Below are 57,671 nucleotides of genomic sequence, written 5' to 3'. Positions count from 1 at the left end.
GGCCGAAGGACAGGTGCGGATTCGGTTCGCGCGCCGGGTCGAAGGTGAAGGGGTCGGCGAAGACCTCGTCGTCGCGGTTGGCCGTCGGCGACCAGACCGCGACGAACTGGTCGGGTCCGATGGTGACGCCGCCGAGTTCGACCTCGGCATTGGTGACCCGCGCCATCATGGTGATCGGCGGGAAGTAGCGCAGCGTCTCCTCCAGCAGCGTCGGCATCAGGCTCCGATCGGAGCGGACCGCTCGGTCTGCTTCCGGATACGCGTCGAGGCACAGCACGGTGCTGCCGATCAGCAGCGTCGTGGTGACATGCCCGGCCACCAGCAGCGCGTTCGCGAAGTTGACGATCTCGGGTTCGGTCAGCCGCTCACCGTCCACCTCGGCCTGGACGAGTTTGGTGAGCATGTCGTCGCACGGGTTCGCCACCCGCTCCTTCACCAGCCCGCGCAGATAATCGGTGATGTGCTTGGCCTGCGCGAGCACATCGACGATCTCGCTGTCGTTCTCGTGGTCGACCAGGGACAGTTCCGTTGTCCCGCTGAGCATTCGGTCCACCCAGCCCTGGATCAGCACATGATCGTCCGCGGGCACCCCGAGCAGTTCGGTGATCACGGTGATCGGCAGCGGGTAGGCGAAATCGGTGATCAGATCGAATCCGCGCGCACCTTCGACCTTCGACAGCAGCGTATCGACGATCGCGTGCACGCGCGGTTCCAGTTCGGCGATCGCCCGCGGGGTGAACGCGGCGGTGACCAGCTTGCGCAGCTTGGTGTGCCGCGGCGGATCCAGCTGGGTGATGGCGCCCTCGTCGAATTCGCTCTGCTCCGGGATGAGGCGGCCGGTGCCCGATGAGAAGATCGCCGGATTGTTCAGCACCTGCAGCGCGTTGGCGTGCCCGTGCACATTCCAGATGCCGGTGCGTTCGTCCAGCTCGACCCGTTTCGGCGCCCGCCCCTGCTCACCATAAATCCAGAAGAAGCGCTGTTCATCCAATTTCCATCGCTCAGCCAGTGCGGACATGGCCTCTCCCGTAATTCGCTGGTTATTTCCCGCATGATGTTTCCGAGGTGGCGGAATGTCGACTGATTGTTTCAGATCCGCCGCGCCGGTGTCGATATGAACGGCCTTTCACAAATGTCCCGTCGCCAGGACATCGGGATGCCCGACAGCACGGTTACCGCCCCGCCCGCGACGGTAAAATTCTGATGGCGCAGCCGGTTCGTCCCCGGCCGAAAATGCTCAACCGGCGAGCCATGGATCAGATCGGCGTACAAGAATGTTAGCCGAATAGTCGAAGGGAATTCAGAATGCTCGACGCCGATACCCTCGCCCGGGAGTACGAAGAGAACGGATTCGCGATAATCCGCAATGTCCTGGACGCCGAGCTGATAAAAGAGGCGCAGGCGCATGTCGAATGGCTCGGCCGGCGTTATCCGCAGCTGCGGCCGGAAGAGTATCACCACCCGCTGATGCGCAACGATGCCTTTTGGGTGCGCCTGGTCACCGACGACCGGCTCGTTGACATCGCCGAATTATTCCTCGGGCCTGATCTGGCCTGCTTCACCGCGCACTACGTATGCAAACCGCCGAAGGACGGCAGGCCGGTGCTGTGGCATCAGGACGGCGCCTATTGGAAATTGCGGCCGCTGGTCGCGCTGACCGTCTGGGTGGCCATCGACCCGTCCAATACGAGCAACGGGTGCCTGCGCATCGTGCCGGGCAGCCACCGGGTGCCGATCATTCCGCCGGAATCCCGCACCGACACCCCCAATATGCTCTATTCGCAGACCAGCCAGGAGTTGGTCGACGAATGGGTGGCCAAGGCGGGCATCGTCGATATCGAACTCGCGCCCGGTGACGTATCCATCCACCACCCGAATATCCTGCACTATTCCGAACCCAATGCCTCGGACAATCGGCGCTGCGGCCTGGACATCGGCTATATCGCGACCTCGACGACGGTGGCGAACGAAGGTCTCTACCTGGACCCGATCCTGGTGCGCGGCAAGCGCGGAACGGCGGCCAACAACTATCGCAATTACCCGGTCTATTCCGCCGAGGAGACCATTCCGTTCCGCGGGCACGACGCATGGAACGACCGCATCGCGCAGCTCAACGCGCGCAACGGATTCACCGCGCCCGCGCCGGGGGAAACGCCGCTGCAAACCACGCACCGGATGGTTCAGCGGCTGCAAGAAGGAACGGTCAGCAGGTAGCCGACATCGGAAGAGCGAGTCCTCTCGGGGAGGACTCGCTCTTTTCGTAGCGGGTTAGGCCGTGCGCAGCGGCAGGGTCTGCACGCCGGTCATACCGGGATTCGGGATGAACGTCGGCGGGTTGTCCGGATCGGTGCGCAAAACCGGGTAGCGGTCGAGCAGCACGTTCAGCGCGACCTTCGCCTCCAGCCGGGACAGCGGGCCGCCGAGGCAGAAGTGCAGGCCGCGGCCGAAGGTCAGATGCGGGTTCGGATCCCTGGTCGGGTCGAAGACGTGCGGGTCGGCGAATCGGCGCTCGTCCCGGTTCGCCGCACCTAGACCGAGCATGATCATCTGATCCTTCGGCACCACCCGCCCCGCGATCTCCACCTCGGCGAGGGTGGAACGCGCGACCGCGGGCAGCGGGCTGACCAGGCGCATCGTCTCCTCGACGAACGGCGGCAGCAGCGAGCGGTCCGCACGCACCCGCGCCGTCCAGTCCGGTTCGGCATCCATGCACAGCACGGTGTTGCCGAGCATCATCGTGGTGGTGATATGCCCGACCAGCAGCAGCATGACCGCGAAATTCACCAGTTCGGTATCGGTGAGCCGCTCGCCGTCGATCTCGGCCGCGACGAGTTGGCTCAGCAAATCCTCGCGGGGCGCCCGCTTGCGCTCGTTCGCATGCTCGAGCATGTAGGCGAACATCGGCTGCACCTTATCGATGAGCCGTTCGCCCTCCGGCGGGCGCTCCTCGTCCTGATTGGCCAGCGAGAGCTGATAGGTGTTTTCCAGCAGAATCGTGGCCCAGTCGCGGAAAAGGTCGCGGTCGGAACCCGGGATGCCGAGCAATTCGGCGATCACGATCACCGGCAGCGGATACGCGAGCGCGGTGACCAGCTCGATTTCGTCCCGGCCCGCGACGGCGTCGAGCAATTCGACGGTGACCTCACGAATGCGCGGCTCCAGATCGGCCACGATTTTCGGGGTGAACGCCTTGGTGACCAACGCGCGCAGTTTGCGATGTTCCTCGCCGTCCAGCTGGATGAGATTACCCTCCTTGTGTTCCTGGACATCCGGCGAACTGAACAGGCGCTTGATATCGGACGAGAAATTCACCGTATCACCGAAAATTCGCACGATATCGTCGTATCCGTAGACGTCCCAGCGGCCGAACGCCTCGTCGAAACGAATCGGCTCGGCCGGCGGTTGGCCGTGCATCCAGAAATGGTCGGGCTGGATTTTCCAGCGATCGGCCATATCGACCATCGGATAGTTTGTCATCGAAATACCCCTTCGAAGAGCTGAACCGCAAAGTCAACGATATTCAGCGATTTTCGCCCGGCACAAGGACGCTGTCTCGTCGACAGGACAGCCGCGGCATTATGCGGTGCCCGCGGCGTCCGCGGCCATCGCGTCGCGCAGACTTTTCGGACGCATATCCGTCCAGGTCTGCTCGATGTGGTCCAGGCAGCGCTGTCTGGTCTCCGGGCCGAGCACCACCCGCCAGCCCGCGGGCACATCGGCGAACGTCGGCCACAGCGAGTACTGCTCCTCCGCGTTGATCAAGACGAAGAACTCGCCGTCCTCGTCGTCGAACGGGTTGGTGCTCATATCTCCTCCTGAATTCGGATATCGGTGAACGCTCGGGCGATCTCGGCGCAGATGATCGCCGCGTATTTCGGCTGGGACATCTCGCGGTGATCGCATTCGATGTTGTGCACGCGGATTTCGCCGAGCACATAGGGCCGCCATTGGTCGGGAAAGTGGTGATCGTTGACCACCGCATTGAAGAACAGCACATCACCGTCGAAAACCGGGGTGTGCGAAGAGAATTCGTCGAGCAGCACCGCCTGCTCCCTGGTGAGCACGGCGATGGTGCGCAGCAGTTCCTCGAATTCCGTTTCGTCCTCGGACAATCCGAGATAGTCCCGGACCATCTGCCGGTTCCCCTCGTCCCGCACCACCTCGTCATCGGAAATGCTCGCCGCGGCGCCGTGCCCGGCGTGGGTGGAGGCGTCCATCATCACCAGCAGGTCCACCCGGTGTCCGCGGCGCCGCAGCTCGACGGCCATCGCGTGGGCGTACGCGCCGCCCGCCGACCAGCCCATCAGGTGATACGGCCCATCGGGTTGGCAGGCCAGCACATGCCCGACGTACTCGTCCACCATCTCCTCCACCGAGGTCGATTTCGGCCGGGTCCGGTCGTATTCGCGCGCTTGGATGCCGTAGAGCTGCCGGTCGGGCAGATAGTTGACGAAGGCCAGATACGGCCAGCAGAGTCCGCCGCCGCCCCGGATCATCCACAGCGGCGGCCACTGCCCATCGGTCCTGATCGGCAGCACCGGCGCGAACGGATCCTCCGAATCACCTGCGCCGGAACGGATTTCGGCCGCCAGATCGGCGACGATGGAATGCTGGAACACCGTGCGCACCGGTACCGGGATACCCAGCTTCGCCTTGATCCGGCTGGCCAGCCGGATGGCCAGCAGCGAGTGACCGCCGAGGTCGAAGAAATCGTCATCGATGCCGACCCGATCCACGCCGAGCAGCTCGCCGAACAGTGCGGCCAGCGCCGCCTCGTCGGCGGTGCGCGGCGGCCGGTATTCGGCGGCCGTGAACTCCGGATCCGGCAGCGCGGCCCGGTCCAGCTTGCGGTTCGGCGCCAGCGGCAGCCGGTCGAGCGGCACCACCGCCGACGGCACCATGAAGGCGGGCAGCCGCGTGGCCAGGTAGGCCCGCAGGTCCTCGGGTTGGTCCGCGACCACATAGGCGACCAGTCGCGTGCCCGCCGCGCCGTCGCGGGCGACCACCGCGGCCTGCGTGACGGCGGGATGCTCCAGCAGGGCGGCCTCGATCTCGCCGGGTTCGATACGGAACCCGCGCACCTTCACCTGACTATCCGCCCGCCCACGGAAAACCAACTGCCGCAACGGATTCCACGCGGCCAGATCGCCGGTGCGATACATCCGTTCGCCCCGGTCGAACGGCGAGGCGACGAATCGCTCCGCGGTGCGGCCGGGTCTGCCGAGATATCCGCGCGCCAGGCCGATACCCGCGACATACAGTTCGCCGACGACACCCGGTGGGACCGGCCGCAACCCGGCGTCGAGCAGATAGACCCGCATGTTGTCCATGGGCAGGCCGATCGGCAGCTCGGCGGCCCGCGGTTCCTCGGTCACCGGATGGCGGGTGGCCAGCACGGTCACCTCACTCGGGCCGTACAGGTTGACGACGGTCAGCCCAGGATTCGCCGCAATGGCACGGGCCACCGCGGCCGGCGCGACCACATCGGCGCCCACCCACACCTCACGCAACCCGGCCAGACAGCCCGGATCCTGTTCGACCAACACCGCGAAGAATCCGGCCATCAGAAATACCGCGGTCAACCGATGACGAACCACCAAGGCCGCCAACTCATCCGCATCCAACTCCGCCTGCGGCGCAACAACAATCCGCCCGCCACCGAGCAACGGAATCCACAACTCCAACGCCGCCGCATCGAACGAATGCGGCGAATGCAACAGCACCGCCCCATGCGCCCCCCGCCAACGCCGATCCACCGCCATCCCCACCACATCCCGGTGCGTCACGGCGACCCCCTTGGGGACACCGGTCGAGCCAGAGGTGTACACGACGTACGCCAGCTGGTCACCGTCGATCCGCGGCGGCCCGAATCCGTTCGTCGCCCGCGCGAGCTCATCGTCCGTTGGCGGTGTGACTTCGCTTGTTGCCGTGCGGATTTCGTCACCGGTCGACAGCGACACGAATCCACCGGCCGCCCACGCCAGTCCATCCCCCGTTGGCGGCCCGAATTCGCCTGTTGCCGTGCGGAGTTCATCGATGACTACTCGCGGGCGGCCGTCAGAGGCTGGTCGCTCGGCGAATTCGGCGGTGCACAGCACCAGTAGTGGCCGGGCGTCGCGCAGCATGAACTCCACACGCTCGGCGGGGTAGCCCAGATCGATGGGCAGGTATGCGCCACCGGCCCGCAGTACAGCCAGTAGGGCGAGCACGAGATCGATCGATCTCGGTAGCGCGACCGCGACTATCGACTCTGGGCCGACGCCGAATTTCGTTAGCGCGCAGGCTATCCGGTTCGCCGCGTGGTCGAGGGCGCGGTAGGTCAGCGACGTGGCGCCGTCGGTGATCGCGATCGCGTCCGGCACCGTGTCGACCTGTTTCTGGAACAGTGCGGGGATGGTGTTCAGAGGTAGCGGGGCGGTCGTCTCGTTGGGTTCGCGGACGAATCGGTCGAATTCGCCGGGTTCGAAGACGTCGAACGCGCCCGTCCGTGCCGCCGGATCGGCGACCGCCCGTTCCAGCACCCGCTGGAATCGGTTGACCAGCTTGGCAACGGTGTCTCGGTCGAACAGGTCGGCATCGAATTCGACGTAGCCCGCCGCGCCGCGACCGGGGTCGGGTGCCAGGTTGAAGAAGAGGTCGAACTTCGGCGCGCCGGTGTCGGGGACCGGCTCGATGGTCGCGACCAGCCCGGGTAGGCGCAGTTCGGCGGCCGGGCTGTTCTGCCAGGCCAGCACCACCTGACAGAGCGGGTGGTGGCCTGCGGCGCGGTTCGGGTTGAGGACGCCGACGAGGTGGTCGAACGGCACGTCCTGGTTGTCGTATGCCGTCAGGGCCCGGTCTCGCACCTGGTCGAGCACCTGCTCGAACGACGGGTCGCCGTTCAAGCGCACGCGCAGCACCCAGATGTTGACGAACAGGCCGATGAGGTCGGTGAGTGCGTGATCGACGCGGCCCGCCTGCGGTGCGCCGATCGTGATGTCGGCGCCGCCGCCCATCCGATGCAGCAGCACGGCGAGCGCGGCCTGCAATGTCATCGAGACCGTCATCCTGCGATCGCGCGACAGCTCCTCGACGCGGGCCAGCAGGGCCGGGTCGATGGTGAATTCGACCTTGTCGGCGCGCAGTCCGCCGGTCGCGCGGCGGGGCCGGTCCAGCGGCAGCGGCAGCGGCTCCGGAACTCCGGCCAGTTCCCGCCGCCAATGCTCAACTTGGTTGGCCAGCAGGCTATCCGGATCGGACGCGTCGCCGAGCATCCGTCGCTGCCAGATGGCGTAGTCCGCGTACTGCACCGCCAACGGCTGCCAGGCGGGCGGGCGGCCCTGCTCCCGCGCGCTGTACGCCAGTGCGAGATCGCGCACCAGCGGGGCCGCGGAACTGCCGTCGCCCGCCACGTGATGCAGCACGAGAGCCAGCACATTGTCGTCGTCCGCGATTCGAAACACCTTGGCGCGCAGGGGAATTTCGCTGGCCAGATCGAAACGGTGAGTGGCCGCGGCGGCCATGGCGGCGGGTAGATCCGGCGGGGCGATATCGCGGACCTCGATGGCGGAGTGCACCCGCTCGGGTGGCAGCACCCACTGGTACGGCAGGCCGTCGTCGTCCTCGGCGATGATCGTGCGCAGGCTTTCGTGCCTGGCGAGCACATCGTGCAGCGCCGAGCGCAGCGCGGCCACATCGAGCTTGCCGCGCAACCGCAGCATCGTCGGCATGTTGTAGGTGGTCGAGGAATCCTCGAAGCGGTGCAGGAACCAGACTCGCTGCTGAGCGAAGGAGAGCGGCACCCGCTCGGGACGGGCCTGCGGGATCAGCGGCGGCCGGGTCCGCTGCCCGGTGTCCATGACGGCGGCCAGTTCGGCGACGGTGCTCGCCTCGAAAACGGTGCGCACCGGCACCTCGACCCCCAGTTCTGCCCGGATCCGGCCGACCAGCCGTATCGCCAGCAGGGAATGCCCACCGATGGCGAAGAAGTCGTCGTCGACGCCGACCCGGCTCAGGCCGAGGACCTCGGCGAACAGCCCGGCCAGAATGCCCTCCTGCGGGGTGCTCGCACCCCGCCCACCGGCCGCGTAATCCGGTGCGGGCAGCGCACGGCGATCCAGTTTTCCGTTGGGCGTCAACGGAATCGAGCCGATGGCGACGACCGCGGACGGCACCATGTATTCCGGCAATCGCTCGGCCAGGTAGCCGCGCAGTGCGGACAGCATCGGTCCGACCTCGCGGATATTCGCCGGATTGTTGGACAGCGTCAGGTCGGTTCGCGCGCCGGGGCGATAGCAGTCGGTCAGCGGGTACGAATCGCGCACCGCGTCAAGGGATTCCAGCCGGAGCACGGCGTCGAATTCGGCGGGGGCAGCCGACCAGGTGACGAGCGAATCCCAGCCGAGCGCCGCCGCCCGGTCGCGCAGTTGCTGCGGGTCGATGCCGGACGGGATGAGGCGAGCGTTCGGAATACCGGCGATCCGTGTCGCGCCGACGCGTCGGCAGAACTTCTCGGCACCAATCAGATCGTGCACGTCTTCACCCCACACCGCCGTCGGCAAGCCTCGCAACGAAACCAGCTGGGTCGGGGCTTTGTGCAGGACTACCTCGTAGCGATGCTGGGTCAGCTCGTTGTGCGCCGAACCGCCCTTCAACCGAATGTCGACACCGGCGGCGTTGCGGACGGCCCAGCGGGTGAACCACTCCGGATCGAGCACCAACTCCTTCTCCATGAAGACGGCGTGCTCGACCGCGGCCCGCACCGCGGATTCGGCGGCGCTCGGATACCGCGTCCGGTAGACGGCGGTGTGCAGCAGCCGCAGCGTGCGGGCATTGCGCACATCGCCGATGAAGATGCGGCCGCCGGGAGCCAGCAACTCCATCGCCGCGGTCAGGGTTTTATCGAGATAGTCGGCCGTCGGGAAGTATTGAACGACCGAATTCAGCACGACGGTGTCGAAGGCGCCCGCGGGGAGATCGGCCAGTTCGTCGGCGGCTCGGCAATGCAGTCGAACCCGGTCGGCCCAGCCCGCCTCGGTCACCTGGGCCCGCAGCCGCTCGATCGCGTTCGCGGAGAAATCGGTTCCCCAGTATTCGTCGACATGCGAAACAAGTTGTGCGAGTAGCAATCCGGATCCGACACCGATCTCCAACACCCGATACCGCGCAACGGTCGCGCCCGCCCGGCGCGGCAGCGTGGACAGCACTCGCTCGACGGCGGCGGCGCGCCACTCCCGCATTTCGGCGAGCGGGATGGGTTTGTCCGTATAGCTGGAGTTCCAGCCGGAGAAATCCTCGCCGAATTCGGCGGGCCGCGCGGTGTACATGCGCTCGTAGACCTCGCGCCATTCGTGCACCTGCTCTGCGGCGGAGCCGCCGGACAGATCTGGAACCACGTAGGCGACCAGACTATCCTCGCCCGCCACCACCACCGCCTGTGCGACGGCAGGATGTTCGGTCAGCGCGGCGGCCACCTCCCCCGGCTCTATCCGGAAGCCCCTGACCTTCACCTGATCGTCCACCCGGCCGTGAAAATCCAGTTCACCGGCCGAATTCCAGGAAACCAGATCGCCGGTGCGGTACATCCGTTCATCGGCGGCGAAGGGGCAGGCCACGAAGCGGGCCGCGCTCAGGCCGGGACGCCGCAGGTACCCGCGCGCCAAACCCGTTCCCGCTACATACAATTCACCGACCACGCCCGGCGGGACCGGCCGTAGGCGCTCGTCGAGCACATAGACCCGCATATTGTCCATCGGCGCACCGATCGGCACACTCGGGCCGACGGATTCGCCCACCCGATGGCATGTAGCGAAAACCGTTGTCTCCGTTGGCCCGTAGCCGTTGACCACGGCAAGACCTGGACATGCCGCAAGCACCTTCGCGACGGCGCTGGGCGAGACGACATCACCGCCGACCCACACCTCGCGCGTCCCGGCCAGACAACCGGGATCCTGATCGACAACGGCGGCGAACAGTCCCGCGGTCAACCACAACGCAGTCAGCCGCTCACCGGCGACCAGCGCGGAAAGCGCTGCCGCGTCGAGAGATCCGGCCGGTGCGACGACCAGCCGACCCCCACCCAACAGCGGAACCCACAACTCGAAGGTCGACGAATCGAAAACATGCGGCGAATGCAACAGCACCCGTTCATGCGCGCCAACGCGATACCGCTGATCCGCCGCCAGGCTCACCACATTCCGATGCGTCACCGCAATACCTTTGGGCACCCCCGTCGAGCCGGAGGTGTACATGACGTATGCGAGCCGATCGCCGCCGGTAGAATCCGCTGAAGGTTTTGTGGCGGTGCGTGTTTCACCGATCCGCACCGACGGCGGTCCATCCGGCCGATCCGAACTCCCATCCTCGGCGACAGTGCGGGAAACCCGCTCATCACCGGCACGGTTCGGCGGCACCGCTCCAGCTCCGCGCGACTCACCAATTTCCCTCGGCGACAACCCATCCAACGAGGATTCGGCGTCGGTGCTACGGGAAAACCGATCGCCACCAACCGAATCCGGAGACAGCGTGGAGGCGGCATGCAGATCATCGATCCGCAACGGCGGCAAACCATCTGGTGGCGGGAAAGTCCCGTCCGTGATCACTACGGCGGGCGCGGCGTCGCGCAGCATGAACGCCACTCGATCGGCCGGGTAGTCGAGATCGATCGGCAGGTAGGCGCCGCCAGCCTTCAGTATTGCGAGGAAGGCGATTACGAGGTCGGGTGAGCGCGGTAGGGCTACGGCCACCAGTGCTTCCGGGCCGACGCCGTGACGGATGAGTTCGGCCGCCATGGCATCCGAGCGATGGTCCAGATCTCGATAGCTCAGGATCGTGTCCGCGGATTCCACCGCGACGGCGTCCGGGTCCGCGGCGGCTCGGCGGGCGAACGCCTCGTGAATCGACAGGTCCGGCGCCGGGGTCGCGGTGTCGTTCAGCGCGTAGAGCAACCAGTCCGCTTCGCCCGGTCGCAGTACGTCGATCGCGCCGACCGGGTCGTGCGGTGCGGCGACGATCCGGCGGAGCACCCCGCACAGCCGCACTCCGATCAGCTCGACGGTCGATCGGTCGAAAAGGTCTGTGGCGTACTCGATTACGCCGCGCACGCCCTGGCCCGATTCATCCGGGCCGAGGTTGAAGAACAGGTCGAATTTCGCGGTGCTGGTGGCGAACAGCTGCGGGGTGATCACCAGATCCGGCAGCTCGAGATCGAGCCGCGCGAAGTTCTGCCACGCGAACATGACCTGGAAGAACGGGTGGTAGGCCAGCGAGCGGTCCGGGTTGAGCAATTCGACGAGCCGCTCGAACGGCGCGTCCTGATTCTCGTATGCGGCGAGCGCCTTCTCGCGCACCTGCCGCAGCACCCGGTCGAACGACGGGTTCCCGGCCAGCGCGACCCGCAAAACCCAAGTGTTGACGAAGAATCCGACCATATCGGTGAGCGCCTCGTCGGTGCGGCCGGCGATCGGCGAACCCATCGCGAGATCGTCGCCGGCGCCGAGCCGGTGCAGCAGCACGGCGACGGCGGCCTGGAATACCATGGATACCGTTACGTCGTTGGCGTGGGCCAATTCTCGAAGGGCGGCGAACAGCTCGGGTTCGATGATCAGATCGACGGCCCCGCCGCCGTTGCCCATGATCGCGGGCCGCGGCCGGTCCACCGGCAACCGGATCGGCTGCGGAATGCCCGCCAACTCCTGCCGCCAATAGGCAACCTGAGCGGCGAGCAGGCTATCGGCATCGGATTCGCTGCCGAGCAGTTCCTGCTGCCACAGCGTGTAGTCGACGTACCGGACCGGCAGCGGAATCCAGTCGGGCGTCTCGCCCGCGCGCCGCGCCTCGTATGCGGTCGCCAGATCGCGCAGGAACGGCACCACCGAGCCGCCGTCCGCGCAGATGTGGTGGATCATCAGCACCAACACGTGCTCGGTCGCCGAACAGCGCAGCACCCGCGCGCGGATCGGGATCTCCGCGGCCAGGGTGAACGGGCGGTCGTACAGTTGGGCGACGACCGCGTCGACCTCGGCGGTCGGCACCGATTTCATGGATACGTCCAGCACCACGTCGTCGACGGGCAGCACCCGCTGCATCGGGGTGCCCGCATCGTCCTCGACGATCAGCGTGCGCAGGCTGTCGTGCCGGGCGACCACGTCACCGATCGCCACCACCAGCGCGTCGACGTCGAGCGTGCCGCGCAGCCAGAACACCGCGGGAATGTTGTAGGTGGCCGATGGTCCGGTGAAACGGTACAGAAACCACAGGCGCCGCTGCGCGAAAGATAACGGGACCATGTCACTCCTCAGCCATCCGGCGCAGCCGCGGCCTGCGGGACGGGGCGACGCTCGCCCAGCGGCCCGCCAACCCGGCGACGGTCGGGGATTCGAACACCATGCGGATCGGCAACTCGACGCCGAGCTCAACCCGTATCCGCCCGATCAACCTGGTCGCGAGCAACGAATGCCCGCCGAGCAGAAAGAAGTCGTCATCGATGCCGACCTTGTCGATGCCGAGCACCTCACCGAACAACCCCGCCAAAGACCGCTCCAGCCGATCGCGCGGTGCCCGATACCGCGTCGCCGCCGCGAAATCCGGATCCGGCAATGCCTTCCGATCGAGCTTGCCGTTCAACGTCAACGGAAGCGCGTCGATCACCATCACCAACGCGGGCACCATGTAATCCGGCAACAGTCCACCAACGAACCTACGCACCTCGTTCCCGTCCAGCGCGGTGCTATCCGACGCACTGGCATCGAGCACAACGCCCTTCGACCCGGCGCTACCCGGCACAGCACCACCCGCCACGTCGCCCCGCACCAACCTGTCCCGCTCAGTGCCATCCCGCACGGCGGATCCCGGTGTAATGCGCTGCGGCACAATGCTATTCACCGAAGCATCACCCGAAACACCACGATCCGGCACGGCACCACCTACCGCGTCGCCCTGCGGCACCTTGTCCGGCTCAATGTCATCCAGCGCGGCAGCGCCGGGTGCAATGCTTTGCGGCACACCCCGATCCACCGAAGCACTACTCGGCGCGCTGCGATCCGGCACGACACCACCCGTCGCATCGCCTTGCGCCAACCTGTCCGACTCAAGGTCATCCAGCGCGGCGGCGCCGGATGCAACGCTTTGCGGCACACAGTGGTCCGCCGCAGGACCATTCGGCCCGGCCCTGCCCGGCGCAGCGCTATTCGGCACGACGGTGCAGGGTGCGATGCTGTGCGGCGCACTGTGATTCGCCGCGGCAGCATTCGGCCCGGCGCTACCCGACGCAGCGTCATCCAGCACGGCGAGACCCGGTGTAATCACCTGCGGCGCAATGCGATCCGCCGTAGTACCGTTCGCCGTGGAGTTGCTCGGTTCGGCTGCGTGCGGCACTACGTAGCCGATCAAGCGTTTGCCGCCCGCGAATTCGCGTGCGACGACGGCGGCTTGGGCTACCGCGGGGTGGGCTGCCATGGCCGCTTCGATCTCGCCCAGTTCGATGCGGTAGCCGCGGATCTTTACTTGGTCGTCGACGCGGCCCGCGTATTCGAGGTCGCCCGTTCGGGTCCAGCGCACCAGGTCGCCGGTGCGGTAGAGGCGGCCGTTCGAGGCGAAGGGGTCGGCGATGAAACGCGCCGCGGTGAGGGCGGGTCTGCCGAGGTAGCCGCGGGCGAGACCGGCGCCCGCGATGTACAGCTCGCCGATGACGCCGGGCGGGACCGGCCGCAGCCACGGGTCCAGTACGTACATGCGGGCGTTGGCCAGCGGCCGCCCGATCGGCACCGATTCGCCGGGCGCGACGCCCTCGATGTTTTCCGGGACCGGATACGCAGTCGTGTAGAACGCCTCCGTCGGCCCATAGCCGTTGACCACCTGGACGCCGGGGATACGGGCCCTGGTGCGCTCGATCATCGCCGGCGTGAGCGGCTCGCCGCCGAGCACGATCGTGTCCGCGACGATCGTGGTGCGCGCATGCTCCAGCACTTCCTCGAAGGCCGATGGCACCCCGGTGAGCACGCAGCCGGACCACCGTTCGAACTCACTCAGCGCGAGCGCATCGCGCACCACCTCGGCGGTGCCGCCGACACTGAGCACGGTGAAGATCTCGAATACCGAGACATCGAACGACACCGAGGTGGCGGCCAGCGAACGCGGCGCGACCCGGTCACCGAGCAGTGCGGCCATCGCGACAGCACCGTTGACCATATTGCGGTGCGTGGTGGCGATACCCTTCGGCCGACCGGTCGAGCCGGAGGTGTACACCAGGTACGCCATGTTCTCGGGGCGCGGGCCGACGCCCATTGTGCCGCCGCGGTTTTCGTCGTCGCGGCCCCCATCGGCGTCTTCGATGAACAGATACGGCACGTCGGTGTCGGGCAGGAGAGTCACCGTCTCGCGGTCGGTGAGCATCGCTACCGGTGCGGCGTCGAGGAGCATGAAACGCACTCGGTCCGGTGGGTAGCCGGGGTCGATCGGGACGTAGGCGCCGCCCGCGTCGAGGATCGCGAGGATCGCGACCACGAGTCGCGCCGTTCTCGGCAGTGCCAGCGCCACTCGGCGCTCGGGTCCGACGCCGTGGCGGATCAGCCAGTGCGCCAACAGTTTTGCCTGCGTGTGCAGTTCCAGGTAGGTCAGTTCGACCTCGCCGCAGACCACGGCGATCGCGTCCGGAGTCGCGGCGACTTGGCGTTCGAACAGCTCCGGGTAGGTCAGTGGCGGAAGCGGCACCGCGGTGTCGTTGCGTTCGCGGAGCAGGGCGCGTTCGCTCGGATCCAGGGTGTCCACCCGGCTGACCGGCAGGTGCGGGTCGGCGGCGAATTGGGTGAGGACTCGCGTGATCCGGTCCGCGATCCCTCGGGCGGCGCGCTCGTCGAACAGGTTCTCCCGGTATTGCAGGACGATGCGCAGGTAGGGCGCCGCATCGGCGACCACCATCAGCGGATAGTGGGTTCCGGTTCGCGAACGCAGACCGGTGATCGCGATATCCGCCGCCGCATGCGCGTCGGTGAGACCCGACCGGTCGACAGGGAAGGATTCGAAAACCACCAGGGTGTCGAACAGATTGCCCAACCCGGCCGCCTGCTGGATATCGGCGAGCCCATGCTGATGGTGATCCATCAGGACCGCCTGCCGGTGTTGCAGACCGGTAAGCAGTTGCGCGAGCGTCTGACCGGGCTCGTAGCGCACCCGCACCGGCACGGTGTTGATGAACAACCCGACCATGGTGTCGGCGCCCGCGAGGGTGGGCGGTCTACCGGATACGGTGGCGCCGAAGACCACATCACCGCGTCCGGTCAGCTGGCCGAGCACGATGGCCCAGGCACCCTGCACGACGGTATTCGCCGTGACGCCCAATTCCGCTGCCCGCCTTGCCAATTCGCGGGCGACATCGACGGGCAGCCCGACCTCGAGGTGCGCGAGCCGCCCCTGCCCCGCGCCGCCCGCCAGCATGGTCGGCTCGTCCAGCCCGGCCAGTTCGGCGGCCCACGCCCGCGCCGATTTCGCGCGATCCCGCGCGGACAGCCACACCAGGAAATCACGGTACGGGCGCACCCTCGCCAGCCCGGCGGTGTCTCCGCCGGAACCGTAGAGCCGCAACAGATCCTGCATGAGCAACGGCAGCGACCAGCCGTCGAACAGCGCGTGATGGACGCTGAGCACCAACTCCGACCGCACCGGCCCCATCCGGACCAGCGTCATCCGCAGCAGCGGCGGGGCGACGGGATCGAAATGGTCGGCGTGGTCGGCGTCGAGCAGTCGCTCGAACGCGGCGTCGCGCTCCTCGGCGGCGAGGTCAATGAAATCTATTTCCCGCCAAGGTAATTCGACATGCTCCGGCACCAGCTGCACCGGCCCGCCCGCGGCGTCGTGCCCGAATGCGGTGCGCAGGTTGGGGTATCGCCGCAGCAGCGCCCGGCCCGCCGCCCGCATCCGCGCCGGATCGACATCGCCGGACAGGTGGAACACCAGCTGCATGTGGTAGGCGTCGAACGAATCACCGGCCAACGCGGAATGGAACAGCAGGCCCGACTGGGTCGGCGTCACCGGCCAGACGTCGACGAGTCCCGGATGCTCACGCTCCCACGCCTCGATCTCCTGTTGGCCGACCGAAACCAGAGCGAGGTCCGACGGCGTCAGACCGCCTGCGCCGGGGCGCGTCGCGTAGCGGGCGAGTCCGGTCAGCGCCGCGCACCACAGCTCCGCAAGGGCGCGCGCCCTAGGCTCACTCAAAACCCCTGTCGCATAAGCGAATACCGCGGACAGCCGCGGTCCGGAACCGTCATCGGTGACGGCGGCGGCGATCTCCAGCGCGGACATGGCGGGCAGGTCCGGATCCGGGCTCGGCGACCCGACATCGGGTATCGCGCGCCAGCCCGCATCCGACGGTAGATCGGCGGCGGTGAGCTGACCGAGGTAGTTGAAGCCGAGCTGCGGCTGCGGGTACGCGGCGAGTTCGGCCGCCGTCTCCGGATTGAGGTAGCGCAGCAGGCCGTAGCCGATGCCTTTGTCCGGAATCGAAAGCAGCTGTTCCTTCACCGATTTGACGAGCCGGGCCACCGCGTCGCCGCCGGCGAGCACATCGTCGGTCGCGATCTCGCCGACCTCGAGCCGGACCGGGAACATACTGGTCAGCCAGCCGACCGTGCGGGAGAGATCGGCACCGGGCGCCACCTGCTCCTCGCGGCCGTGGCCCTCCAGACGCAGCAGCACCTCGGTGTCGCCGGTGCCCCGCCACGCGCACACCGATACCGCCAGCGCGGCGAGCAGCCCGTCATCGACGCCGCCGTGGAAGGCCGCGGGCAGCGCGGTGAGCAACACCCGCGTCGCCGAGATCGGCAGCTCGACGCGGATCGTGCGCACCGTGGACGAGGTGTCCACCGCCGGGTCGAGCCGCCGCGCGCCGATCAGCGGGTCCGGCCCGTCCAGCACACTCCGCCACATCCCCAGTTCGGCAACCCGTTCGGGCGCGAGCGCCGCATCCGCCAGCGCATGCGCCCAACGCCGCGCCGAGGTCGCCACCCGAGGCAACACGACCGGCAGACCGGCACGCACCCGCTCCCACGCCGCCGCCAGATCCGGCAGCAGAATGCGCCAGGACACCCCGTCGACAACCAGGTGATGCAGCACCAGCCCCAACCAGCCCGGCCCGTCCTCCTGCCGCAGCCAGACGAACCGCGCCATCACACCCGCCTCGGGATCGAGTTGGTCTGCGGCAGTATCGATTTCGGCGCGAATCCGCTCATCCCACGACTGCGCCGGATCCCAGTCGGCACACCACATCAACTGCGCGACATCGACCGAGTCGGGCGGGGCGACAACCAGACCCACACCACCCAACCGCTCCGCATCCCAGTGCACTCGCCCCGTCGACTGCGCAGGATCGACCTCATCCGACGAACGGACAATCAGCCTCTCAGCACCCGACCGCTCCGCGTCCCTGTCGACGCGCCCCATCAACCGCGCAACATCGACCGAGTCGGGCGGGCCGACAGCAAACTCCTCGTCACCCGACTGCTCCGCACCTCCGTCGATGCGCTCGGTCGACCGCGCTGGGCCGATCGGATCCGACGAACCGACAACCAGCCCCTCACCACCCAACCGCTCTGCATCCCCGTCGACGCGTCGCGTGGATCGCCCGAAACCAATCGCATCCGACTCACGCCCCCCATCCCGCGATTGCGTCGCACCCCGGTCGATCGGCCGGATCGGCGGCGCGGGGTCGATCGGATCCGGCGAGTCGACGACGGCGTCGGACCGCCCCGCATCCCCGTCGGCGGACCCCGTCGTCGTATCCGACTGGCCGACAGCTGATTTCGCACCCGGGCCGATGACCAGACGCGATCGCAGTATGTCGTGTCGCTCGACTACGGCCGTCAGGCTGGCGAGCAGACCTTCCATCGTGATGTCCGGCGGCAGGCCGACCACCATCGACATCGCGAACCGGTTGTGGCTGCCGCCGAGTTCGAGCAGATAGTGGGCGGCGGGCGGCAGCGGCAGCCAACCGACGCCACCTTGGTCGAGTTCCGGCAGCACCGGGCGTTCGGCGGTCCGCCCGTCCAGCAGCACGGCGTCGGCCAGTGCGGCTACGGTCCGGCATTCGAAGATCTGGCGGGGCGTGAGGTCGATGCCTAGTGCGCGGGCGCGGGCGACCACCTGGATCGAACGGATGCTGTCTCCGCCGACGGCGAAAAAGTCGTCATCGACACCGATTTCGCCGAGGCCGAGCACCTCGGCGTACACCCCGGCGAGGATCCGTTCCTCGACCGTCTCCGGCGCTCGGTACGGGCCCGCGGCCGAATCCGGCTCGGGCAGCGCCTTGCGGTCCAGCTTGCCGTTCGCCGTCAGCGGCAACCGATCCAGCAGCACGAATGCCGAAGGCACCATGTAGTCGGGCAATCGCGTCGCCACGAAACGCCGCAATTCCGCCGCCGAAACACCGGCGGTCAGGTCGACGTCGCCGAACACGTCCGCGGTGCTCGCGACGATGTATCCGATCAACCGGCTGCCACCGTTCGGGTGCTCCCCCGCGACAACGACGGCCTGCGCCACTCCCGGATGCGCGCTGAGCACCGCCTCGATCTCGCCGGGTTCGATCCGAAAGCCGCGGACCTTCACCTGACTGTCCGCGCGTCCGACATATTCCAGATGACGCTCCGGCAGCCCACCTGCCCCCGTCGAACCGGTTCGCGACACCTGCCCACCCGTCGCCCGGCCATCGCCCCTCATCGAATCGGTTCGCGATACCTGCCCGCTCGTCGCCCGACCACCGCTCCCGGCCGAATCACTCTGCGACACCAGCCCACCCGTCAGCCAACCACCACTCCCGGTCGAATCGCTTTGCAGCACCTGCCCACTCGTCGACCGGTAGTCATCGCTGACCGAATCGCTCTGCAATACTGACCATTTCGCTAGATCACCGGTGCGGTACATGCGCGCGCCCGCGGGGCCGAACGGGTCGGCGACGAAGCGCTCGGCGGTGCGGCCCGCGAGTCCGTAGTAGCCACGGCCGACGAGACCGCCGACGTACAGCTCACCGACGACGCCGGGCGGCACCGGGGCCAAACCCGGTCCGAGCACATATATCCGCATATTGGCCAGCGGTCCGCCGATCGGCGCCGTGACCGTATCGATCGACTCCGGGAGTTCGAACACGCTGGCGTAGAAGGATTCGCTCTGTCCGTACGCGTTGATCAGCCGGGTGCCGGGCAGCGCCGCGCGCACGTCCCGCACCAGCCCGGCCTGCAGTGCCTCGCCCGCGACGACGACGGTATCGACCGCGAGCCGCCCGGGAAGCTGCCCGATCAGCCCGGACAGTACCGACGGCACCGTGCTGAGCACGCCGCCGGTCCAGCTTTCGCGCTCGCCGAGTTCCAGCACATCGCGGACCAGTTCGACGGTCCCGCCCGCGCACAGCGTGGTGAACAGCTCGAATAGCGATACGTCGAAGTTGATCGATGTTCCGGCGCACATCCGGGTCCGCCGGGTGACGCCCACCGCCGAGGTCAGGGCCAGCAGCCCGTTGGTCACGGCCTCGTGGGTGATCGCGACGCCTTTCGGGGTGCCGGTCGAGCCGGATGTGTACATCACGTAGGCGAGGTTTCGCGGCCGGATCAATACCGCAGGCCGGTCCGGCGCGCCGCGCAGTTCGTCCAGCCGCAGCACCGGAATATCACCGGTCGGCAGGGTGGCCGCGGTGTCGCCGTCGCCGAGGATCAGTCGCGGACGCGCCTCGGCCAGCACCTGTTCGAGCCTGCGGCTCGGATATGCCGGGTCGATCGGCACGTAGGCGCCGCCCGTCATCAGCACGGCCAACAGCGCGACCACCAGGTCCGGCGTCCTCGGCAGCGCGACCGCCACCAGCGTTTCCGGACCGATTCCCGTGTCGCGCAATGCATTCGCGACTCGATTCGCCCGCGCGCCGAGTTCGGCGTAGCTGAGTTCGGTTGCGCCGCAAACCAATGCGACTGCACTAGGCGTCTCGGAGACCTGGCGGTCGAACAGATCGACCACCGTGGCCGAGGGCAGCGGCGTATCGGTGTCGTTGTGCACCAACCGATCCCGTTCAGCCGGGTCCATGAGTTCGACCGCGCCGACCCGGATCGCCGGATCGGCAACTACCTGGCGCAGCACACGCAGATATCGGGCGGCGATCAGCTCCGCGGTGCGGTGATCGAACAGATCCGTCGCGTATTCGAGCACGCCCGACGCGCCGCCAGCCGGATCGGGGGTGAGGTTGACGAGCAGGTCGAATTTGGCGGCGACCGGCGGAGTCGGTTCCGGCTCGATCCGCAGACCAGGCAATTCCAGGTCGAGCGGGGCCGTGTTCTGCCAGGCGAACATCACCTGGAACAGCGGGTGATATGCGGTGGACCGCTCCGGATTCAGCAGCTCGACCAGCCGCTCGAATGGCGCGTCCTGATTCTCGTACGCCGCCATCGCCTTGCCGCGCACCTGGTCCAGTAGCTCCGCGAACCGGGGGTTGCCGCCGAGCCCGACCCGCAGCACCCAGGTGTTGACGAAGAAGCCGACCACATCCGCGAGCGCCTCGTCGGTGCGGCCCGCGATGGGCGAGCCGATGGTGATGTCGGTACCCGCCCCCAGTTGATGCAGCAGCACCGAGAGCGCGGACTGCAAAACCATGGACGCCGTCGCGCCCGAGCCGCGCGCGACCACATCCACCGCGGACATCAGCTCCGGTGCGACGGTGAAATGCACCCGACCGCCGCGATGGCTCGCCACCGGCGGCCGGGGCCGGTCCGTCGGCAAGGCAAGCGGCGCAGGGACATCCGCCAGTTCCCGCCGCCAGTAATCGAACTGCGCGGCAAGCAAACTCTCCGGATCGCGCTCGTCGCCGAGCAATTCGGCGTGCCAGAGCGTGTAATCCGCGTATTGCACCGGCAGTTCCGGCCAGTCGGGCGCTCGGCCCGCGCGCCGCGCCACATAGGCGTGGGAGAGGTCGCGGGTCAGCGGGGCGGCCGAGGCGCCGTCGGCGGCGATGTGGTGGATCACCAGCATCAGCACGTGTTCATCGGGCGCGACTCGCAGCAGCTCGGCATAGATGGGAACCCTTGTGTACAAATCCAATTCGTAAGCGGCCAGGGCGGCGACAGCATCCGACAACTCGGCCTCGGATACGGTGCGCACGGTAAGCACCTCGGGCGTCTCGGCGGCGGGCAGCACCCGTTGCGCTGCCGTGCCCGCGGCGTCCTCGACGATCAGCGTGCGCAGGCTCTCATGCCTGCCGACCACATCCTGCAATGCGAAACCCAATGCGGCCGTGTTCAATTCGCCATGCAGCCGGATGGCGAGCAGCAAATTGTAAGTGGCCGAAGGACCTTCGAACCGATCGATGAACCACATCCGCCGCTGCGCGAACGAGAGCGGCACCGTCGGCGGCCTGACCGCACGGACCAACGGCGGCCTCGGCCGCGAGCCGGTGCGCAGCCGGGTCGCCAGCCGCGCCACCGTCGGCGCGTCGAACACGGCCCTGATCGGCACCTCGGCCGCGAGCCGCGCCCGGATCCGGCCGACCAGCCGGGTGGCGAGCAACGAATGGCCGCCGAGTGCGAAGAAGTCGTCATCGATACCGACCCGCTCGACACCCAACACCTCGGCGAAAAGCGTTGCGAGCGCGTGCTCGTCCGGCGTTCGCGGCGCGCGGTATCTCGTGCCGGTGAATTCCGGCGCGGGCAGCGCCCGGCGATCCAGCTTTCCGCTCGGCGTCAGCGGGAAACGGTCCAGGACGACGACCGCCGCGGGCACCAGGTACGCGGGCAGGCGTCCCTCGACGAACCTCCGCAATTCCTCGGCGGATACAGCAGCGCCGACGACCGCGTACCCGATCAGCCGCGCCGCCGTCCCGGTACGATCGGCGACGACGACGGCCTGCCGAACCGAGGGATGTTCAGCGAGCGCCGCCTCGACTTCGGCCGGTTCGACCCGGTAGCCGCGAACCTTGACCTGCGCGTCCGCCCGGCCGACATACTCCAGTACGCCATCGTGCGTTATCGAATCACTTTGCGGTGCCTGACCATCCGTCGCTCGGCCACCATTCCCCATCGAATCACTCTGCGGTGCCTGACCGCCCGTCGCCCGGGCACCATCCCCCATCGAATCGCTCTGCGGTGCACGCCATTTGGCCAGATCCCCGGTGCGATACATGCGCGAACCCGCGGGACCGAACGGGTCGGCGACGAACCGGCTCGCGCTCGTCCCGGCCGCCCGGTGATAACCGCGGCCTATGCTCGCGCCCGCGACATACAACTCCCCGACCACGCCCGGCGGCACCGGACGCAACGCCGGACCGAGCACATACACCCGGACATTGCCCAGAGGACCGCCGATCGGCACATTGCCGTCCGCGGGCGGCAATTCGTTCGCAGGGATCGCAAAGGCGGTGGCATAGAACGACTCACTCTGCCCATACGCGTTGATCAGCCACGCGCCGGGCAATGCGGCGCGCACCCGCGCGGCCAGCGCCGACGACAGCGCCTCACCCGCGAAAACCACCGCATCGGCGGCCACGCGACCGGCCAGCTGCTCGGTGAGTTCACCGAATGCCGAAGGAACAGTGCTGATTACGCCCCCAGACCAACTCTGCCGCTCCCCCAGCACGAGCACATCCCGCACCACCTCGACACAGCCGCCGGTGCTCAGCGTCGTGAACATCTCGAAAACCGACACATCGAAGCCGATCGAGGTGCCCGCCAGCATCCGCCACCCCGCCGCCACCCCAAGCCGCTCGATCAGCCGAGCAATACCATTGACAACGTTGCCGTGAGTGATCGCAACGCCTTTCGGCGTCCCGGTAGACCCGGAGGTGTACATGACATAGGCGAGGTTGTCCGGCCGCGCGCGCCGAACCACATGCGCGCCACCACCATCAGCAGCCCGCACTTCCATCGGATCCGACACCCGGTCGAGCTTGTCGAACGCCGGACTCGGCGCAACCACGCGTGCGCCCGCGCCACCCTCGACCGCCCGCACTCCCGCCGGATCCGACACACCGTCGAACTCCTCGAACGCCGGACTCAGTGCGACCACGCGTGTGTCCGCGCCATCGTCGGCGGACCGCACTCCCGTCGGATCCTGCACCCGGTCAAGCTCGTCGAACGCCGAACTCGGCGCGACCACATGCGCGCCCACACCGCCATCGGCGGGCCGCACTTCCATCGGGTCCGACACCTCGTCGAGCGCGTCGAACGCCGGACTCGGCGCGACCACGTGTGCGCCGGCACCACCGTCGGCACCCTGCACCCCAATGGGATCCGACACTCCGTAGAGCTCGTCGAGCGTCAGCCTCGGTGTATCGGATGGCGGCAGCAACCGCATCGTCCTGGCGTCGGTGAGGATTAGTTGCGGCTGTGCGTCGGTGAGGACGAATTCCAGTCGCGCACCCGGGAATTCGGGGTCGATGGGTAGATACGCGCCGCCCGCGCGCCATACCGCGAGTATGGCGACGACCAGATCCGCCGATCGTGGGAGGGCGATGGCCGTAAGGGTTTCCGGGCGGATGCCGCGTTCGGATAGGTTGTGCGCCAACCAGTTTGAACGCGTGCGCAGCTCGCGGTAGGTCAATGTCGTTGTGCCGTCGGTTACCGCGATCGCGTCGGGGGTTGTGGCGGCCTGCCGCTCAACCAGTTCCGGGATTGTCGAGGCGGAATGCGGTGCCGCGGTGTCGTTGTAGTGCGATAGCAGTTCGTGTTCCGCCGGGGTCAGCAGATCGAAGGTCGCCAGGCGGCGGTCGGGTGGGCCGGCGAGCAGGCGGAGTACCCGCGCGAATCGGGTCGCGATATCGTCGGCGGCGGGGCGGTCGAGCAGAGATCGCTGATACTGCAACGAGATTCGTACATGCGGGTCGGGGGTGGCCACCACCGTCACCGGATAGTGGGTGCCGGTGCGTGGGCGCAGACCGGTGACCTCGATGCCCGCGGCGGCGCGCGCGTCATCGATTCCGATCCGGTCCATCGGATAGGACTCGAAGGCGACCAGGGTGTCGAAGAGGACGCCGAGCCCGGTCCGGTGCTGGATTTCGGCGAGCCCGATGTGGTGGTGTTCCAGCAGCGCGGCCTGCCGGGCCTGCAGCCGGGACAGGAATTCCGCGACGGTGTCGGCGGGCGCGCGGCGCACCCGCACCGGCACGGTGTTGACGAACATGCCGACGATGCCGTCGACGCCCGCGATGGCGGGCGGGCGGCCGGAAACGGTCGCGCCGAACACCACATCGGTGCGGCCGGTCAGCTCGGTGAGCAGCAGACCCCACGCGCCCTGGACGACCGTATTGACCGTCACGCCGAGCTCCGCCGCGCGCACGGCGAGCACCTTGGCCGCCGAGATGGACAGCGGCACATCGACCTGATCGATTCCGGATTCCGCCCGCGCGGATAATCGCGCGGCGAGCAGGGTCGGCTCATCGATGCCGTCCAGCTCGTCGACCCAAACCTGTTCGGAGACAGCGCGATCCTGTTCGGCGAGCCAGGACAGGTAGCTGCGGAAATCTCGCGGTCTCGGCAGCCGGTCCGCACCGGATGCGTAGTGGCTCAACAACTCTCGCAGCAGGATCGACAGGCACCAACCATCGATCAGCAGGTGGTGCGAGGTGAGCACGAGTTCCGCGCGTTCCGGCTCGGTACGCACCAGCGCCAACCGCAGTAGCGGCGGACGGTCGAAGGCGAAGGGGCGGTGCAGATCATCGGTCAGGAACCGGTCGAGGGCGGCGGCGCGCGCCGCATCGGACAGGGTCCGCAGGTCGAGTTCTTGCCACGGCACGGCGACTCCGGCGACGACGAGTTGCACCGGTTCTCCCGTTGCGCCGGTGACGAATCCGGCGCGCAGACCGGCGTGCCGGTCCAGCAGGGCCTGGCCCGCCGCCCGCATCCGGTCCGCGTCGACCCGGCCCGCGAGGTGGATGACCAGTTGCACCCGGTACGGGTCGAAACCCTCGGCCATCGAGGCGTGGAACAGCAGCCCGGATTGCAGTGGCGTCAGCGGCCAGATATCGGCGAGGCCCGGGAACTCGGCCTGCCACGCATCGATCTCCGGCTGTCCGACATCGACAAGCGGGACATCCGACGGGGTGAGGCCACCAGCATCCGAAGAGCGTGCGTGCCTTGCGAATTCGGCCGCCGCCTGCTGCCACAGCCGCGCCAGCTCGTGCACTTCGGCGCGGGACAGCACGCCGCTCGGAAAGCCGAAGGTGACGCGCAGGCGTCGCTCGCCCCGAATATCCATCGCGGCGGCGGTCACATCGATTGCGGACGCGGCGGGCATATTTCGGGCGATCGGGGCCGAAAGTCCTTCGGGCGCAGGCGCCCAGGCGACCTCGCGCATATCGGACGGGAGGCTGCCGAGATAGTTGAAGGAGATTTGGCCCTGCGGGTGCGCCGCGAGCACAGGCCCGGTCTCCGGGTTGAGGTAGCGCAGCAGCCCGTAGCCGATCCCCTTGTCCGGGATCGCGCGCAGTTGTTCCTTCACCGACTTCAACACCGCGCCCGGCCCTGGCGCGGTGGGGATTTCGAGCCGGACCGGATAAACGCTGGTGAACCAGCCGACGGTGCGGGAGAGATCGGCGCCGGGGACGATCTGCTCCTCACGGCCGTGACCTTCGACGCGGATCAGGAGCGAGTCGTCATCGGTATCCCGCCACCGCCGGACCGCGACGGCGAGCGCGGCCAGCATGGCGTCGGCGGCGCCGCAGCGGTATGCGGCGGGTAGGTCGGTGAGCAGTGCCGCGGTGTCGGCGGCGGACAGCTCGACCTGAACGTTGTCGATCGTCGACGTCAGGTCGATGGCGGGGTCGAGCGGCCGCGTGCCGATCAGCGGATCGGGCCCATCGAGAATGCCGCGCCACAGCGATATTTCGGCCATTCGGCCGGGGCGCGCGGCCTCATCGACCAGCGCGTGCGCCCACCGCCGCGCCGATGTCGTCGCGGGCGGCGGCTCGACCCCATCCCATGCGGCCGCGAGATCGGAGAGCAGGATCTGCCACGAAACGACATCGACGACGAGGTGGTGCAGTACCAACAGCAACCGGCCCGGCGCCGCGCTGGCACGGAACTCGACGAGCCGCGCCATCACCCCGGACGCCGGTGCCAATTGTGCTGCGGCAGCGTCTAATTCGCTAATCAGCAGGTGGTCCCACTGCTCGCCCGTCCAGCCGCCGTCCCATTCGACCGTCCGGATCAGGTCGGCCGTATTCGCCACCGGATCGACGACGAGACCGGGCTCGGGTTCGATCACCAGTCGGGTGCGCAGCACACCGTGCCGGTCGAGCACCGCGGTCACCGTCGCCGCGATATCCGCGCCGGGCGGCAGCACCAGCAGCATGCTCTGCGCGAAATCCGCCCAGTCCCCGCCCAATTCGAGCGCGTACCGCGCGACCGGCGACAGCGGCGACCAGCCGGTCGCACCACCCTCGAGTTCGGCCAATCGCGCGGGGCGGTCCGGTTCGGCGATGCCCGCGGCCGCCGCGAGACCGGCGACGGTGCGGTGCTCGAACACCTGGCGGGTGTTGATCGCGATACCGGCGGCCCGCGCTCGAACGGCCACCTGAATGGATCGGATACTTTCCCCGCCGATGGCGAAGAAGTCGTCGTCGACACCGACCCGGTCCAGCCCGAGCACGTCGGCGAAGATCCCGGCGAGCGCCCGCTCGGTCGGCGAAACCGGTTCGCGATACGAGTCGCCCGCCGCATCAGGATCGGGCAGTGCCGCGCGATCCAGCTCCCCGGACGCGGTGACGGGCAACCGGTCGAGCAGCACGATCGCCGAGGGCACCAGATGCGCGGGCAATCGCCGCGCCACCAGCGTCCGGAGATCGGCCGCGGTGAAATCCGCGCTGATGTCCACATCCATGCCGCCCGCGGCGCTCGCCGCCCGCACCGGCACCACATAACCCACCAGCCGCCGGTCCGCACACTCGACCACCGCGGCCGCCGCTACCCCCGGATGCGCACCGAGCACGGCCTCCACCTCGGCCGAAATCCAATCCGCCCGCCCGGCATACGCCAATCGCCCGTCCCGGCCGCACCGCGTGAGCTCACCGGTCCGATACATGCGCCCGCCCACGCCGAACGGATCGGCGACGAACCACCGCGCCGCCCACCCCGGATCCCCCCGATAATTCCGTGCCACCTCACCGGTCAGATACACCTCACCCGCGACCCCCGGCGGCACCGCCGCCAACCCCGGCCCGAGCACCCGCAGCTCCCCGGTCCCAGCACCATCGCCCGGCGGGATGATCTCCGACAGACCGCTATCCCACGCCCCCACTACCGGGCCATCACCCGCACCATCGCGCGGCAAGACGATCCCCAACGAACCGTTATCCCGCGCCCCCACCACTCCACCATCACCCACACCATCGCCCGGCAAAACGACCTCCGACCGACCGCTACCCCACGCCCCCACCACTCGACCATCACCCGGCAAGACGATCCCCAACGAACCGTTATCCAGCGCCCCGACCGCTGCACCATCGCCCGGCGAGACGATCTCCGACCGACCGCTATCCGACGCCCCCAACACCCCACCGAGCACCCGGCCACCATCACCCACACCATCGCCCGGCAAAACGACCTCCGACCGACCGCTGTCACCCGCCCCCACCATTCGACCGGCCACCTGGACACCGTCACGCGATATGTCCCGAACAACGTCTTCGCCGAGTTCGCTACCGCCAGCAACCTGGCGACCATCGCGCAGTGTGCGCCAAAAACCTTGTGTCGCAATGTCTCCAGGGACGACACCAGCGTGAGAACTGAACGTCGCCCCGGCATCCACCACCCCATCGAACGGCCGGATCGCACCGATCGCCCGCGCCGGATCGGCGAGCACCTGCCGGACGACCCGACCGAACCAGTCCGCGATGCGCGCAACTGTGTCGCGGTCGAAGAGGTCGGTGGCGTATTCGATGCTGCCGCGCAGTCCGCCACCGAGTTCGGGGCTCACCGTGAACGACAGGTCGAATTTGGCGGTACCGGTCGGGACGAGATTCCATTCCGCCCGCACGCCGCCGAGGTCGAAGCCCGGCAATTCGGCCTGCCAGGTGAACATCACCTGGCACAGCGGGTGATACGCCAGCGAGCGATCGGGGTTGACCAGTTCGACGACGCGGTCGAACGGTGCGTCCTGATTGTCGTACGCGGCCAACGCTTTATCGCGTACCTGCGCGAGCACCTGCTCGAACGGCAGCCCGGCGCTCAGCCGTACCCGCAGCACCCAGGTGTTGACGAAGAGCCCGACCAGATCCGCCAACGCCTCGTCGGTGCGTCCCGCGACGGGTGCGCCGATGGTGATGTCGGCGCCGCCGCCCAGGTGGTAGAGCAGCACGGCCAGGGCGGCCTGTAAGACCATCGACTCGGTGCCGCCGCGCGCACCTGCGAGTTCGGTCAACCGGGCACGCAGCTCGGGTTCCAGGACGAAGTCGAGTACGTCGCCGCGATGGCTCGGCGCGGAGGGTCGCGGACGGTCGGTGGGCAGCCGCAGCGGCCCGCGCACACCGGCCAATTCGCGCCGCCAGTAACCGAGCTGACGTCCGATGAGACTGTCGGCATCGGACGCTGCGGCCATCAATTCGTATTGCCAGAGCGTGTAGTCGGCGTACTGCACCGGAAGATCGGCCCACTCCGGTGCGCGACCGTCCCGCCGCGCCGCGTAGGCGATCGACAGGTCCCGGCCGAGCGGCACAACGGATTCCCCGTCGGCGGCGATATGGTGCAGCACCAGCACCAGCAGGTATTCGGCGTCGACCAGGAACACCTCCGCCCGCACCGGCAGGTCGGCGGTGAGATCGAATACCCTGCGCGCGGATTCGGCCACCGCCGCGGCCACCGACTCCGGCGGCACCGCGATCACGGGCGCCTCGAGCGCATCCACCGCGACCACGTGCTGGTAGGCGATGCCATCGGCATCCTCGGCGACGAGCGTGCGCAGCGCCTCGTGCCTGTCGACCACATCTCGCAGCGCGGCGGCGAGCACCGCCGGATCCAACGCCCCCGCGAGACGGAATACCGCGGGCACGTTGTAGGTGGCGGACGGCTCCAGCCGGTGCAGGAACCACAACCGCCGCTGGGCGAACGAGAGCGGTATTCGCTCCGGCCGCGCAACCGGTTTCAGCGCGGGACGTCCGCCCTTGCCGATGACCAGCCGCCGCGCCAGTTCGGCGACCTTTGGCGCGTCGAAGACCGCACCGATCGAGATCTCGGCGCCGAGTTCGGCGCGCAACTGGTTGACCAGCCGCAGGGCGAGCAGCGAATTCCCGCCGAGCGCAAAGAAATTGTCGTCGACGCCGACCGGATCGGCGCCGGTGAGTTCGGCGTACAGCCGCGCGAGCACCTGCTCGTTCCTGGTGCGTGGCGGCCGGTACTCGGTGCTGGCAAGCTGGGGTTCCGGCAGCGCGGTCCGATCGAGTTTTCCATTGGCGCTGACGGGCAACCGGTCGAGCAACCCGTACGCCGCGGGCACCATGAACTCCGGCAGCCGTCGCGCGACGTGCGCGCGCAGCTCGGCGATGGTGACATCGCCCGCGGTGGCCACATACGCGACAAGCTGTCGCCCGCCGCCCGCCGGATCGGCGCGCGTCACCACCCCGGCGCCCGCGACGGCCGGATGCGTCCGCAACACCGCCTCGACCTCGCCCGGTTCGATGCGGAAGCCGCGAATCTTGACCTGCTCGTCCGCGCGACCGAGGAAGACCAGCGCACCGGGCGGGGTGAGCGCGACGATATCGCCGGTGCGGTACATCCGCCCGCCCGCCGGACCCCACGGGCAGGCGATGAATCGCTCGGTGGTGAGCCCGGGCCTGCCGAGATAACCGCGGGCCACACCGGAACCGGCCACGTACAGCTCGCCCGGCTGCCCGGGCGGCACCGGTTGCAGCACCTGATCGAGCACGAAGACCCGCATGTTGTCGTAGGGCCGCCCGATCGGCAGCTCGTCTCCGGCCGGCTCGGCGGTGACGACATGCGTTGTCGCGCCGACGGTGGTCTCGGTGGGTCCGTAGACGTTGAAGAACGTTATGTCCGGACAGGCGCGCATGGCGCGCGAGATGGTCGCGGGCCGCACCCGCTCGCCGCCGGTCACCACCCTGGCCAGCCCGGTCAGGCAGTGCGGATCCGCGTCGACCAGCAGATCCAACAGCGCGGAGGGCAGGCAGACCGAGGTCAGCCGGTGGCCGGTGACCAGCGCGGCGAGTGCGGCGGTGTCGAGGTCACCCTGCGCCACCACCACGGTGCCGCCGTGGGTCAGCGGCACCCACATTTCGTAGATGGCCGCGTCGAAGGTGTGCGGCGAGCGCAGCAGCACCCGTTCCTGCCCCGCGCGCCAATTCCGGTCCGAGACGAAGTCGACGATGCCGCGATGGGTGACGCCGACGCCTTTGGGCTCCCCTGTCGAACCCGAGGTGAACATGACGCACGCCAGCCGGTCCACCGGCCCGTCGGCGGTATATCCCGCCGAGGGCAGTACGCGCAAATCGTCCAGCGCCACAACCGGATACGCGTCACCGGGCACCTCGGCATGCGCGGACGTCGTCAGGACCAGCACCGGCCGGGCGACGCCGAGCATGGCCGCCACCCGCTCGGCCGGATAACCCGGATCGACGGGCACATACGCGCCGCCCGCCTCCAACACCGCGAGCAGCGCGACAACCAAATCCAGCGATCGCGGCAGGATCACCGCCACCAGCGACTCCGGCCCGACACCGCGCCGCGCCAGCTCGGCGGCCAACCCGCGGGCCCGCGCGACCAACTCCCGATAGGTCAGCGCGGTGGTGCCGGAGACCACGGCGATCGCCGAATCCGGTTGTCGCCGAACCAGATCCGGGACCGAAGCCGTGGGCGTCGGCACCGCTGTCGCGTTCAGCCGGGTCAGCAGATAGTCGGTTTGACCGGAGGTCAGCACCGACAGCCGGGCGACCGGCACATCCGGCCGCTCGACGACCGCGCGGAGGAATCCGGCCAGATCGTCGCAGAGCCTACGCAATTCGGCGGCGCTGTACAGATTCGACGGCGCGTCCATCCGGACCTGGAAATGTTGCGCGCCGTCCCGGTACAGCGAGATCGCCAGTTCGTCGGCAATTCCCCACGGCCCGAGGAACAATCGCGCCGGACTGCCCGCGAAATCCGGCGCCGCGACGAACGGCATCAGGTTGAGCAGCACGCCGAACGGACCGCGCACCGCCGCGGCAGTTCCCGCGCAACGCTGGATGGCGGAGATGTGGTGGTCGGCGTGCGCGAAAACGCGGCGCTGCTCAGCGGCCATCGCCCGCGCGAGCTCGGCGAAAGTCGCCGCGGGCACGACCTTCGCCCGGATCGGAATCAGGTTCAGCGTCAACCCCGGCGTCCGGGCCGCCGCACCGCGCCGGTTCCGGACGCTCATGGTGAACAGCGGTTCGTCGAGGCCGCAGCGCCGCGCGCAGAACAGGGCGACGGCCGCGGACAGCACCGCGGATATGCGCACGCCGATGCGGTCGGCCAACCGCTCCAGCCCGTCCGCCTCGGCCCCCGGCATGGTGACGACGCGGCTGACCATCCCGATCGCGCCCGCCAATTCCGCCCAGGTATCCGCCGGATTCGCACGCCGGTCCGGATCGCGGTCGAGCGATTCGAATATGCCGGTGCGCGGATGCGGCAACCGGGCCGGTGTCGGATCGCCCGCCAGATATTCCTTCCAGAATCGCGCGTCATCGGTGTACCGCGCCGATTCCCGGTACTGGTCGTCCGCCTCGACGAGCGCCGCCGGATCACCGAACCGCGGCGGCGGCACAGCCAGCCCGTCGTGCAGCGCCGTATAAACCTCGGCGATCCGCGACGACAGCATGGTGATGGCGCTGAACCCGTCGGCGGCCAGATGCTGGAAGACCACCACCAGCAGGTGTCGCGTCGGCGCGAGCCGGACCGTGCCGACCCGGTAGAGCGGGTCGTTCGCGAGATCGAACGGCGCGCCGACCAGCTCGTTCAGCGCCGCGAGCGCCGCGGCGTCCGGATCGTCGGCCGAGCCGACATCGATCGCGAACGGCGTCAACCGGCCGGGCGCGCCGATCACCTGGCGCAGCCCGGCCGCGTCCTCCCGGAAGTTGACCAGGACGGCATCGGTCTCCGCGAATACGGTGCGCAGCGCGGCGGAAAGCAGGCCGAGATCGACCGCACCCGATATTTCCCAGAGCAGGGTCGGATTGTTGGAAAACTCCGGCGTCATTTTTTGGGCAAGCCATAAGCCCTGCTGCGCCGACGAAATACCAAACGAACGCAAAGCAGCCGCCCCCTCGTCGTCACAAAGTCCACACGGAGCACATGTGGTCATCAACCACCCTCGCGGCATCGGACAGGCCCGGTCAAGATTGGATCGACGCCGCGACAATTACCGCGCGACCGAATACGAAATCCGGCGCCGACGTCCCGTCAACAGGACATCACCCCGGATGCCGAAGCAGGCGGCAGCAGAACGCAGAACCGGCGCGCGACCAGCGCGGACAGGCATTCGGCCGCCGGGAACCGGGAAAATGAAAATCCGCCCGGACGGCATGCCGCGATAGATAGATCAGATATCCGAAAACCGAGTTTCGGTCACAAAACGCTCCATAAAGGCGGGTTCTCGTGTTACACACTGATGTTCATTTATCTCCGGCCGGAATAGTTATTCGAACGGAGCACGAACTCGACGCCGCGGCGGTGTCGCGATGACGGGAATCCCGGTGGCCGCGCGCGTCGGCGCGCTGGCCCGCAGCGGCCTGTTCCGATTGCTCGCCGAGGGACGCGACCGCGATATCGTCGATCTCGCCCTCGGCGTACCCGGCGCGCCCGCGACCCCACCCGGTCTGGTCGAATCGGCCTGCGCGGCATTGCGCGATGGGGTCAATCAATACGAACTGCCCGACGGCAATCCGGAGCTGCGGCGCCGTATCGCGGCCGAATTGTTCGCGCCGACCGATCCGCACACCGAGCTCACCGTCACCGTCGGCGGCAGCGAGGCCCTCACCTCGGCCGTGCTGGCTACCGTCGACCCCGGCGACGAGGTGATCGTCTTCGAGCCGTTCTACGAGAATTTCCTCAGCGCGATCGCCCTCGCGGGCGGCATTCCCCGGCCGGTGGCCGTGCGCGCCCCCGACTGGCGGTACGACGCGGCCGAACTGCGCGCGGCATTCGGCCCGCGCACCAGGGCCATCCTGTTGTGCACACCGAACAACCCCACCGGTCACCTGCTGACCCGATCGGAGTTCAGAGAGATCGCGCTGCTGTGTGAACGCTGGAACGTCATCGCGATCTCCGACGAGATCTACTCGGCCTACGTCTACGACGGGAACCGGCACGTATCGGCGGCCGACATTCCCGGGCTGCGCGAGCGCGGCATAGTCATCGGCAGCCTGTCCAAGAGCCATGCGGTCAGCGGCTGGCGGATCGGTTATCTGCGCGCCGCTGCCGCGCTGACCGAGCCGATCCGGCGGGTGCACGCGGCGGTGTGCGGCGGTGCGGCCGCCCCATTGCAGGAGGCGGCGGCCCGCGCGGCGGCCGAATCCGATTTCTGGCGGCCGACCGATCTGAGCGCCCAGCGGGATATGGCCGTGTCGATATTCGACGAGTTCGGCTTCCGCTGCATACCGCCGGACGGCGGCTGCTACACGATGGCGGATATCCGGGAGTTCACCGGTGACGATTGTGAGTCGCTCGCCTATCGACTCGTCCGGGAGACCGGGGTGATGGTCGCCCCGGGACAGTTCTTCTACTCGGCGCCCGGGGCGGGCGGTCACCTGGTTCGCATCGCATTCAATCGACACCCGGCGGTCCTCGACGAGGCGCGCAGGCGGCTGAGCGCCCATCGCAGCGGCACCTTGGGCGACCTGGCAGACCTGGCGACAGACTGAGCGGTCGACCAGCAATCCGGCGAACCATCCCGGCCCGTATAGCGATAGGCAATTATTCGGGCCGTACGCGAATCCGGCGTGCCGGACACGGGTACGACAGGTAACCCGGGAGACCTACCGCGACGCCATCCATGGCGCCATCAAATGGTGCCATTTGGACCGACCGGAAATCGTCCGACGCCGGGACGGTATTCACGTCGACGGATCATCGGATTGCCCCACGAAATATGTCCGGCCACTATCGCCACGGCTGAATCGCTCATAAGTACGTCATACGAGTCATGCATATCGAAGCACTCGGTATCGCACCTGGAACTTCGGCGCACCTCAACGCACTCGAGGGCCACTACGACGGCAAGTCGGACATTCGCCGCCGAATCCATCACCGCCCACCGGTCGGCCCATTTCCCGAACGAACGCGACGCGGCGATACGCCGGAACATCGGGACGCCGGCGGCACGCCTTTTATTAACAGCACAAAATATAACCATCGACCCGATTGCCCGAATTGCCGGAAAAATACTGCTCGGGAATTTCGGATCGCCGTAGCGAAGGTATTCGCTACAAATAAAATCATCGAACTCTCGAATATCGGCAGGAGATGGCAAATAGATGCTTTTCAATCGGTGTACATTCGGCCAACATTCGGCTACAACAGAGAAGTCGATGCCACACCGAAACCCTGTCCGATATGTCCAATTGCCGGACAAAGTGCGTCAATAGGCATTGCCAACTGGAATCACTCGCACCCGACATCTACACCGCGTGTACCTCGCCGATCTACCGAACCAACTGGTCTTATATATGGATACATCGGCTGGTACGAAATCAACTCGTGCGCGATGGGATCGACAAGAGATCATCAATTCGCGCCATGACGGCCGCCGTTGTGCAATATCATGACGGTCAACCCCCAAGAAAACTGGGGTGAGGGCGATGGCCAGCAAATGTTATTTTCACCTGTGGGGAGGGGCCAGCCGATGTCCATCAGTGCGGAAGTCACAAAGGATGCCAGCGTCCCGGCGCTTATTCAGGAGACCGAGCATGGGCGTCACTGGTCGGCGTCTAATCGACGCTCGCCCAGACCCATTGCACGGTCGACGAGTCCGGGCAGAGTCCGTAGACAACCACCGAATGGGACAGGCACGTAACTATCGCGGTTTTGGAGTTCGAACTATGAAAACGGTTGGCAGTGACTCGGCACATGTGACACCCACGGAAACCACCTCCGATCTGAACACGACCGAACAGGGTAACCATCAAATCCTGATGACCAGGGTCGGCCTGCAGATCAACAAACGGCTGACCTTCGAGACCTGGGAGCGAGCGGGCGTACGGCTGTCCGGTGTCGTCGACTCTTCTACCTGGTGCCTCGGCGATTGGCTCGTCTACGGCAAGCACTACTTCCCGGACCGATACCATCGCGCGATCCGCGCGGCCGGTCTGCAGTACCAGACATTGCGCAACTATGCATGGGTTTCTCGCCGATTCCCGCTGGAACGCAGGCGGCCCCAGCTGAGTTTCCAACACCATGCGGAAGTCGCCTCGCTGCCCATCGAGGAACAGGATTGGTGGCTGGACCGCGCCGAACAGGGTATGTGGACGACGAAGCAGCTGCGCAATCACATCCGGGACGAGCAGAACGGAATTGAACAAAAGGAAAATAAAAAGGATCAGATCGGCGTCGCAATAGCGCATATCCCGATCGCGAGTAGCAGACTGCGACCATGGCGTAAAGCCGCCGAATATATGGGCATCGATTTCGATGAATGGGTGATGATGGTCCTCGATCGCGCCGCCGAGCAAACCTTCGACCAGCACGCCGCCGTCATTCCGGGCTGACCCGCCGACCGGGCTGGTGCCCGCGGCATTATGGTGACTGCCATAGTCCGCCGGCGGGCACCGGCTCGGCGGCGGGTCCGCGCGAAGTGCCTTGTCGGCCAGCGGGAGTCGCATTGTCCCGTCACCAGGACGCGAATCCCAGCTATCTCCCAGGTTCCGGTAGTTCGGCCATCATTCGCGCGGTCTCGCGATGCCTGGAACATTCCCGCTCGGCGAATGCGCAGCGCACCCGCTCCCTGACCTCCGGCCGCTGTTCCTGGCTCAGCTTGAACATGCTCTCCACCGCGGTCACCGCGATCCGGTAGGCCCCGACCCCCGGCAGCAGCTGCCGGAAATAGCCCTGCGAATCCGACATATCCCAACCGGACCCGAATTCCCCCTCGAATGCGCGCACGGTGGCCCGCACCACCGCGAGTGTCGCCTCCGGATCGGGCATTTTGGTGACCGTGCCGCGCACGTGGACGGCGGTGAAATTCCAGGTCGGCGCGGCGGGCGTGATGTCGTAGATGGTCGGCGTCACGTATGCGTGCGGCCCGGTGAACACCGCGAGCACCGGATCGCCGGTCCGCAGCGCGGCCCAGTGCGGATTCGCCCGGTTCATATGCCCGAGCAGGGTGGCGCCCGCCCCGATCGCCATCGCGCATTCCGGATCCGGAATTATCGGCACGTGGGTGGCGTGCGGGCCGTCGGCTCCGCCGTTGCTCGTCAGCAGAGCAAGCGGATTGCGCCTGATCAGCTCGGCCGTCCACGAATCATCCGGTGCGCGATAGAGATCGGGTACGAACATCCGAATTCCGCCGTTCCCTAGCGGCCGCGGCGGCTGACCGCGGCCGTCATCCGTTCGAATCGAGTTGGGGCGGGCGCGGTCGCGCCGCGACCCGGCCACCAGGCCCGGCGGCCGATCAGCGCGGTCAACGCCGGGGTCCAGAACAGCGCCATGACGAATGCGGAGATCGCGATGCCGACCGAGATGGCGAAACCCATCTCCGAGAGTGCGATATTGCCCGCGAGCGTCATCGAGGCAAAGGTGCCCGCCAGCACGAGCCCGGCCGCCGCGATGGTCGGCCCGGTGTGCCGAACCGCAAGGGCCGCTGCCTGTTTCGGCTCATAACCGGACCGCGCCTCCTCGCGCAGCCTGGCCACCATGAGGATGTTGTAGTCGGTGCCGAGCGCGACGACGAACAGATACATGATCACCGGCAGCGTGAAGACGACGCCGACCTCGTGGCGCAACTGCTGGAACACCAGCACCGCGGCGCCGAGGGTGGCCACGAAGCCGAGCAGCACCGAAAGCATCAGATACCACGGCGCGACCAGGCTGCGCAGCAGCAGCCCGAGCACGACCATGATCAGCACGGCGGCCACCGGGAAGACGAGCGCGTAATCGTGGTTCATCGCGTCCCGGAAATCGACGAACACCGCGGTCGCGCCGCCGATCAGCGCCGTTGTTCCCGGCGGGGCCGCCGCCCTGGCGGCATCGCGCAGCGGACCGCGCACGGTGGCGAGCGCGGCATCCGATTCCGCCGCCGACTTCAGCGTCACCCGGAAATCGGCGACCAGATTGTCCGGGGACAGCAGCGGTTCGGACACCTGCCCGACCCCGTCCACCCCGGCGAGCGCCCCGCGAAAAGCGTTGAGCTGCTCGGGATTCAGCCTGGTCTGCGACCGCAGCAGCACATCGCTCGGCCGGGCGGCGCCCGCGGGCAGCCCCTTGAGCATTTCCTTGCTGTAGACGACGGATTCGGCGGCGTTCGAGGTCGAGCCGGAGGTGAGGTCGAAGGTCGGGTTGAAGCCGAGGGCGAACAGTCCGAGCACAACCAGCAGCCCACCGGATATCGCGGCGAACACCGCGGGCCGCCGGCCGAGCGCACCACCGATCCTGGCGAATACCGCGCCCTTCGGCTCGTGCCGCCATGCCTTCGACGGCCAGAAAACCTTGGTGCCCAACAGCGAACCGAGCGCGGGCACCACCGTCAGCCCGGTCAGCAGCGTCACCGCGATGGCGATGGCCAGCGCCGGACCCAGCGAGCGGAACAGCCCGAAGGTGGACAGGGTCAGCGCGAGGAATGCGATGATCACCGCGGCCGCGGCCGAGGTGATCGCCTCGCCGACCCGGGTAACGGCGCTGACCATCGCGGTCTTCGGATCCTCACCGGCGCGCAGCCGCTCCCGGTACCGGAACATCAGGAACAGGATGTAGTCGGTGCCGATACCGAACAGCACCACGACCAGCATCGAGGTGACCGAGCTGTCGATCTTGAGGTCGAAGGCCTTGTTCACCATCGCGACCAGCCCGTTCACCATGGCGTAGATCGCGCCGACGACGATGATCGGCAGCAGCGCGATCACCGGGCTGCGGAAGATGACCAGCAACAGCACCAAGATCAGCGTGATGGTGGCGATGCCGATGACGGCGAGACCCTTCGACGCGGACTTCTGTGCGTCCAGGCTGGACGCCGCGGGCCCGGTGACGCCCGCCTTCAGCGCGGTACCCGACACCTTGGGGCCGAGCGCGTCGCGCAGCGCGTTGATCGCGTCGCGCTGTCTGGCGTCGCCGACGCCGGTGTCCTTGGCCAGCTGCACGCCCGCGACCTGGATCAACCGGTTGTCCGACGGTTTGCCCGCCGCGACGGCGGTGACGTTCGGCAGGTGCGCGTCGTTCAGCTGCGTCGCGATGGCGCCGACCGTCGCGATATCGCCATCGTTGAGCGGTGCGCCGTCACCCCGCTCGAATACCACGAGCGCGCCGGGCGCCGCATTGTTCGGAAAGGCCTGCTGCTGCAGCTGTGCGGCCTGGATCGATTCGTAACGGTTCGGTAGGAAGGCGGATTGGTCGGTGGTCGAGGTGAGCTTCGGTGCCGTGGCGACCACCGCGAACACGATGACCAACCACGTGCCGATGGTCAGCCACGGATGGCGGACGACCAGGGATCCCAGACGGGCGAACATCGGATTCCTTTCCAGAACTCTGCGGCTATCGACGGATTCGGGCCGGATAGATGGAACGGCGCCGCATAGCGCCAGAATGGCACCATCATGGCGCTAGGTCAACAACCGCTGTGGCGCATGATGGCGCACTAATAGCGGCCCACACCTCCGCTACCGGCGCGCATCGGCTGGGCTACCCGAAACGACGTGGCGCCAATCGGCATGATCCGGCGCCACGCCTCGATGCAGATCGATCAGCGCGCCGCGCAACGCCAACGTCACCGGCCCCGCGTTCCCATCGCCCACCGTGAAATCGCCCGCGGCATCGCCGACCCGACCGATCGGCGCGACGACCGCGGCAGTCCCCGCCGCGAACGCCTCGGTGATCACCCCGGACGCACACCCGTCGCGCCACTGATCGATCGAGATCCGCTCCTCACACACCCGGTATCCGGCCTCGGCGGCCAGGGTGAGCAGCGAATCCCTGGTGACGCCCGCCAGAATGGTGTCGGTGAGTTCGGGCGTCACCACCTCGACCGTGCCGTTCCCGGACCGGACCAGGAACAGGTTCATCCCGCTCAATTCCTCCAGCCAGCGGCGCTCGACCGGATCGAGCCAGACCACCTCCTGAAAACCCGCGGCGGCGGCCCGCTGCTGCGCCATGATCGCCACCGCGTAGTTGCCGGGACATTTGATATTCCCCGTGCCGCCGGGCGCGGCGCGGCACTGATCGCGACACACCGAAACCGCGATCGCGCCGGGATGATCGCCGAAATAGTCGCCGATGATCATCGCCATCATCAGGAAGCGATATTCGTCCGCGGGCGGGAACATCAGATTCGCGTCCGATCCGAACAGCAGCGGACGCAGGTACATGCTGTGCCGCGGATCATCGGAGAGCGCTCCATGATCGGCGGCGACGAGTTCGTCCACCGCGGCGCGGAACAGCCGCTCCGGCACCTCCGGCATCACCATCCGGCGGGCCGAGCGCCGCAAGCGCCGCGCATGCGCGTCGAGGCGGAAGACGGCGACCGAGCCGTCGACGCCGCGATGCGCCTTCAAACCCTCGAAAACGATGTGGCCGTAATGCAATCCGCGCATGGCGGGGTGCATGTCCAGCGTGCCGATCGGCGCGAGCACCGGATCGCCCCACCCGCCGCCCCTGGTGTACGTCGCATGCACCAGGCTGCCGGTGAAGGCGGTCCCGGCGATCGGATCGAGAATCGGCCCAACGGATTTCGCGGCCGCGCCATCGGTGGTCAGCGTCATGACAGCTCCTGCTTCCCGGCGCTCGCCAGCAGTTCGAAATGCGCCAGGATCGTCTCGATCACGTCCCGCGTGCACCGGTTCAGATAGAAGTGGCCGCCGGGAAATGCCTGCACGTCAACCGAACCCCTTGTGTGCCAGCGCCATTCGAGGGCCGAACGGTAGCTGATCGACGGGTCGTCCCGGCCGAACAACACGGTGACCGGCGCGTCGATCTCGCCGGGCCGACCGGTATAGGACGCCATCGCCCGGTAGTCGTCGCGCAGGGCGGGCAGCATGAGCTGCAGTGCCTCCGGATCGGCGAACAGCGTCTCGTCCGTGCCGCCCAGCTCACGCATTTCGGCGACGAGTTCGGCATCGCTCATCCCCGCGTCCGGCGCGCGCCTGCGCGGTCGCGACGGCGGACCGCTGCTCGACGCGAACAATCTGCCGACGACATCGGAGCCTTCGGCCGCAAGCATTCTGGCGACCTCGAAGCCGACGATCGCACCCATGCTGTGGCCGAACAGCACGGTCGGCCGGTCGTCGAGTTCGAGCAGCGCCCGCGCCGCGCCGTGCGCCAACTGCCGGATATCGGTGGCGGGCGGCTCGGATCGCCGCCACTGCCTGCCCGGATATTCGACGGCCACCAGCTCGACGCTCGGCGGGGCCGCCGCCGAGAGCGGCAGCGCGGTGCCCGCCGTACCGCCGGCATGCGGGAAATACACCACCCGGTAGGCCGCCGCCGGTTTGGCGTGGAATACGGTGGTCCAGGCATTGGCCGCCATCAGCTCCCCCTCGTAAACGATTGTGTGCCAAGGTATTCCACGAGGTCATTGGGTGTCGGATAGTCGAAAACCAGCGTCGGCGGCAGTGGCACGCCGGTCGCCTCCGACACCCGGTCGCGCAGTTCGATCGCACCGAGCGAGGTCAGCCCGAGCTCACGGAAATGCGCATCCGGTGCGACGACTTCGGTCGGTGCGAGCGCGAGCACCTCCGCCGTCGCGGTGCAGATCAGGCGCAGCAGATTCGCGGCCGCGGCACCGGTTTCCGGCACTGCGGCGGGAGCCGGGCCGTCGCCGGGCGGCGCGACGACCACCGTTCCCGAACCGAGCGCGACCGCTCGATCGAACAGCCGCAACCACGGCGGCGTGATATCCAAGGGCCGCACCGTGATCGAGAGGCCGGGCAGCGCTGCGGCGGCCCTGGTTTCGGCCAGACCGTCGAGGTATGCGTTGGCCGCGGCGTGCTCCGGCGTGGCCGCGGGCTCGGCGAGGAGAACGAACGCCGAAAGGTCCAGCTGCTTTGTCAGCTCGTGCAGATGCGCGGCGGGATGGGCCGTCGCATCCAGGATCCCGTCGAGATCTGTTGGCGCGGTCGGTGTTACGGCGGCGTGCACGATCGCGCCGAGCCGGATACCGGACCGGTCCAGTTCGTCGAGCAACGCGGCCACCGCAGCTCGATCACCGAGATCGGCTGTGCGCGTCGCTATCTCCGCACCGAGCTGACCGAGTTCCCGGATCAGATCGGCGTCGGGCTGTTTGCCGGGTCCGTCGACGAATACCAGCAACCGCACCCCGTGCGCGCCGACCATGTGCCGGGCGATCGATGCCGTCATCCCACCCGTGAGCAGCACCGCGCGATCGGTCGGCCAGTCCCTGAGCCGCAACACCACCTTGCCCAGATGCCGCGCCTCGGCCATGGTGCGGAAGGCCTGTCGCGCCTCGGTCACATGGCTGACCGTCGTCGGAATCGGGGTCAGGCAGCCCGCCTCGAACAGCTCGATCAGCTCGTCGAGCAGATCACGCACCCCGTCGGGTCCGGGATCGCGAATATCGAAGCGGGAGTAGGCGACACCCGAGTATCCGTCGGCGACCGCGGCCGGGTCGCGCGGATCGGTCTTACCCATATCGAGGAACCGCCCGGCCCGCGCACCCGGCGGCGGCGTGAGCAGCCGCAGCGACGCGTCGGTCAACGGTCCGGCCAGCGAGTTCAGCACCACGTCCATATCCGGCCGCCCGGGCGCATTCGCGCGGAATCGCTCCTCGAACGAGGCATCGCGCGACGACGCGATGTGATCGTCGGGTATGCCGAGTGCGCGCAGCGTCGGCCATTTGCCGGGACTCGCCGTCGCGAAAACCTCCGCGCCGAGCTGTCTGGCCACCTGGATGGCCGCCATCCCGACCGCGCCGGTCGCGGTGTGGATCAGCACCCGTTCACCGGCACGCACCTGTCCGAGTCGCGAAAGTCCGTAGTACGCCGTGAGAAATGCGACGGGCACCGAGGCGGCGTCGGCCAGCGACCAGCCGTCGGGCACCCGCGCGAGCAGCCGGTGATCGCCGATGGCGACCGGGCTCATCTCGTCGAACAGGCCCATCACCCGGTCGCCGGGCCGCAGCCGGTCCACGCCGGGCCCGACCTCGAGCACCACCCCAGCGCCCTCGGCGTTCTGCACGGTCGAATCCTCCGGCGTGCCCGCGCGCGGCGAGACCACACCCAGATTCATCAGCACGTCACGGAAATTCACGCCGGCGGTGTGCAACGCGACCCGCACTTCATGCCGCACCAGCGGCCTGTTCGACCGGGGTGCGACGACGACGGTGATGTCGTCCGGTGCGCCGACCGCCGCATAGTTCAAGCGCCAGAACGGATCCGGCGGCAGTTCCAGCGCGGGCGTCGGCTCTTCGACGAGGTCGGCGCGATACATTCGGCCGCCGCGCACGGCCAGCCGCGATTCATCGCCGAGCAGGGCGCGGCCCAAAACCGCCGCGGCGGCATCGGATCCGTCCTCGTCGACCAGGCAAAGCGGCTGCTCCGCATCGGGTCGCAGCGCGCGGACCATACCCCAGACGGCACGGGCCACCGGGTCGACCGCCCGTGGCTCCGCGTCGACGGATAGCGCGCCCCTCGTGAGGACGACTATCCGGCACCTAGCCAATTCGGTTGCGGCACATACTTGTTGGATCTGCTCGCGCACCTCGGTCAGCACGGTGCGCAGGTCCCCGTCGGCATAGGGCAGCACCACGCAATCCGGCGTGCCGCGGCCCGCCGCACCGAGTGCGGTCAGCAGGCCGATCACATCGGCGTGGATATCGGCGCGCAGGCATTCGCCGAGCCGATCGACCGCGGCGCCCGCACGCTTGGTCAGTACGGCGACCCGTGGCGTATCGCGCATCGATCCGTCGTCGAAAATTGGTGTCCAGGAATACCTTCGGAGCTCAGCACGCTCGCTCGGCGTCGCGGTCGCCCGCACGGTGACGGAATCGATCGCGGCGGCCGGCGCGCCCGCCCGATCGCGTAAGTCCACTCGGTAGTCGTCATCGCCCCGCCGCACAATGCGGACGGTGACATGGGAGACGCCCGGCCGATAGACGCGATATCCCTTCCATGCGACGGGAATTCGCACCGGATCGCCACCGATTGCCGCAGCCGCGGCAATCGCCTGCGTGACGGTGTCGAGTAGCGCGGGATGCAGATCGTAGGACTGCGCCTCGGTAGGCAGCGGCGGAAGCAGTTCGGCCTCCGCACGAATCTCGTTGGCATCGCGGCTCGTCCTGTCCGGCAACCGCAGTGCGGTGAGGCCGCGCAACTCGGGGCCATAATTCAGGCCGACCTCAGCGAGCCTGCGGTAGATCTCGTCGCGGTCGATGGGCGGGTGCGCATTCTGTGTCTCCGGCTCGTACCCCGACCTCATCGGCTGCGTCTCGGAAGTCTCCCCGAGCGCCGCCGTTTCGGTGGTCGGCGCACCACCGGCGTAGCGCACCCAATCCGCGTCTTCGTCCGACTTCGCGTAGACGACAAGCGAATTCGAATCGGGCTCCAGGACCACCCGGACATCGACGCCGCCGGTCGACGGTACCGGCAGCTGGCGCTCGACGGTGAGTTCGGCGACACCGGCGTATCCGGCCTCGACGGCGGCTCGATGCGCCAATTCGAGATGGACCGGCGCGGGCAGGATCGTCCGGCCGCCGACCACATGCGCGGCGAGCCAGGGATGTTCGGCCAGCGCGATCGACCCCGACCAAACGGTCCGATCGGCGTCCGGCACCCCCGCTCCCAGGATCGGATGGCCGAGCCGACCACGCACCGCGGGTGCCGTCGCGGGGGTCAGCCAATACCTGCGACGTTGGAAGGCATAGGTGGGCAAGGGGATTCGTCGGCCGCCCCACGGCGCGACCACCCTCGGCCAATCGATATCGATGCCCGCGACGTGGGCCGCGCCCAGCGCACCCATCAGGGTCAGCGCCTCGGGCCGGTCGCGCCGTTGCAGCGGCACGACGCCGTGTGCGGTGAGCGGCGGATGGTATCCGGCGGATCCGCTCGGGAGGGTGTAGACCGAGCCGTTCGCCGCGGCCCGCACCAGACCGGAAAGCGTGCCGTCCGGGCCGATTTCGACGAAGTTGCCCGCCCCGGCCGATTCGGCCGCGCGCAGACCCGCCGCGAACAGCACCGGTTCGCGCAGCTGCTGCACCCAGTACCTGGCGTCGAGCGGTTCCGTGCCGCCGACCACCCGCCCGGTCACCGTGGAGATCATCCGCAGCTCGGGCTGATGGTAGGTCAATTCGGCGGCGATACCGCCGAATTCGGCGCGGACGGCATCCATCAACGGCGAATGGAATGCCGAACGCACCTCCAGCGCGGTGGTTTTGACGCCCTGCGCGGCGAGCCGGTCCGCGACGGCGCCGACGACATCGGCGGCGCCCGATACGACGATCGACCGGTCACCGTTGACGGCCGCGATCCCGGCCCGGTCCCCGGCACCGGCCAGCGCCCGCTGTACCGCGCCGATCCCGGCTTGGACGGAAACCATCGCGCCCGGTTCGGAAACCGAGCCCATCAGCCGTCCGCGCGCCGCGACCAGGGTCGCGGCATCGTCCAGGGTGAGCACGCCCGCGATATGCGCGGCGACCAACTCCCCCAGCGAATGGCCGAGCACCGTATCCGGGCGCAGCCCCCACGAGTGCACCAGGCGATACAGCGCGACCTCGTAGGCGAACAGCGCGGGCTGCGCGTACGCGGTATCGCGCAGCAGCTCTGCCTCCGGCGAATCCGGCCGCGCGAAAACGATATCCGGCAATGGTCTGGTGAGATGCGATGCAAAGGCGGCGCATACCCGATCGAATGCCTCGGCGAAGGCCGGAAACTGTTGGTACAGTTCGGCACCCATGCCGGGCCGCTGCGTGCCCTGACCCGCGAACAGGAATGTCACACCGGCGCCCGAGGTTTCACGCGGCGCGGCGGTACCGCTATCGGCAAGTGCTGCAAGACTTTCCAGCATGCCGGGCCGATCGGACGCGGTGACCGCCGCCCGATGCGCGAAATGGGTGCGCGCGGTGGCCAGCGTCGTTGCGACGTCGGCGAGCTCCAGCTCCGGCCGCTCGGTCAGCAGCGTATGCAGCCGCCGGGCCTGATCCCGCAGTGCCGGTTCGGTTTTCGCGGAAAGCAGCAGTGGCAGCGGCACCACCGGTCCATGTTCCGGCCGCGCGTCGTCGACCGGATCCGGCGCTTGCTCGACGATCACATGGGCATTGGTCCCCGAAATCCCGAACGAGGAGACGGCGGCCCGGCGCACCCGCGTATCCCGCGGCCACGGCACCGGCTCGGTCAGCAGTCGCACCGGCGCCGCCGCCCAATCCACATGCGGCGTCGGCTCGCTCACGTGCAGGGTGCGCGGCAGCAGCTCGTGCCGCAGCGCCTGCACCATCTTGATCACGCCGCCGACACCCGCCGCGGCCTGTGCGTGCCCGATATTCGATTTCAGCGAGCCGAGCCACAGCGGCCGTTCCCGGTTCCGGCCGTAGGTGGCCAGCACGGCCTGCGCCTCGATCGGGTCGCCCAAACGGGTGCCGGTGCCGTGCGCCTCCACCGCATCCACCTCATCGGGCGTCAATCCGGCCGAGCGCAAAGCCTGTTCGATCACCCGGCGCTGGGCCAGCCCGTTCGGCGCGGTCAGCCCGTTGCTCGCGCCGTCCTGATTGACGGCCGAACCGCGCAGCACCGCCAGCACCGGATGCCCGAGCCGCCGCGCGTCCGACAACCGCTCCACCAGCAGCACGCCGACGCCCTCCGCGGCGCCGGTACCGTTGGCATCCGCCGAGAAGGCCCGGCAGCGCCCGTCCGCGGACAGGCCCTGCTGGCGGGAGAATTCGGCGAAGATGCCCGGCGTCGAAAGCACCGTCACCCCACCGGCGATCGCGAGCGAGCATTCGCCCGACCGCAGCGACCGCGCCGCGAGATGCAGTGCGACAAGCGATGACGAGCACGCGGTGTCCACCGTGATGGCCGGACCTTCCAAGCCCAGCGAATACGCCACCCGCCCGGACAGCACGCTGGCCGCGGTGCCGGTGAGCAGATATCCCGCGGACTCCGGTGTCGGCTGATGGAGCCGGGGCCCGTAATCGATCGAGGACGCGCCGATGAAAACCCCTGTCTCCGAACCGCGCAGCGTCTCGGGCACGATTCCGGCCCGCTCCAACACTTCCCACACCGTTTCCAGCAGCAGCCGCTGCTGCGGATCCATCGCGGCGGCCTCGCGCGGGGAGACGCCGAAGAAGGCCGCGTCGAAAAGGTCTACGCCGCTGACGAATCCGCCCTCCCGCGCATAGCTGGTGCCGATCCCGCGATCGAATAGCGCCGCGAGGTCCCAGCCGCGATCGGCCGGGAACGCGCCGACCGCGTCGACGCCGTCGGCGGCCAACTGCCACAAGCCTTCCGGTGATTCGACGCCGCCCGGATACCGGCAGGCCATCCCGACGATCGCGATCGGATCCCGCTCCGGCGCGGTGACCGCCGCCGGCGCCCGCACCGGCTCGGCCTCGGTGGCAGTACCGACCAGTGCGGCCAAGTGTTCGCTCAGCAGAATGGGCGTCGGATGGTCGAATACCGTGGTCGACGACAGCCGCAGCCCGGTCGCCGCGACCAGCCGATTGCGCAGTTCCACCGCCATCAGCGAGCCGAATCCCAAGTCCCGGAACGTCATTCCGGCGTCGACCGAGCCGCCGCCCGCCACCACGCCGACCTCGGCGAGCACCGACCGCAGCGCGGCGGCCGCGCGCTCGGCGGCGGGCATGGCACGCATCCGCCGCACCCACGCCGAGCTGTCGTCGGGTGTATCCGCGCCCGCCCGGCGCGCGGGCCTGCGGATCAACCCCGACAACACCGGCCGCACCGAGCGCAGCCCGCGCAGCGCCTGCGTATCGAATCGGGCCGCGACGACGGCCGCAAGGTCGGCACCCGTCACCGCGTCGAACAACTCCATCCCGTCGTCGGCGGTGATGGGCAGCACGCCCGCCCGGGCGAGCCTGCGCAGATCGACATCGCCGAGTCCGGCGGCCATGCCGTCCGGCAGCGACCACAGCCCCCAAATACAAGATTTCCCAGGCAAACCCAGCCTGGTGCGCTGCTGGGCGATGGCATCGAGGAATGCGTTGCCCGCCGCGTAATTCGCCTGACCGGCATTGCCCAGCGTGGCCGCGATCGACGAGAACACCAGGAAGGCCCGCAGCGGAAGCTCTTTCGTGAGCTCGTGCAGATTCCACGCCGCGGCCACCTTGGGGCGCAACGCGATATCCACCTGCTCCGGCGTCATCAGCTGCACCGTGGCATCGCGCAACACACCGGCCGCGTGCACCACGGCATCCAGCGGTCCATCCGCGCACACCTCGGCAAGCAGCTCGGCCAACGCGTCGCGATCGGCCGCGTCGCAGGCACGCACCTCGGCCGCCGCGCCGAGTCCGGCCAGTTCGGCTACCACCGCGGCGGAATGCGGGCTGTCCGGGCCGCCCCGCCCGACCAGAATCAGCCTGCGCACACCATGCCTGCGCACCAAATGCTTCGCCACCAGCGTGCCGATCGCCCCGAGCCCACCGGTGATCAGCACCCGGCTTTCCGCATCGAACGGAACGGTCGATGCCGTGGGCTGGTATCGAGTCAATCGCGGTGCCAGCAACCGATTTTCGCGCAGCACGAGCTCCGGCTCGCCACTGTCGAGCGCGCGGGCGAACAGATCCACACTCGCGGTGTCGTCCACATCGAGCAGGACGAATCGATCGGGATGCTCCGACTGAGCCGACCGCAGCAGACCCCAGATCGGCGCGTTGACCAGATCCATTGGGCCGCTGTCAGTTTCGATGCCAACCGCAGCTCGCGTCACGAAGACGAGCCTGCTCCGGGCGAACCGCCGATCGGCAAGCCAAGCCTGCACCAGACCGAGCGCCGCGTGCACCGCAGCGGTGACAGCGGCCGGAACCGCTGCGGCCGTGTCATTTCCAGGTGTGGGGGTCGGAGCAGTGGGCGAACCGTCGCCGGTATCCGCGACCGGAACAACTGCGGCCGTGTCGGTTCCAGGGATGGCCGGAACAGTGGACAAGCCGTCGCCGATATCAGCAGCCGGAACATCTGCAGGCGAACCATCTCCGGCGTCGGCAGCCGGAACCGCGGCCGAGCCGTCTGCGGAAATAGCGGCTGCAACCACTGCGGCCGAACCATTCCCGGGGCCAGCGGCCGAAACCACTCCGGCCAAACCATGCTCGGGGCCATCAGCCGGAACCACTGCGGCCGAACCATCTCCGGCGACGGCGGCCGGAACCGCGGCCGATTCGTTTCCTGGAACAGCAGCCGAAGTCGTTGCGGCCGGCTCAATCCCGGCGGCGATTAGCGGTACGAACACCACCTGCGGGACCGATTCGGCCAGCCCGGCCAGGTCTGCGGCGGCACGAATGCCGTCCAGATCAGATGCGAGCGCGGCTGGGTCGCCGAGCACCGCCCATGTGTCCTTCTCCCGCAACGGGATTCCCGATGCGGCCAGCGGTTCCCAGCCGATCCGGAACAGGCATTGGCGCAGCACTTCGCTGGCGTCGGCGGCTGGGGCGGGCAGCGGGCGCAGTGTCAGTTTTTCGGCGGTGACGACCGGATTGCCGTTCTCGTCCCAGAGCACTGCCGACATCGTTTGGTCGCTCGTGAAGGTCAGTCGGGCGCGCAGCGTGGATGACGGCGCCTCAGCGACTCGTACACCGTGCCAGGCGAAGGGCAGCACCACCCGCCCGGCGGCGGTGGCGCCGTCGAAAGCCGCCATTTGCAGTGCGGCGTCGAGCAGCGCCGGATGCACGTCGTAGCCACGGGTTTCGATATCTTCCGGCAGCGAAAGCGATAGATAGATCGAATCGTTCGCGCGCCACGCGGCCTGTATGCCTTGGAAGGCCGGGCCGTATTCATAGCCGAGATCCGTTAGCCGGTCATAGATTTCGTCGGCGGTCACCGGTTCTCCGGCGGTTGGCCAGGCTATCCGTTCGACCGCGACGGGTTCACCCGGTGCGAGCGCGCCCGTCGCGTGCGCCTGCCAGTCGGACGACGCGGACCGCCGCGAATGCACGGTGAGCTGCCGTCGCCCGTCGGCGTCGGGCGCACCGACCACCAGTTGCAGTTCGAGCCCGCCCTGCTCCGGCACGAAAGCCGGTGTCTGCAAGGTCAATTCGTCGACGACGCGGTAGCCGATGGCCTGCGCCGCATGCGCCGCCGCGGTCAGGAACAGGGTGCCGGGCAACAGCACCATGCCTTCGACGACGTGATCGGCGAGCCAGGGGTGGGTGTCCAGACCGAGGGTGCCGCCGAAGACGATCTCGTCCCGCCCGGCCAGATCGGTCCTGGTATCGAGCACCGGATGCCCGCGTCGCCGCCGGTGCTGCCCGGTGAGCCAGAAGCGTTCGCGCTGAAATGGGTAGGTGGGCAAGGTAATTCGCGGCACACCGAGCATCCGGCCGGTGCCGCCCAGCACCCGGTCGATACTCGCGGTGAACTCGTCGAGCCCGTCGCGACCCCGCCGCACGGTAGCCAGCGCGGCGATCTCGGCGTCCGGCACCGTCTCGGCGATCTGCTCGACCGCGACGGTCAGGATCGGATGCGGGCTCACCTCGACGAACACCCGATGCCCGGCCGCGATCAGCGCGCGCACCGTCGCATCCCAGCGCACCGGCTCCCGCAGGTTCTGCCACCAGTACTCGGCGGTGAGCTCGCGCGTATCGATGACCGCGCCGCGCACCGACGAATAGCAGGCGATATCCGACGGTTCCGGCGTCACGTCCCGCAGCGCGGCCAGCAGGTCCTCGCGCACCACGTCGACGTGCGGGCTGTGCGAGGCATAGTCCATCGCAATGGGTCTCGCGGAAATACCCGCCTCCCGCAGCCGCGCGATCAGCGCCGCGATCGCCGCTCGCCCGCCGGACACGATCGTCTGCACCGGACTGTTCGACCCCGCGACGTACAGGTCCGGATACTCGGCCAGCCACGGTTCGGTCCGCTCGACCGGCAGCGGCACCGAGGCCATCGTTCCGGTGCCGGACAGCGGCTCCATCGTCTTGGCCCGCGCGACACAGATGTACGCGGCATCGGCCAGCGAGATCGCGCCCGAAATATGCGCGGCGGCGATCTCACCCTGCGAATGACCAACTACCGCATCGGGTTCCACGTCGTACGACTGCCACAGCCGGGCCAGGCTCACCATCACCGCGAACAGGATCGGCTGGATCGTCTCGGCATGCCCGAAATCCGCGGCGTCGCCCCGCCGCAACACCTCGACGACGTCGAAATCGACATGTGCGGCCAGCGCGTCGGCGCAGGCCCGCAGATGATGTGCGAACACCGGCGACGAATCGAGCAGCGCCCGCCCCATGCCGACCCACTGCGAACCCTGGCCGGGGAAGACGAAGACGATCCCGCCGCGCCCGGCGGTATCGGCGCGCACCGTCGCCCAGTCGACGCTGCGTCCCGCCAGATAAGCCTGACCGAGCGCCCCGTAGAGGTCGTCGAGCCCGCCCTGTTCCCGGTGCAGCGTCGGCAGCACGGTCGCATCGATATCCGTTGTGCCCGAGGTCTGTTCGAGTGCGACGGTCAGTATCGAATGCGGGCTCGCCTCGATGAACGTGTCGTGCCCCGCCGCGATCAAAGCCCGGACGGTATCGGCCAACCGCACCGGCTCGCGCATATTCCGGCACCAGTATTCGGCCGTCAGCCGGGTGGTGTCGACAACCCCGGCTTCGACGGTGGAATAGAAGGCGATATCCGCTGCCTTCGGCGTCACATCCCGCAGCGCGGCCAGCAGTTCATCGCGCATCGCGTCTATGTGCGGGCAGTGCGAGGCGTAGTCCACCGGAATGGTTTTCGCCTCGACGCCCTCGTCCTGCCAGCGCGCGACCACCTCGCGAACCACGGCCATACCGCCGGAGACGACCGTCTGGAACGGGCTGTTCACGCAGGCCACGTAGATATCGGGGTATTCGGCCAGCCGCTGCGCGACCCGGTCGGCGGGCAGCGGCACCGAGGCCATCGTCCCCGTCCCGGCCAGATCCTGTAGCAGCCGGACCCGGACCGCGCTGATGAACGCCGCATCCGCGAGCGACAGCGCGCCCGCGATATGCGCGGCCGCGATCTCGCCCTGCGAATGACCTACTACCGCATCGGGTTCCACGCCGTACGCCTGCCACAGCCGCGCCAGGCTCACCATCACCGCGAACAGCACCGGCTGGATGATCTCCACCCGCTCGAAATCCGCTGCGTCACCGCGCCGTAGCACCTCGACCACATCGCAGCCGAGATGCGGGGCCAGCGCGTCGGCGCACAGCCGCAGCTGCCGGGCGAACACCGGCGACGCGGCCAGCAGCGCCCGCCCCATGCCGACCCACTGCGAGCCCTGACCCGGGAAGACGAATACGGTGCGCCCGGCATTCGAAACGAGCCGCGGATCCGTTTCCCCGGCGGCGAGCTGCCGCAACGCATCCCGGACCGCAGCCGGTTCGCCCGGCGGAATGGTCACCCGGCAGGGGAAGTGGGTGCGGGTAATCGCAAGGGACGCGGCCAGTTCGGCGATATCGATGCCCGGGTCCGCGGCCAGCGTCGCATCCAGCTGTTGCGCTCGGTCGCGCAGCGCCTGCCGTGTTTTTGCCGAAATCAGCAGCGGCAGCGCTTCATTCGGCCGCACCGGTACGGTCGCCGGTTCCTCGGGCGCCTGCTCGACGATCACATGCGCATTGGTGCCGGATACGCCGAATGACGAAACACCCGCCCTGCGCACCCGATCCCGCCGCGGCCACGGCACCGGCTCGGTCAGCAACCGCATCGGCGCCGACGCCCAATCAATATGTGCGGTGGGCTGTTCCGCGTGCAGCGTCTTCGGCAGCAACTCGTGCCGCAGTGCCAGCACCATCTTGATCACACCGCCGACGCCCGCCGCGGCCTGCGCATGCCCGATATTCGATTTCAGCGAGCCGAGCAGCAGCGGCCGTTCCCGGTCGCGACCGTAGGTGGCCAGCAGCGCGTGCGCCTCGATCGGATCGCCGAGCGCGGTTCCGGTGCCGTGCGCCTCAACCGCGTCGACGTCGGCCGGTGTCAACCCGCCCGAGCGCAGCGCCTGTGCGATGACCTGCCGCTGCGCCGATTCGTTCGGCGCGGTGAGCCCGTTGCTCGCACCGTCCTGATTGACCGCCGACCCGCGCAGCACGGCGAGCACCGGATGCCCGAGCCGCTGCGCGTCCGAAAGCCGTTCCAGCAGAAGTAAACCCACTCCCTCAGCCAGCCCGAACCCGCTCGCGCCCGCGGCGAAGGCTCGGCACCGGCCGTCCGTCGACAGCGCGCCGAGCCGGGAGAATTCGGTGACCATACCGGTCGACGGCAGCACCGTCACCCCGCCGGCCAACGCGAGCCCGCACTCCCCCGAACGCAGCGACAGCGCCGCCTGATGCAGCGCGACCAGCGAGGACGAGCAGGCGGTGTCGATGGTCAGCGCGGGCCCTTCCAGCCCGAACACATACGCCACCCGCCCGGAGGCGACGCTGCTGGTCGTGCCGGTGAACAGCAGGCCGGTCGATTCGCCCGCCTCCGGCAGCCGCGGGCCGTACTCCTGCGCGATGGTGCCGATGAATACGCCGGTTCGGCTGCCGCGCAACGACATCGGGTCCATCGCGGCGCGTTCGAAGGCCTCCCACGCGCATTCCAGCAGCAGCCGCTGCTGCGGATCCATCGCCTGCGCCTCGCGCGGCGCGATACCGAAGAATGCGGCGTCGAATTGGTCGACGTCGCGCAGGAAGCCGCCCTCGCGCACCACGACGGCCGGATCGTCGGCCAGCGCCGCCATATCCCAGCCACGATCGGCCGGGAAGGGCGAAATCGCGTCGACGCCGTCGACGACCACCCGCCACAGATCCTCCGGCGAGCGAATACCACCCGGATAACGGCAGGCCATCGCGACGATCGCGATCGGCTCATCGCTCGGCGCCGGGGCGGCCGGGACGGGTTCATCCACCGGCGTGCCAGCGGACAATGCGACCAGGTGCGCCGCGAGCAGATCGGGGGTCGGGTGGTCGAATACGACCGTTGTCGGCAGCCGCAGACCGGTCAACGCGCTCAACCGGTTTCGCAATTCGACGGCCAGCAGCGAGCCGAAACCCAAATCCCGGAACGTCGAGGTGGGGTCGGCCGTTTCGTCGCCGAGTATGGCGGCGATCTCGGTGCGCACGGCGTCGCGCAATTCGGCCGCCGTGCGCGGTCTCGGCGAATCCTTCTGCACGGCCCCGTCTTCGGTGGCCGACCACCAGTGGTCCTCACCTTGGAAGGCGTAGAGCGGAAGGTCGACGAACTCGGGCGACCCACCGCCGAATGCCGTATCCATCGCGATCATTCCCGCGGGCAGATCCCGCGGCTCGATCGAAGCGAGGGCGGCAGGCGCGCGCAGCAATTCGGCGATTTCGCTCGCAGACAAGCTCGCAGCGATGTTTCCCGCCTCGGTCGGGGCGTGCGCGTGCAGTACGGTATCGGCCGTTGACCCATCCTCACGCGGGCCGCCCGCCTCGGCTGAGGCGAAATCCGCTGGCGCACGCGGTGACTCGGCCGTGACTCCGTCAGCAGGCAAGTCGCGCGGACCGTGACCATCAGCCGCGGAAGGCGATTCGGTAGGCCGACCAGTCACGAAGACGGGTATCCGAGGCTCGGCGAGTGTCTCCAGTCGGGCGTCGTCGCGCGACGCGAGACCCACCGCCTCCCGCAGCGACAACGCCCCCGCGGCGACCGCGGCGACCAGCAGCGACACCGATCCTGCCGCGCGAAAGCCAGCCGGATCGATGCCGTGACCCCGCCAGAACTCGACGAGTGCGGCCAATATCGTGAAATGCACCGGCCGCGAGACCGATTCCGGTTCACCCGCCAGCACGTCGTACAGCACCGACCGGCCGAGGACCGGTTCGACCGCCGCGGCGCGGGCCGCCAGCTGTTCGCGGAACAGAGCCGAACGCGCCAGCAGCCGCGCCGCCAACCGGGCAGCGCCGGACGGATCCTCGGCCAGCTCGAATACGATCCGGTCCACCACGCCGGTCCGCGTGCCGTCGGCCACCTCCCGCAGCAGCGGCCCCGCCGTCGCGACCGAATCCGCGAGCACGATCGCCCGGTACTCCATCGCCTCCCGGGTAGCCACCAGCGAATACGCGAGATCTTCAGGCCGCGAAGCATTTTCGGCCAGTTGCTCGACCAGGCGGTGCGCCTGCGCCCGCAGCGCCCGATCGCCGCGCGCCGACAGCACCCATGGCAGCATCCGCGCGGACGCGACCGGGCCGGATTCCCGATTCCTGGCCAGCGCCGCAGGCGGCTCGGCAAGTACGACATGGCAATTGGTGCCGCCGACGCTGAACGACGAGACACCGGCGATCCGTTCGGCGCCGGTATCCGGCCACGGCGTCGGCGCGGTCTGCACCTCCACCGGCAGTTCGTCGAAAGGTATTGCCGGATTCGGGTTTTCGAAATGCAAGCTGGCGGGCAGCACACCGTGCGACACCGCGAGCGCCGTCTTCACCACGCCGATCGCGCCCGCGGCGCCCTCCAGGTGACCGATATTCGTCTTCGTCGAACCGACCCGCAGCGCGGGACGCCCGGTGCGATCCGCACCGAAGACCAGGCCCAGCGCCTCGGCCTCGATCGGATCGCCGACCCGGGTCCCGGTGCCGTGCAATTCCACATACTGCACCGCGGCCGGTTCGATACCGGCACGCCGATGCGCCGCCCGCAGCACCTCGGCCTGTGCCCGCGCATTCGGCACCACCAATCCGACGCCGGTGCCGTCGTGGTTGACGGCGCTGCCGCGGATCACCGCGTAGACCCGGTCGCCGTCGGCGCGAGCCGCGGCGAGCCGCTTCAGCACCACGAACGCCGCGCCCTCACCGCGGACGTAGCCGTCGGCCGCCGCGTCGAAGGTGCGCACCCGGCCCGCGTCGGACAGCCCGCCGAAACCCTCGGCGATCCGCGCGCTCTGCTCGCTCGGATTCAGCTGCACACCACCCGCGACGGCGAGCCGCGACTCGCCGGATCGCACACTGGCACAAGCCAAATGGATCGCGGCCAACGAGGACGCCTGGCCCGCGTCGATGGTGAGGCTCGGACCGTGCCAGTCGAGGTGATGCGATACCCGGTTCGCGATCACGCTGCGATGCAGCCCGGTCATCGCGTGCTGCGGCATCGCCCGCTTCGAATCATCCAGCAGTGCAAGGTAATCGCTCGCGCACACGCCGATGAACACGCCCGCGGCACTGCCTCGCAGCACCGCGGGCGCGATACCGGCGTCCTCCAGCGCCTGCCAGCTCAGTTCCAGCGTCAATCGCTGCTGCGGATCCATCGAATCCGCCTCGTGCGGCGCGATTCCGAAGAACGCGGCATCGAATCTGCGCACCCGCGCGAGCCGTCGGTCCCGTGGCGTGCCCGCGCCGGTCGCGTCGACACCGTCGCGCAACAGCCGCCAGTACTCGGCCACCGACTCCGCTCCGGGCACCCGGCACGCCATACCGACGATCGCAACCTCGTCAGCCACCTGAACTCCTCTTTCCGTGCGGCTCACCGCGTTTCACCATTCGACGGACAGTGCGGTCAGGCGCCTGGTCGCCAGGCCCGCCTTCCACCGCACGGCATCGGGACCGTCCGCCAGCCGCAGGCCGGGGAAGCGTCGTAGCAGCCGGGCCAGCGCGATCCGCAGCTGCAATCGGGCCAGCGGTGCGCCGAGGCAGCGGTGCAGGCCGTGCCCGAAGGTGAGATGCGTTGTGGGATTGGTTGTTTCATCGAATAGGCCATTGCAGTGCAGTAGCGAGACGACCACCGCGGCACCGGCGGCGATCGTGGTGCCGCCGAGTTCGACGTCCTCGGTGGCGACCCGGGGCGCGCTCACCGAGGTCGACGCGCCGAGGCGGACCAGTTCCTCGATGGTCGCCTCGTCCAGTGGCCGCACGCGCAGTTCGGCATCGGAAAGCAGCGCGAGCACCGAAATGCCGAGCAGCCCAACCGTTGTCTCGTATCCCGCCATCAGCAGGGCGAGCCCGAGGTTGATGAGTTCGGCATGCGAAAGCGTGCCGCCGTCGTTGGCCCGGATCAGCGCGCTCAGCACATCGTCGCGCGGATCCCGGCGCTTGCTGCTGATCAGAGAGGACACGTAGTCCACCAGAATCAGTTCGTGCCGGGCCCGTTTGGTGCCGTCGTCGGTGGACATTTCGAACAGCGCGGTCACCGAGGCATCGAATTTCGGCCGATCCGCCGGTGGCACGCCGAGCAGCGCGCCCATCGCGGCCATCGGCAGCGGCGAAATGAATCCGGCCACCAGGTCGGCCGGGCGCGGCCCGTCGGCCAGCGCCGTGAGCAACTCGTCGGCGATCCGCTCGATGAACGGCGCCTGCTCGGCGACGCGATGCGTGGTGAAGGCCGCCCCGGCCAAGCGGCGCAGCCTGGCGTGCGCCGCACCGTCCACGCTCATGATCGAATCCGGTGACGGATCCACCGTGCCCAATTTCGGCGCATCCGGACGGGCGGCCGCCGCCCTGCTGAATCGCGCGTCGGCAAGTACCGCACGCCCGAGCGCGTAATCGGTCACCAGCCAAACCCGATCCCCGGTCGGCAGCCGGACCGGCGTCACGGGCGAATCCGGCCGTATCGCCAGAAATTCGGGCAGCGGTCCGATTCGGTACCGGGATCCGGTAATGGACATCAATTCGCTCCTCACGCCGGATCGGCTTGTTTTTCGAGCGTCCCCGTGCTGCGGAATTACGCCGTTGGTTCGGGCGCAATAGATATTTCCGATCATATTTCGCGGGGTGATCGGATTCATGCCCCCGGCGGGCCGGAACCGCCGCCGATAATTCGTGTCCCGTCGACGGGACAGCCATTCGCGAGAAGTAATCAGCCCGGCAGATTCACACCCGCAGGCCAGCTTTTCGCCGGGTCGAGCCGATCGGCCGCGACCACCGATTCGAGTTCGTGCCCGACCCGGCGGCCGAGAATGGATTCGGCGATTTCCCCGCTGCGCACCGCGATATTGGACAGCAGCGATGAGGAGAGACCGTGGGTGTGCTCGGTGCCACCTTGCAGGTAGATGCCCGGCAGGTCGAGATCGCCGATCAACCGGTAATCCCTGGTCACCAGATAGCGGCCCGCGGCGTCGCGGCGCAGGTACCGGTCCAGTTCGCCGAGCAGGCCCGCGGGCTGCATCGCGTTGTACCCGGTGGCACAGACCAGCAGGTCGGCGTCCAGTTCCACCGACTGACCGTCCAGCAGTGAATGCACCGAAAGCCTTGCGCCCGAACCATTTCCGCGAATTCCGGCGACCCGGCACAGCCGCAGCAGCCGCAGTCGGTCGACATTGCGCACCTCGTCGTCGTACGCCCGCCGGTACAGCTCCCGGATCACCTCGTCGTCCACCACCGAATAGTTGGTGTTGCGGTGATATCGCCAGAACATCTCCTTGGATTCGCCGGAGCCGGAGTAGTAGGTGTCGACCGCGCCCGGATCGAAAATCTGATTCGCGAACGGAGTGTTGTCGGCGATC

15 protein-coding genes and 1 pseudogene (2 of these 16 running past the window's edge) are annotated in these 57,671 nt (G+C 68.2%); 3 read left to right on the top strand and 13 right to left on the bottom strand.

The window, feature by feature from the left end:
* On the bottom strand, window positions 1–1,018 hold the 5' portion of the coding sequence (locus tag LGY53_RS12610; protein WP_225726865.1) for a cytochrome P450. It extends 173 nt beyond the left edge of the window; only the first 1,018 of its 1,191 coding nucleotides appear in the window; it begins with the start codon at window positions 1,016–1,018; its stop codon lies beyond the left edge, outside the window.
* Window positions 1,019–1,305: 287 nt separating this feature from the next.
* Here LGY53_RS12610 and LGY53_RS12605 point away from each other — a divergent pair, with 287 nt between their 5' ends.
* Window positions 1,306–2,214, top strand: coding sequence for a phytanoyl-CoA dioxygenase family protein (locus LGY53_RS12605; protein WP_225726864.1), 909 nt, complete (start codon window positions 1,306–1,308; stop codon window positions 2,212–2,214).
* Window positions 2,215–2,268: 54 nt separating this feature from the next.
* Here LGY53_RS12605 and LGY53_RS12600 read toward each other — a convergent pair whose 3' ends face one another.
* The 4 genes and pseudogenes from LGY53_RS12600 to LGY53_RS12585 form a co-directional block, all read right to left on the bottom strand.
* A complete protein-coding gene (locus LGY53_RS12600; RefSeq protein ID WP_225726863.1) occupies window positions 2,269–3,477 on the bottom strand; it encodes a cytochrome P450 in 1,209 nt (402 codons plus the stop codon).
* A gap of 99 nt (window positions 3,478–3,576) precedes the next feature.
* The gene (locus LGY53_RS12595) at window positions 3,577–3,807 is read right to left on the bottom strand and encodes an MbtH family protein (protein ID WP_225726862.1); all 231 of its coding nucleotides are present in this window, start codon (window positions 3,805–3,807) and stop codon (window positions 3,577–3,579) included.
* Entirely contained in the window at window positions 3,804–12,266 is an 8,463-nt protein-coding gene (locus LGY53_RS12590) for a non-ribosomal peptide synthetase (protein ID WP_225726861.1), read from the bottom strand. Before LGY53_RS12590 ends, LGY53_RS12595 begins: the two co-directional genes overlap by 4 nt.
* Before the next feature lie 73 nt (window positions 12,267–12,339).
* Window positions 12,340–32,262: pseudogene (locus tag LGY53_RS12585) on the bottom strand (amino acid adenylation domain-containing protein); the annotation flags it as partial.
* A 376-nt stretch (window positions 32,263–32,638) separates the two neighbouring features.
* Between LGY53_RS12585 and LGY53_RS12580 the strand changes: the two are divergent.
* Entirely contained in the window at window positions 32,639–33,820 is a 1,182-nt protein-coding gene (locus LGY53_RS12580; RefSeq protein ID WP_225726859.1) for a pyridoxal phosphate-dependent aminotransferase, read from the top strand.
* A gap of 140 nt (window positions 33,821–33,960) precedes the next feature.
* Here LGY53_RS12580 and LGY53_RS12575 read toward each other — a convergent pair whose 3' ends face one another.
* Window positions 33,961–34,443, bottom strand: a complete 483-nt coding sequence (locus tag LGY53_RS12575; protein ID WP_225726858.1) for a hypothetical protein — start codon at window positions 34,441–34,443, stop codon at window positions 33,961–33,963.
* Between the two features lie 583 nt (window positions 34,444–35,026).
* Here LGY53_RS12575 and LGY53_RS12570 point away from each other — a divergent pair.
* Window positions 35,027–35,662 carry an LmbU family transcriptional regulator gene (locus tag LGY53_RS12570; protein ID WP_225726857.1) on the top strand — a complete coding sequence of 212 codons (636 nt, stop codon included), beginning with the start codon at window positions 35,027–35,029 and terminating at the stop codon, window positions 35,660–35,662.
* Window positions 35,663–35,804: 142 nt separating this feature from the next.
* Here LGY53_RS12570 and LGY53_RS12565 read toward each other — a convergent pair whose 3' ends face one another.
* The 7 genes from LGY53_RS12565 to LGY53_RS12530 form a co-directional block, all read right to left on the bottom strand.
* A complete protein-coding gene (locus LGY53_RS12565) occupies window positions 35,805–36,449 on the bottom strand; it encodes an FMN-binding negative transcriptional regulator (RefSeq protein ID WP_225726856.1) in 645 nt (214 codons plus the stop codon).
* A 17-nt stretch (window positions 36,450–36,466) separates the two neighbouring features.
* Window positions 36,467–38,611, bottom strand: coding sequence for an MMPL family transporter (locus LGY53_RS12560; protein ID WP_225726855.1), 2,145 nt, complete (start codon window positions 38,609–38,611; stop codon window positions 36,467–36,469).
* A 150-nt stretch (window positions 38,612–38,761) separates the two neighbouring features.
* Complete coding sequence (locus LGY53_RS12555; RefSeq protein ID WP_225726854.1) at window positions 38,762–39,859, bottom strand: branched-chain amino acid aminotransferase; 1,098 nt, start codon at window positions 39,857–39,859, stop codon at window positions 38,762–38,764.
* Entirely contained in the window at window positions 39,856–40,623 is a 768-nt protein-coding gene (locus tag LGY53_RS12550) for a thioesterase II family protein (protein WP_225726853.1), read from the bottom strand. The genes LGY53_RS12555 and LGY53_RS12550 overlap by 4 nt, the downstream gene beginning before the upstream one ends.
* Window positions 40,623–55,673 carry an SDR family NAD(P)-dependent oxidoreductase gene (locus LGY53_RS12545; RefSeq protein WP_308102876.1) on the bottom strand — a complete coding sequence of 5,017 codons (15,051 nt, stop codon included), beginning with the start codon at window positions 55,671–55,673 and terminating at the stop codon, window positions 40,623–40,625. The genes LGY53_RS12550 and LGY53_RS12545 overlap by 1 nt, the downstream gene beginning before the upstream one ends.
* Window positions 55,674–55,706: 33 nt before the next feature.
* Window positions 55,707–56,834, bottom strand: coding sequence for a cytochrome P450 (locus LGY53_RS12535; RefSeq protein ID WP_225726852.1), 1,128 nt, complete (start codon window positions 56,832–56,834; stop codon window positions 55,707–55,709).
* A 191-nt stretch (window positions 56,835–57,025) separates the two neighbouring features.
* On the bottom strand, window positions 57,026–57,671 hold the 3' end of the coding sequence (locus tag LGY53_RS12530; protein ID WP_225726851.1) for a lysine N(6)-hydroxylase/L-ornithine N(5)-oxygenase family protein. The gene runs 719 nt beyond the window's last position; the window shows 646 of its 1,365 coding nt (coding positions 720–1,365); its start codon lies beyond the right edge, outside the window; it ends in the stop codon at window positions 57,026–57,028.

The organism is Nocardia sp. JCM 34519.1 (genome assembly GCF_020361265.1).
Taxonomy (GTDB): Bacteria; Actinomycetota; Actinomycetes; order Mycobacteriales; family Mycobacteriaceae; genus Nocardia; species Nocardia arthritidis_A.
The sequence above is the reverse complement of the archived record's forward strand: the minus strand, read 5'-3'. Positions and strand labels throughout refer to the sequence as shown.

What these genes read in the sequence shown, in the direction of transcription:
- LGY53_RS12605 (WP_225726864.1), top strand. Translation starts at nt 1,306, where the DNA reads ATGCTCGACGCCGATACCCTCGCCCGGGAGTACGAAGAGAACGGATTC.
- LGY53_RS12600 (WP_225726863.1), bottom strand. Translation starts at nt 3,477, where the DNA reads ATGACAAACTATCCGATGGTCGATATGGCCGATCGCTGGAAAATCCAG.
- LGY53_RS12595 (WP_225726862.1), bottom strand. Translation starts at nt 3,807, where the DNA reads ATGAGCACCAACCCGTTCGACGACGAGGACGGCGAGTTCTTCGTCTTG.
- LGY53_RS12590 (WP_225726861.1), bottom strand. Translation starts at nt 12,266, where the DNA reads ATGGTCCCGTTATCTTTCGCGCAGCGGCGCCTGTGGTTTCTGTACCGT.
- LGY53_RS12580 (WP_225726859.1), top strand. Translation starts at nt 32,639, where the DNA reads ATGACGGGAATCCCGGTGGCCGCGCGCGTCGGCGCGCTGGCCCGCAGC.
- LGY53_RS12565 (WP_225726856.1), bottom strand. Translation starts at nt 36,449, where the DNA reads ATGTTCGTACCCGATCTCTATCGCGCACCGGATGATTCGTGGACGGCC.
- LGY53_RS12560 (WP_225726855.1), bottom strand. Translation starts at nt 38,611, where the DNA reads ATGTTCGCCCGTCTGGGATCCCTGGTCGTCCGCCATCCGTGGCTGACC.
- LGY53_RS12555 (WP_225726854.1), bottom strand. Translation starts at nt 39,859, where the DNA reads ATGACGCTGACCACCGATGGCGCGGCCGCGAAATCCGTTGGGCCGATT.
- LGY53_RS12550 (WP_225726853.1), bottom strand. Translation starts at nt 40,623, where the DNA reads ATGGCGGCCAATGCCTGGACCACCGTATTCCACGCCAAACCGGCGGCG.
- LGY53_RS12535 (WP_225726852.1), bottom strand. Translation starts at nt 56,834, where the DNA reads ATGTCCATTACCGGATCCCGGTACCGAATCGGACCGCTGCCCGAATTT.